The 42,532-nt window shown below is 44.3% G+C and carries 57 protein-coding genes; 4 read left to right on the top strand and 53 right to left on the bottom strand.

The features are described from left to right. From G636_RS0113020 to G636_RS18580, 8 genes are all read right to left on the bottom strand, one after another. The coding region (locus G636_RS0113020) for a reverse transcriptase domain-containing protein (RefSeq protein WP_035779591.1) at positions 1 to 639 on the bottom strand (639 nt) is incomplete at its 3' end. 530 nt (positions 640 to 1,169) lie between these two features. Continuing rightward, the gene (rpsI, locus tag G636_RS0113025) at positions 1,170 to 1,568 is read right to left on the bottom strand and encodes a 30S ribosomal protein S9 (RefSeq protein ID WP_026508410.1); all 399 of its coding nucleotides are present in this window, start codon (positions 1,566 to 1,568) and stop codon (positions 1,170 to 1,172) included. Positions 1,569 to 1,595: 27 nt separating this feature from the next. After that, positions 1,596 to 2,024 (bottom strand): 50S ribosomal protein L13, encoded by a 429-nt coding sequence (rplM, locus tag G636_RS0113030; RefSeq protein ID WP_035779692.1) that lies wholly within the window; start codon positions 2,022 to 2,024, stop codon positions 1,596 to 1,598. A 31-nt stretch (positions 2,025 to 2,055) separates the two neighbouring features. Next, on the bottom strand, positions 2,056 to 2,199 hold the full coding sequence (locus tag G636_RS20585) for a hypothetical protein (protein WP_196803111.1): 144 nt from the start codon (positions 2,197 to 2,199) through the stop codon (positions 2,056 to 2,058). 232 nt (positions 2,200 to 2,431) lie between these two features. Next, on the bottom strand, positions 2,432 to 3,187 hold the full coding sequence (truA, locus tag G636_RS0113035; RefSeq protein WP_026508412.1) for a tRNA pseudouridine(38-40) synthase TruA: 756 nt from the start codon (positions 3,185 to 3,187) through the stop codon (positions 2,432 to 2,434). A gap of 62 nt (positions 3,188 to 3,249) precedes the next feature. Continuing rightward, complete coding sequence (locus G636_RS0113040; RefSeq protein WP_026508413.1) at positions 3,250 to 4,050, bottom strand: energy-coupling factor transporter transmembrane component T family protein; 801 nt, start codon at positions 4,048 to 4,050, stop codon at positions 3,250 to 3,252. Between the two features lie 47 nt (positions 4,051 to 4,097). Next, positions 4,098 to 4,946 (bottom strand): energy-coupling factor transporter ATPase, encoded by an 849-nt coding sequence (locus G636_RS0113045; RefSeq protein WP_026508414.1) that lies wholly within the window; start codon positions 4,944 to 4,946, stop codon positions 4,098 to 4,100. After that, positions 4,930 to 5,802, bottom strand: a complete 873-nt coding sequence (locus G636_RS18580) for an energy-coupling factor transporter ATPase (RefSeq protein WP_334291199.1) — start codon at positions 5,800 to 5,802, stop codon at positions 4,930 to 4,932. The genes G636_RS0113045 and G636_RS18580 overlap by 17 nt, the downstream gene beginning before the upstream one ends. A gap of 165 nt (positions 5,803 to 5,967) precedes the next feature. Here G636_RS18580 and G636_RS20590 point away from each other — a divergent pair, with 165 nt between their 5' ends. After that, entirely contained in the window at positions 5,968 to 6,129 is a 162-nt protein-coding gene (locus tag G636_RS20590) for a hypothetical protein (protein ID WP_196803112.1), read from the top strand. Between the two features lie 143 nt (positions 6,130 to 6,272). On the opposite strand, the gene rplQ is transcribed toward G636_RS20590, so the two are convergent. The 31 genes from rplQ to rpsJ all read right to left on the bottom strand — a co-directional run bounded on the left by rplQ (position 6,273) and on the right by rpsJ (position 23,079). Beyond that, positions 6,273 to 6,824 (bottom strand): 50S ribosomal protein L17, encoded by a 552-nt coding sequence (gene rplQ, locus G636_RS0113060; protein ID WP_026508415.1) that lies wholly within the window; start codon positions 6,822 to 6,824, stop codon positions 6,273 to 6,275. Positions 6,825 to 6,986: 162 nt separating this feature from the next. After that, a complete protein-coding gene (locus tag G636_RS0113065; protein ID WP_026508416.1) occupies positions 6,987 to 7,949 on the bottom strand; it encodes a DNA-directed RNA polymerase subunit alpha in 963 nt (320 codons plus the stop codon). A gap of 49 nt (positions 7,950 to 7,998) precedes the next feature. Beyond that, positions 7,999 to 8,592 (bottom strand): 30S ribosomal protein S4, encoded by a 594-nt coding sequence (gene rpsD / locus G636_RS0113070; RefSeq protein ID WP_026508417.1) that lies wholly within the window; start codon positions 8,590 to 8,592, stop codon positions 7,999 to 8,001. Positions 8,593 to 8,710: 118 nt separating this feature from the next. Then, a complete protein-coding gene (rpsK, locus tag G636_RS0113075) occupies positions 8,711 to 9,103 on the bottom strand; it encodes a 30S ribosomal protein S11 (RefSeq protein WP_026508418.1) in 393 nt (130 codons plus the stop codon). Between the two features lie 69 nt (positions 9,104 to 9,172). After that, positions 9,173 to 9,541: a 30S ribosomal protein S13 gene (rpsM, locus tag G636_RS0113080; RefSeq protein WP_026508419.1), complete on the bottom strand. Its 369-nt coding sequence runs from the start codon at positions 9,539 to 9,541 to the stop codon at positions 9,173 to 9,175. A 327-nt stretch (positions 9,542 to 9,868) separates the two neighbouring features. Beyond that, positions 9,869 to 9,982 (bottom strand): 50S ribosomal protein L36, encoded by a 114-nt coding sequence (rpmJ, locus tag G636_RS0113085; protein WP_026508420.1) that lies wholly within the window; start codon positions 9,980 to 9,982, stop codon positions 9,869 to 9,871. Positions 9,983 to 10,174: 192 nt separating this feature from the next. Beyond that, on the bottom strand, positions 10,175 to 10,393 hold the full coding sequence (gene infA, locus G636_RS0113090; protein ID WP_026504490.1) for a translation initiation factor IF-1: 219 nt from the start codon (positions 10,391 to 10,393) through the stop codon (positions 10,175 to 10,177). 35 nt (positions 10,394 to 10,428) lie between these two features. Further along, on the bottom strand, positions 10,429 to 11,190 hold the full coding sequence (gene map, locus G636_RS0113095) for a type I methionyl aminopeptidase (RefSeq protein WP_026508421.1): 762 nt from the start codon (positions 11,188 to 11,190) through the stop codon (positions 10,429 to 10,431). Between the two features lie 15 nt (positions 11,191 to 11,205). Continuing rightward, entirely contained in the window at positions 11,206 to 11,847 is a 642-nt protein-coding gene (locus G636_RS0113100) for an adenylate kinase (protein WP_026508422.1), read from the bottom strand. Between the two features lie 85 nt (positions 11,848 to 11,932). Beyond that, positions 11,933 to 13,258, bottom strand: coding sequence for a preprotein translocase subunit SecY (secY, locus tag G636_RS0113105; protein WP_026508423.1), 1,326 nt, complete (start codon positions 13,256 to 13,258; stop codon positions 11,933 to 11,935). Continuing rightward, on the bottom strand, positions 13,258 to 13,698 hold the full coding sequence (rplO, locus tag G636_RS0113110; RefSeq protein ID WP_026508424.1) for a 50S ribosomal protein L15: 441 nt from the start codon (positions 13,696 to 13,698) through the stop codon (positions 13,258 to 13,260). Before rplO ends, secY begins: the two co-directional genes overlap by 1 nt. 135 nt (positions 13,699 to 13,833) lie before the next feature. After that, positions 13,834 to 14,025 (bottom strand): 50S ribosomal protein L30, encoded by a 192-nt coding sequence (gene rpmD / locus G636_RS0113115; RefSeq protein WP_035779695.1) that lies wholly within the window; start codon positions 14,023 to 14,025, stop codon positions 13,834 to 13,836. Positions 14,026 to 14,054: 29 nt separating this feature from the next. Continuing rightward, positions 14,055 to 14,564 carry a 30S ribosomal protein S5 gene (gene rpsE / locus G636_RS0113120; RefSeq protein ID WP_026508426.1) on the bottom strand — a complete coding sequence of 170 codons (510 nt, stop codon included), beginning with the start codon at positions 14,562 to 14,564 and terminating at the stop codon, positions 14,055 to 14,057. Positions 14,565 to 14,583: 19 nt separating this feature from the next. Then, complete coding sequence (rplR, locus tag G636_RS0113125; protein WP_026508427.1) at positions 14,584 to 14,952, bottom strand: 50S ribosomal protein L18; 369 nt, start codon at positions 14,950 to 14,952, stop codon at positions 14,584 to 14,586. Between the two features lie 39 nt (positions 14,953 to 14,991). Next, positions 14,992 to 15,531: a 50S ribosomal protein L6 gene (gene rplF, locus G636_RS0113130; RefSeq protein WP_026508428.1), complete on the bottom strand. Its 540-nt coding sequence runs from the start codon at positions 15,529 to 15,531 to the stop codon at positions 14,992 to 14,994. Positions 15,532 to 15,546: 15 nt separating this feature from the next. Next, positions 15,547 to 15,948: a 30S ribosomal protein S8 gene (gene rpsH / locus G636_RS0113135; RefSeq protein ID WP_026508429.1), complete on the bottom strand. Its 402-nt coding sequence runs from the start codon at positions 15,946 to 15,948 to the stop codon at positions 15,547 to 15,549. Positions 15,949 to 16,104: 156 nt separating this feature from the next. Further along, the gene (locus G636_RS0113140) at positions 16,105 to 16,290 is read right to left on the bottom strand and encodes a type Z 30S ribosomal protein S14 (protein ID WP_022754369.1); all 186 of its coding nucleotides are present in this window, start codon (positions 16,288 to 16,290) and stop codon (positions 16,105 to 16,107) included. Positions 16,291 to 16,308: 18 nt separating this feature from the next. Further along, entirely contained in the window at positions 16,309 to 16,848 is a 540-nt protein-coding gene (gene rplE / locus G636_RS0113145; protein ID WP_026508430.1) for a 50S ribosomal protein L5, read from the bottom strand. A 20-nt stretch (positions 16,849 to 16,868) separates the two neighbouring features. Beyond that, entirely contained in the window at positions 16,869 to 17,228 is a 360-nt protein-coding gene (gene rplX, locus G636_RS0113150) for a 50S ribosomal protein L24 (RefSeq protein ID WP_026508431.1), read from the bottom strand. 15 nt (positions 17,229 to 17,243) lie between these two features. Further along, the gene (gene rplN, locus G636_RS0113155; RefSeq protein ID WP_026508432.1) at positions 17,244 to 17,612 is read right to left on the bottom strand and encodes a 50S ribosomal protein L14; all 369 of its coding nucleotides are present in this window, start codon (positions 17,610 to 17,612) and stop codon (positions 17,244 to 17,246) included. Positions 17,613 to 17,647: 35 nt separating this feature from the next. Next, complete coding sequence (rpsQ, locus tag G636_RS0113160) at positions 17,648 to 17,902, bottom strand: 30S ribosomal protein S17 (RefSeq protein WP_026508433.1); 255 nt, start codon at positions 17,900 to 17,902, stop codon at positions 17,648 to 17,650. Positions 17,903 to 17,934: 32 nt separating this feature from the next. Then, the gene (rpmC, locus tag G636_RS0113165) at positions 17,935 to 18,144 is read right to left on the bottom strand and encodes a 50S ribosomal protein L29 (RefSeq protein ID WP_026508434.1); all 210 of its coding nucleotides are present in this window, start codon (positions 18,142 to 18,144) and stop codon (positions 17,935 to 17,937) included. Continuing rightward, positions 18,134 to 18,571 (bottom strand): 50S ribosomal protein L16, encoded by a 438-nt coding sequence (rplP, locus tag G636_RS0113170; RefSeq protein ID WP_026508435.1) that lies wholly within the window; start codon positions 18,569 to 18,571, stop codon positions 18,134 to 18,136. Before rplP ends, rpmC begins: the two co-directional genes overlap by 11 nt. Next, on the bottom strand, positions 18,571 to 19,245 hold the full coding sequence (gene rpsC, locus G636_RS0113175; protein ID WP_026508436.1) for a 30S ribosomal protein S3: 675 nt from the start codon (positions 19,243 to 19,245) through the stop codon (positions 18,571 to 18,573). The genes rplP and rpsC overlap by 1 nt, the downstream gene beginning before the upstream one ends. Before the next feature lie 19 nt (positions 19,246 to 19,264). Further along, positions 19,265 to 19,657 (bottom strand): 50S ribosomal protein L22, encoded by a 393-nt coding sequence (gene rplV / locus G636_RS18585; RefSeq protein ID WP_035779699.1) that lies wholly within the window; start codon positions 19,655 to 19,657, stop codon positions 19,265 to 19,267. Between the two features lie 23 nt (positions 19,658 to 19,680). Then, the gene (gene rpsS, locus G636_RS0113185) at positions 19,681 to 19,956 is read right to left on the bottom strand and encodes a 30S ribosomal protein S19 (RefSeq protein ID WP_026508438.1); all 276 of its coding nucleotides are present in this window, start codon (positions 19,954 to 19,956) and stop codon (positions 19,681 to 19,683) included. Between the two features lie 16 nt (positions 19,957 to 19,972). Next, complete coding sequence (gene rplB, locus G636_RS0113190) at positions 19,973 to 20,815, bottom strand: 50S ribosomal protein L2 (protein ID WP_026508439.1); 843 nt, start codon at positions 20,813 to 20,815, stop codon at positions 19,973 to 19,975. Between the two features lie 125 nt (positions 20,816 to 20,940). Further along, a complete protein-coding gene (gene rplW, locus G636_RS0113195; RefSeq protein ID WP_026508440.1) occupies positions 20,941 to 21,240 on the bottom strand; it encodes a 50S ribosomal protein L23 in 300 nt (99 codons plus the stop codon). Then, positions 21,240 to 21,863, bottom strand: a complete 624-nt coding sequence (gene rplD / locus G636_RS0113200) for a 50S ribosomal protein L4 (RefSeq protein ID WP_026508441.1) — start codon at positions 21,861 to 21,863, stop codon at positions 21,240 to 21,242. Before rplD ends, rplW begins: the two co-directional genes overlap by 1 nt. A gap of 23 nt (positions 21,864 to 21,886) precedes the next feature. Beyond that, positions 21,887 to 22,555: a 50S ribosomal protein L3 gene (gene rplC / locus G636_RS0113205; RefSeq protein WP_026508442.1), complete on the bottom strand. Its 669-nt coding sequence runs from the start codon at positions 22,553 to 22,555 to the stop codon at positions 21,887 to 21,889. A 212-nt stretch (positions 22,556 to 22,767) separates the two neighbouring features. Further along, positions 22,768 to 23,079: a 30S ribosomal protein S10 gene (rpsJ, locus tag G636_RS0113210; protein WP_022754383.1), complete on the bottom strand. Its 312-nt coding sequence runs from the start codon at positions 23,077 to 23,079 to the stop codon at positions 22,768 to 22,770. Between the two features lie 743 nt (positions 23,080 to 23,822). Between rpsJ and G636_RS0113215 the strand changes: the two genes are divergently transcribed. Next, positions 23,823 to 24,689 carry a class I SAM-dependent methyltransferase gene (locus G636_RS0113215; RefSeq protein WP_026508443.1) on the top strand — a complete coding sequence of 289 codons (867 nt, stop codon included), beginning with the start codon at positions 23,823 to 23,825 and terminating at the stop codon, positions 24,687 to 24,689. Positions 24,690 to 24,942: 253 nt separating this feature from the next. Here G636_RS0113215 and G636_RS0113220 read toward each other — a convergent pair whose 3' ends face one another. The 12 genes from G636_RS0113220 to G636_RS0113275 all read right to left on the bottom strand — a co-directional run bounded on the left by G636_RS0113220 (position 24,943) and on the right by G636_RS0113275 (position 38,420). Next, entirely contained in the window at positions 24,943 to 25,650 is a 708-nt protein-coding gene (locus G636_RS0113220; protein ID WP_051227025.1) for a GTP pyrophosphokinase, read from the bottom strand. Between the two features lie 216 nt (positions 25,651 to 25,866). Beyond that, on the bottom strand, positions 25,867 to 26,694 hold the full coding sequence (locus tag G636_RS18590) for an MBL fold metallo-hydrolase (RefSeq protein WP_051227026.1): 828 nt from the start codon (positions 26,692 to 26,694) through the stop codon (positions 25,867 to 25,869). Between the two features lie 2 nt (positions 26,695 to 26,696). Beyond that, positions 26,697 to 27,695: an aldo/keto reductase gene (locus G636_RS0113230; RefSeq protein ID WP_026508445.1), complete on the bottom strand. Its 999-nt coding sequence runs from the start codon at positions 27,693 to 27,695 to the stop codon at positions 26,697 to 26,699. A gap of 188 nt (positions 27,696 to 27,883) precedes the next feature. Next, a complete protein-coding gene (locus tag G636_RS0113235; protein WP_026508446.1) occupies positions 27,884 to 28,801 on the bottom strand; it encodes a magnesium transporter CorA family protein in 918 nt (305 codons plus the stop codon). A 135-nt stretch (positions 28,802 to 28,936) separates the two neighbouring features. Beyond that, a complete protein-coding gene (locus G636_RS0113240; RefSeq protein WP_242826972.1) occupies positions 28,937 to 29,725 on the bottom strand; it encodes an amino acid ABC transporter ATP-binding protein in 789 nt (262 codons plus the stop codon). A 5-nt stretch (positions 29,726 to 29,730) separates the two neighbouring features. Continuing rightward, a complete protein-coding gene (locus G636_RS19730) occupies positions 29,731 to 29,916 on the bottom strand; it encodes a hypothetical protein (protein ID WP_155832395.1) in 186 nt (61 codons plus the stop codon). 2 nt (positions 29,917 to 29,918) lie between these two features. After that, a complete protein-coding gene (locus tag G636_RS0113250) occupies positions 29,919 to 30,578 on the bottom strand; it encodes an amino acid ABC transporter permease (protein WP_026508449.1) in 660 nt (219 codons plus the stop codon). A 60-nt stretch (positions 30,579 to 30,638) separates the two neighbouring features. Further along, entirely contained in the window at positions 30,639 to 31,622 is a 984-nt protein-coding gene (locus G636_RS0113255) for a MetQ/NlpA family ABC transporter substrate-binding protein (protein ID WP_026508450.1), read from the bottom strand. A gap of 426 nt (positions 31,623 to 32,048) precedes the next feature. Next, positions 32,049 to 33,908 (bottom strand): glycoside hydrolase family 20 zincin-like fold domain-containing protein, encoded by a 1,860-nt coding sequence (locus tag G636_RS0113260; protein WP_026508451.1) that lies wholly within the window; start codon positions 33,906 to 33,908, stop codon positions 32,049 to 32,051. Between the two features lie 37 nt (positions 33,909 to 33,945). Continuing rightward, positions 33,946 to 34,848, bottom strand: coding sequence for a carbohydrate ABC transporter permease (locus G636_RS0113265; protein ID WP_026508452.1), 903 nt, complete (start codon positions 34,846 to 34,848; stop codon positions 33,946 to 33,948). A 72-nt stretch (positions 34,849 to 34,920) separates the two neighbouring features. Next, positions 34,921 to 35,874 (bottom strand): ABC transporter permease, encoded by a 954-nt coding sequence (locus G636_RS0113270; RefSeq protein WP_026508453.1) that lies wholly within the window; start codon positions 35,872 to 35,874, stop codon positions 34,921 to 34,923. Positions 35,875 to 36,116: 242 nt separating this feature from the next. Continuing rightward, positions 36,117 to 38,420, bottom strand: coding sequence for a helix-turn-helix transcriptional regulator (locus G636_RS0113275; RefSeq protein WP_026508454.1), 2,304 nt, complete (start codon positions 38,418 to 38,420; stop codon positions 36,117 to 36,119). 237 nt (positions 38,421 to 38,657) lie between these two features. On the opposite strand from G636_RS0113275, the gene G636_RS0113280 reads away from it, so the two are divergent. Beyond that, positions 38,658 to 40,307: an extracellular solute-binding protein gene (locus tag G636_RS0113280; protein WP_026508455.1), complete on the top strand. Its 1,650-nt coding sequence runs from the start codon at positions 38,658 to 38,660 to the stop codon at positions 40,305 to 40,307. Positions 40,308 to 40,507: 200 nt separating this feature from the next. Here G636_RS0113280 and G636_RS0113285 read toward each other — a convergent pair whose 3' ends face one another. Both G636_RS0113285 and G636_RS0113290 read right to left on the bottom strand, forming a co-directional pair. Next, the gene (locus G636_RS0113285; protein WP_026508456.1) at positions 40,508 to 41,428 is read right to left on the bottom strand and encodes an alpha/beta hydrolase-fold protein; all 921 of its coding nucleotides are present in this window, start codon (positions 41,426 to 41,428) and stop codon (positions 40,508 to 40,510) included. 104 nt (positions 41,429 to 41,532) lie between these two features. After that, on the bottom strand, positions 41,533 to 41,859 hold the full coding sequence (locus tag G636_RS0113290; protein ID WP_026508457.1) for a MazG nucleotide pyrophosphohydrolase domain-containing protein: 327 nt from the start codon (positions 41,857 to 41,859) through the stop codon (positions 41,533 to 41,535). Positions 41,860 to 42,307: 448 nt separating this feature from the next. Between G636_RS0113290 and tnpA the strand changes: the two genes are divergently transcribed. Then, a partial coding sequence (gene tnpA, locus G636_RS0113295) for an IS66 family insertion sequence element accessory protein TnpA (RefSeq protein ID WP_026508212.1) occupies positions 42,308 to 42,532 on the top strand: 225 nt, incomplete at its 3' end.

Consider the following 42,532-nt stretch of genomic DNA (forward strand, 5'->3'; position numbering starts at 1 on the left):
ACTTTTCAGATAGCGCTTTATTAGTTGAACTACACGTTCATCCTTCACATTCTTTCTGAGGAGATTGATAAGGATTTCATGATTCAAGGTGTCGAAATACTTTGATAAATCCAAGACTACTGCAAAAGTGTAACCTTGTTCTGCGTATTCTTTTACCTTCTGTATAGCGTCCTTTGCGCTTCTGTTAGGACGATAGCCGTAGCTTCCGTCCACAAACAACGGTTCATAGATTGGCACTAACTGTTGAGTTATTGCCTGTTGGAGTGTTCGGTCTATCACGGTAGGTATGCCAAGCTTACGCACACCACCATCTGGTTTTGGAATCTCAACTCGCCTGACTGGCGATGGAGTATACTTACCGCGGTATATGCGGTCAATTAACTCCTGCTGATGTTCCTTAAGGTACGGAAGTGCCTCTTTGATGGTCATACCATCAATACCTGGCGCTCCCTTGTTTGCCTTAACTCTTTTATACGCTCTGTTAAAGTTGTCCTTATACAGTATCGCTTCCAAGAGCTTCGGCTGTGCACTGTCTCTTTCTTTCCATATCCGATTGAATGACCTAGGCGCTTTCGCATACCCTTCGTGTTCCGCACTATCTCTTTGCAAACAGCCATTATTATCCATGTTTTCTGCCATTAACGGTCATTCCTCCTTTCTCGGTCATACTTAAGACTCCTACTGATTCGGTCCTTCGGTTAGCATGTCCATGTTTCCATGTCCATATCCCTACTATGACCTCTGCTGACTTCTGCGTGTTCAGCACCGCCTCGTTTCCTTGTACGGTGGTTACTCCTTTCAGAGCGTTTCACACAGACCTCCCTAGGTACCACACGTTTCTTCCTCTCCATCCATCTGTCTCATTTATCATGCATGATTCCGTGTAGTTATTGGGCTTTGACTTGAATTGCAGCCTTACCCTCATGCATGACCTCATATGAGATTTCTGTTCGTCAGACCAGAGATTTGCCCGTGGGTTAGTGTGTTTCCCACATCCAGCTTCCTTCAGATTCCACCTCGCGGCGGACACCCTTGCCTTCGGCTATATCCTTCCCACTACCAGGCGGATTCGGGACTTTAACCCGTTAGAAACGTGCGCCGCTAGGCGCACAATAAAAAAGAACCCCAGGTAAAACCTGGGGTTCTGTAATCTGCAACTGCAGATATTCTCATCTCTTTGAGAACTGAGGAGCTCTACGAGCTTTCTTGAGACCGTACTTCTTTCTCTCCTTCATACGAGGATCTCTTGTAAGGAAACCAGCCTTCTTCAGTGTAGGTCTGAACTCATCAGAGTCAACCTGAAGCAGTGCACGGGAGATACCATGACGGATAGCTCCAGCCTGGCCTGCTGTTCCGCCGCCCTTAACTGTTACAACTACGTCGAACTTCTCAGAAGTCTCTGTAGCTACGAGGGGCTGACGAACGATAGTCTTAAGTGTCTCAAGACCGAAATATTCATCAATGTTTCTCTTGTTGATTGTGATATTGCCCTTGCCGGGAAGAAGATATACTCTTGCAACAGAGCTCTTTCTTCTGCCTGTGCCGTAAAAACTAGCTGCTTTAGCCATTTTGAATTCTCCTTTCAATCCCACGAATTAAAAATCCAGTACTTCAGGCTTCTGAGCAGCATGATTGTGCTCCGGTCCTGCATATACGTGAAGCTTTGTGTACATTGCTCTTCCGAGGGATCCCTTGGGAAGCATACCCTTTACAGCATGCTCGATAACTCTCTCAGGATGAGTGTTTAACATCTCGCGAAGTGTAGCCTGCTTCTGACCTCCAACGTAATCTGTGTGGTGCCAGTAAATCTTCTGATCCATCTTCTTGCCGGTAACCTTGATCTTCTCAGCGTTGATAACGATCACGAAATCACCTGTATCAATGTTGGGTGTGAATGTGGGCTTGTTCTTGCCTCTAAGAACATTTGCAACTTCTGTTGCAAGACGGCCCAGAGTCTTATCTGTAGCATCAACTACATACCATTTCTTCTCTACTGTAGCTGCGCTCGGCATAAATGTCTTCATTATGTTACCTCCATAATTACTTATACAGAACTTAAGTGTACAGAAAAGCACTGCCGCCAGCCTCTTCTGCGATGCACAGGCCCTTCACCTGACCTATGCCTTGAGCTATGGGGATGAATGCATTGCATTCTCCCTGCGAATCGGGTGGATAAGCCTGATCCGCTAAGGAGTCCATGGTCCGTGGAAGAGACCATTGTCTGTTCGTGACGCAGACGCTCCTTCATAAAATCATATGAAATCTTACCGGGAAATTCATATGAAGTTGTCGTTTTAGGTGCGCGGTAATTTCATCGCACAGCAATCTATTTTAGCCTTATTTTTATTGATTTGTCAAGTGTTTTCATTAATTCCTGCCTAATCTCAGATATATATGGACCCTGAATTGCAGGTTATCTTCAGAATTATAGTTATTTTATGACATCCTCACCCGGAAATTCATATCCAATAAGGAACAAGCCCTGGGGAGGAGCAGTAGGACCTGCTTTAGACCTGTCAGAAGCCTCCAGGATACCTTTAACATCCTCTGGTGCTATTTTACCCCTGCCTACCATCATAAGGGTCCCTGCGATGATCCTGACCATGTTATAGAGGAAGCCTCCACCACGTACAATAATAGTCACGTACTCGCCTTCTCTTTTGCAGCTAAGGCTATATATCCTGCGAACATGGCTTAATGCCTGGGATTCCACATTGCAAAAGGACGTAAAATTATGCTCCCCTACAAGAAAAGCCCCCGCTTCTTCCATTTTTTTCTCATCAAGAGGGAAGCTGCAAAAAGAGGTATAGAGTCTGTCTGTTGGAAGCTCTGTTTTAGAATTTCTGATTCTGTATTCGTATGTTTTGACAGAAGCTCTTTTTCTGGGATGAAAATCATCTGCAACACTGCAGGAAGACACTATCCTGATATCTGAAGGAAGGCGGCTGTTAAGTGCCGGTGCAAACTTATCAGGCGGGATCCTGCTGTCTGTATCGAATACCGCAAGATTCCCGAGGGCATGCACGCCCGCATCAGTCCTGCTGGCCCCGGATACACAGGTCTCACATCCTGTCAGATCCGTAAGCGCCTCATTGATCCTGCCTTCAATAGTAACTGCAGACGGCTGATATGCAAATCCATTATAATTAGTTCCATCATATGCCACGGTCAGCATCACTCTTGGCATTATATTTCTCCTTTTGCCCTTATAATGATCTATGCATTAGCTGGCAACTAGCGATCTCCAACTTAAAAGAGCCTTCCTGCAGCTATTATCATAAACATGAAAAGTGCGATCACCAGATATGCAATATAATCTTTGGAGCTGTACACCAGGGGCTTCATCCTGGTCCTTCCCTCTCCGCCTCTGTAGCATCTGGCCTCCATGGCCATAGCCAGGTCATTAGCCCTTCGAAACGCAGAGATAAACAGAGGCACCAAAAGAGGTACCATATTGGAAGCGCGTTTAAAAACATTGCCTGATTCAAAATCAGCGCCTCTGGCCATTTGAGCTTTCATGATCTTGTCAGTCTCTTCCATGAGAATAGGGATAAACCTGAGAGCTATGGACATCATCATGGATATCTCGTGAACAGGGACCTTGATCACCTTGAGAGGCGACAGAACCGATTCCAATCCGTCTGTAAGTTGATTAGGAGTGGTAGTAAGCGTCATCAGCGAAGAACCTATTATCAGCATAGTAAGTCTGATAGCCATCTTGGATGCGATCACCACGCCTTCCCTGGTGATCCTTAGTACTCCAAAGCTCCAGAGCAGCTCTCCGGGCGTAAGAAACAGGTTAAAGAGCACAGTGATCATAAGCAGCATTACTACCGCTTTCATGCCTCTTGTGATATACGAAAAAGGAACTCTGGATAAGCCTATGGCCAAAGCAAGGTATATAAGAGCGATAACATATCCCACATAAGAATTCACAAGGAAAAGTGAGATAATAAAAGCAAAGGTTGCTATGAGCTTCACTCTGGGGTCCAGCTCATGTATTGGTGATTTAGTTTGATAATATTGCCCTAGGGTGATATCTCTGAGCATTTATATTCCTCCAAGCCGGGAAATAGCATCCGCAAAATATATAGTGATCATCTCTCGACTAATCTCTTAATCTCAGCTACCGCTTCATCTATTGTAGTAACATCCCTGGATACAGCAAATCCCTCATCTGCAAGGTCATTCATGATATAAGTGACCTCTGGCACGGACAAGCCCATCTCTTCAAGTTCATGAACATGGCCAAATACTCTCTTTGGTGCTTCATCGTAGACAATATGTCCCTTATCCATCACTACGATTCTGTCAGCGTGATCAGCTACATCTTCCATGCTATGAGATACCAGGACCACTGTAATACCCTCATTCTCATGAAGAGAGGAAAGAAGATCCAGTATCTCATTTCTGCCCTTTGGATCAAGTCCCGCACAGGGCTCATCAAGCACCAGGATCTCAGGCCCCATTGCAAGCACTCCTGCTATGGCAACTCTCCTCTTTTGGCCTCCTGAGAGCTCAAAGGGGGACTGCTTGAGATACTTATCATCAAGATGTACATCCTTGATGGCTCTGTAGGCCCTTTCTTTGACTTCATCAGCGCTAAGACCCAGGTTCTTTGGTCCAAAACACACATCAGAAAAAACATCCGCCTCGAAAAGCTGATGCTCAGGATATTGGAAAACCAGTCCCACCTTGGATCTAAGCATTTTACGGTCAAAGCTCTTATCGTTTATATCCTGACCATCCCAGTAAATACTGCCACCGGAAGGTGAAATGAGCCCATTCAACAATGTTACCAGAGTGGATTTGCCACTACCGGTATGACCGATTATACCTATAAATTCACCCTTGGAGATCTCAAGATTGATATTCTCAAGGGCCTTGCGCTCCATATTAGTACCGCTTTCATATATATAACTTACATTATCAAGCTTTAGTGACATTTTCTTTTCTGCTGATATACTCACGCAGCTCCTTGATAAACTCTTTTCTGGTAAGGATTCCTTCGGGAAGCTCTATTCCTTCCTTGCGTAATCTATGAGCCAAAAGTGTAACCTGGGGAACATCAAGCCTAAGGTGCTCCAGTTCATCAACTCTGGAGAATATCTCCCTGGGACTTCCATCCATTACTACACTTCCACCGTCCATAACAAAGACACGATCCGCAAAAACCACTTCATCCATGTAATGAGTGATCAGGATAATAGTGATTTTCTCAACATCATTGAGTGCTCTGGCAGCTCTGATGACCTCTCTCCTTCCGGAAGGATCCAGCATGGCTGTAGGCTCATCAAAAACTATACATTCAGGATGCATGGCAATCACGCCTGCAATAGACACTCTCTGCTTCTGGCCTCCGGACAATCGGTTAGGAGAAGAATTTCTATATTCCTCCATACCTACAATCCTCAGGCTCTCTTCCACCCTTTCCCAGATCTGCTCTGTGGGTACACCCATATTCTCAGGGCCAAAGCCCACATCTTCCTCAACAACCTGCCCTATGATCTGGTTATCAGGATTCTGGAAGACCATGCCGCAGGTCTGTCTGATATCCCACAGATGACTATCATCCATGGTATTCATATCGCCCACATATACTGTGCCTCCGCTAGGATATAGAAGAGCATTAAAATGCTTGGCCAAGGTGGATTTACCCGAGCCATTGTGTCCAAGCACAGCTATAAACTGGCCTTTTTCTACATCAAGAGAGACTCCGTCCAACGCTCTCACGCTACCGCAGGGATTACCCTCCTCATCTCTCTTAATGTAATCAAATACTAGATCAGAACTACGAATCATCATAATCAATCCCAATAATGTGCATTTTACACGGTTTACATAGTAACATCATAATGCACGAATACTCAACTGTAATTGGTAATATATACCAATAATTCTCTGTATATAAAAGTATTAGTCTATCTGTAAATCTACAACATGCAGATATATGATACAATTAAATGTATGAAAAAGTATAGTAAAGAAATAATAATCATAATAGCTATAATCCTTGGGTGCTCTATTGCCAGCAGATTGCTGACATCGGGGGAGACCCTTGCGGATTATGCCAATAAATATCCGGACAAAGCTTACACTACAAGCGAAAGCAGCGTTGATAATCCCTAAGATATATGTTAACTATATATCTTATATAAATATAATTTCATTCGTTCAAATGAATTTCATTCATCTTCCAAAAAACGCAGGTCCGTAGACCTGCGTTTTATTTTTCATAATAATATATATACTATTACAAAATATACTGTGTATTAAACCAACTCAAGAACAACCATCATAGCTGCATCGCCCTTACGCTGACCGATCTTGATCATACGAGTGTAACCACCCTTACGATCTGCGTACTTAGGAGCGTACTCATCAAAGATCTTGTCTGTAATGTCTACAACCTTTGTGTTCTTTCTGCGACCCTTTGTCTCAGCAGGTACTTCTGTTACCTTGTAAAGAGTCTTGTACATCTGACGTCTAGCAGCAAGACGTGAAGGCATGTCCTTTGTAACTTCCTTCTCAGTGATATCATAATCGTAAACCTTTACGAACTTATGATCCTTGTTCATAACCTTCTTAAGAACAACGCGCTTGCCGTTCTCTTTCTTGCAGTGCTTAACCTTAACAGTAACTGTCTCAGTATTGTCCTTCTCTCTTACGCCAAGAGCAATAAGATGCTCTGCGATCTGACGAACTTCCTTAGCACGAGCTTCTGTTGTAACGATCTTGCCGTTGTAAAGAAGCTGTGTTACCTGGTTCCTGAGAAGAGCCCTTCTGGGCTTGCTAGCTTTGCTGAGTTTTCTGTACATTGCCATAATATTTAATCCTTTCTCATTACAGAGTTCCCTCTGTATGGTGCATTCTGCAGCGCGCATTGGTCTTACCTGCAAAATGTTGCAAATTAACCTGAGAACCCGCCTCAGCACACGTCGGTTTTACCTTCAGCGGGTACTAGATATCTTAGATACTAACGGTTATCACTCTAAAGTCTCACCGTTTCTGAGCTGAAGACCCAGTTCCTTGAGCTTTGCAAGAACCTCTTCAAGAGACTTGCGGCCAAGGTTACGAACCTTCATCATATCGTCAGGAGTCTTATTGCAAAGTTCCTGAACAGTATTGATTCCGGCTCTCTTGAGACAGTTGAATGAACGAACTGACAGCTCAAGTTCATCAATGCTCATTTCAAGGGCCTTGTCCTTGCCATTCTCATCCTTGGTAACCATGACTTCAGCAGCCTTGGCATTCTCGGACAGGTCAATGAACAGGGACAGATGCTCGGACAGAACCTTTGCAGCAAGGCTTACAGCCTCATCGGGAGCAAGAGTTCCATTGGTGTGAACATCCAGAGTAAGCTTATCATAGTCAGTTACCTGACCTACACGGGTATTCTCAACTGTTACATTTACGCGCTCTACAGGGGTGTAGATAGAGTCAATTGCAAGTACTCCGATAGGAAGATCTGCATTCTTGTTCTTATCTGAGCTTACATATCCTCTGCCCTTTGTGATGGTAAGCTCCATATAGAGCTTGGCATCAGCGCCGCAAAGTGTTGCAATTGTCTGGTCCGGATTCATGATCTCAATATCCTGATCAACCTGAATATCGGAAGCCTTGACAACACCGTCACCTGTGAACTCAATATAAGCTGTCTTGGGCTCATTGGTTTCGGAATTATTCTTAATTGCAAGGTTTTTGATGTTCATGATGATTTCAGTAACATCCTCTTTTACACCGGGGATAGAACTGAATTCATGAAGAACGCCTTCGATTCTGACCTGACTTACAGCAGCACCAGGTAAAGAAGAAAGCATAATTCTTCTGAGGGAATTACCAAGTGTAATACCGTAGCCTCTCTCCAGAGGCTCTACTACAAATTTGCCATACTTCTTATCATCTGAGATTTCTGCAACTTCAATATTGGGTCTCTCAAAATCAAACACTGATATTTCCTCCTTATATGCTTCGTCAGTTAGTTGTAGTGCCTAGTTATTACTTGGAATACAGCTCGACGATCAGCATTTCGTCAACAGGAACATCAATCATGTCTCTTGCAGGAAGCTGCTTAATTGTACCCTTCCAGTTTTCCTTATCTGCATCGATCCACTCAGGAACAAGACGTGTTCCGGCGATCTCAGCTATATCCTTGAATCTCTGCATGGACTTAGCGTTGTCTCTGATCTCTACAACATCACCAGCTTTGATCTGGTATGAAGGAACGTTGATAACCTTGCCATTTACAAGTACGAACTTGTGAAGAACTACCTGACGAGCTTCTCTTCTTGTTCTTGCAAAACCAAGACGGAAGATAACATTGTCAAGTCTTCTCTCGAGAAGGACCATAAGGTTTTCACCGGACTGTCCTCTCATACGATCAGCCTTCTCATAATAGTTACGGAAAGGCTTCTCAAGTACGCCGTAGATGAACTTAGCCTTCTGCTTCTCACGAAGCTGAAGTCCGTACTCGGACATCTTACGGCCTGATCTCTGCAGTGTTCTCTTGGACTTCTTGTCATATCCAAGGAATGTAGGATCAAGGTCAAGTGATCTGCATCTCTTAAGTATGGGTGTTCTGTTTACTGCCATGTTATGTGGCTCCTTTCTTCAGGATATTCATCCTGGTGTTGTTTACAATCGTTCTCTTATGAGACTCGACCTTCTTCCAACAAATCTGGTTAATAGTGTTCTGAGTAAAAAATAATGATTATACTCTACGTCTCTTAGGCGGACGGCAACCATTGTGGGGAACGGGTGTTACATCTGTGATACTTGTAACTGTCAGTCCGTTAGCAGCAAGAGCTCTGATAGCTGCTTCTCTTCCTGAACCGGGTCCTTTTACGAATACATCTACAGTCTTAAGGCCGTGAATAAGAGCAGCCTTTGTAGCTGTTTCAGCAGCAACCTGTGCAGCATAAGGAGTAGATTTCCTTGAACCCTTAAATCCGAGGCCACCGGCACTTGCCCAGCTAAGAGCATTTCCTGCAGCATCTGTCAGTGTAACGATTGTATTGTTGAAAGATGCCTGGATGTGTGCCTGACCGTGTTCAACGTTTTTCTTAACGCGCTTCTTGGAAGCGCCAGCTTTCTGATTTGCCATAGTAAACTAACCTACTTTCTTCCTATTGTTATTAGCAGAATCAAATTCTGCATTTACAGGGTAACTGAATTATTTCTTCTTGCCTGCGATTGTTCTCTTAGGACCCTTACGTGTTCTTGCGTTAGTCTTTGTTCTCTGACCACGGCAAGGAAGTCCCTTTCTGTGACGAGTTCCGCGATAGCATCCGATCTCAGTCAGTCTCTTAATGTTCATTGCAACTTCACGACGAAGATCACCTTCTACCTCGTAATCGTTAGCGATAACTTCGCTAAGCTTTCTTACTTCATCGTCAGTAAGGTCACGGCAGCGAGTATCCGGATTAACGCCGGCAGCTGCTATAATCTTGCAAGCGCTTGTTCTGCCTATTCCATAGATATATGTAAGACCGATCTCAACACGCTTGTCTCTTGGTAAATCAACACCTGCAATACGAGCCATTTTAAAAATTCCTCCATAAATTGTTTTAAAGGTATGTACGCACACATATGACCGGTTCGATGCCATATGCCTTATTTATGCGCCACACGGTTACTTTTGATTGAGGCACCGGGATCAATTATGATCCTTAACTCCGACCAGCTGTCCCTTATCATCGGGTAAACGGAATTTACATGCCCAATCGGACGGGATCCGATCTTTCCAATACGCAATGATCATTGGTATCAAAAAGTAATATACGTAGGCTCTACGATATATTAATCGACAGACTTATCATCTATATAGGTTAAATCCCATACAGTTTCAATTAAGTCCGGACGAATCGAATTATCCCTGTCTCTGCTTGTGCTTGGGGTTCTCGCAGATGATCCTTACGACGCCCTTTCTCTTAATGACCTTGCACTTGTCGCACATAGGCTTAACAGAAGATCTTACTTTCATCCCGACTCCTTTCCTGCAGAAAACTGCATATTTATTTAAAACTCTCATTATCCATAAATGGACGCAAAGAGAGCCTTCACACAGAAGACCGTCTTACAGTATACTTCAAAATCATATTGTTTGCAAGGCTTTTTAATAAAAAAGTAAAAAAACGCCGCAGTTATTGGCTGCGGCGGAGAAGGAAGTGTATGATCACTTATCTCTCCAAATGATCCTTCCCTTTGAAAGATCATAGGGTGACAATTCCATAGTCACCTTATCACCGGGCAGGATCCTGATGAAGTTCTGTCTCAGCTTACCACTGATATGAGCCAGAACTATATGTCCATTTTCAAGTTCTACACGGAACATTGTGTTAGGAAGCTTTTCGATTACTTTTCCTTCAATTTCAATTACATCTGCTTTTGACATTTTATCCTCCATGCTAAGCGCAGGCTTATTATTAGTTACTCTCCATCTAACATAGTTAATATTTCGGGTTCACCGTCTGTTATTGCAATAGTATTTTCATAATGAGCAGCCGGCAGACCGTCCACAGTCACAACCGTCCAGCCATCATCCAGCCAGTCCACACGTCTGTTACCCATAGTGATCATGGGTTCCACACATATGGTCATTCCTTCCCGAAGCTTCATTCCTCTTCGGATCTGCCTGTAATTGGGTACATTCGGTTCTTCATGAATGCTTTGTCCGATTCCGTGACCTGTAAGTTCATGGACTATGCCATAGCCAAAGCCTGTTACGTATTTATCCACCTCAAGAGATATATCATAGAGATGATTACCTGCTCTGGCTTTTTTGATTCCCTCAAAAAAACTCTGTCTGGTAACTTCGATGAGCCTTGCTTTCTCAGGGCTGATCTCTCCTACGCCCCAAGTCCTTGCAGCATCTGAATGCCATCCTTTGTAAATAAGTCCTGTATCAAAGGTTACTATATCACCTTCCTGCAGTATCTTATCTTTGGATGGGATACCATGAACAACCTCTTCATTAACTGATATGCATACGCAGGCAGGAAAGCCTTCATAGCCTTTACAGTTGGGTACTGCTCCCATTTGTTCTATAAGCTTTTCACCCAATTCATCAATCTCAAGAGTTGATATACCGGGGCGAATAGCCGCATGTAATTCCTGATGCAGCTTAGCAAGGAGCTGTCCGGATTCTCTCATAGAAGCAATCTGATCTTTGCTTTTAATGATCACTGACATATACAGAGTCTCCGATCACTCAAGGATCTTTACGATATCTGCAAAGACATCATTCATATCCTTGGTTCCGTCTACAGACTTGAGGATATTCTTCTTACCATAATAATCGATAAGAGGCTGAGTCTGGTCATGATAAACCTTTAAACGGTTCTGAACTGTTTCAGGCTTATCGTCATCTCTCTGAACCAGCTCGCTACCGCACTTGTCACATATTCCCTCTGTCTTCGGAGGAATATGCTCAATGTGATATGTAGCACCACACTTAAGGCAAGCACGTCTTCCTGACATCCTGCGAATGATGTTCTCGTCCGGTACTTCAACGTTGATAGCAAAATCAACCTTATCGCCAAGCTCTGTAAGCTTTGCATCCAGAACATCAGCCTGAGGGATTGTTCTCGGGAAACCATCCAGAACATAACCATTCTTGCAATCTTCGTTTGCTACTCTGTCAAGAAGGAGTTCAACTGTAAGTTCGTCAGGAACCAGCTGACCCTTATCCATGTATTCTTTTGCTCTCTTACCAAGTTCTGTTCCGTTTTTAATATTAGCTCTGAAGAGATCGCCGGTGGAAATATGGGGAATATTGAATTTGTCACAGATCATCTGTGCCTGTGTTCCTTTCCCGGCACCGGGTGCTCCAAGCATAATAATTTTCATTCAGTTGACCTCCTTAATTTAAGAAAACAGGAGGCCGGGCCATGGCTGCCCATGAACACCGTCCTCCATATTTTACAGCTAATTATCAATCATCCAAAAAGCCTTTGTAGTTACGTACAAGCATCTGGGATTCGATCTGTTTGATCGTCTCTAAGATTACGCTGACTACGATGATAAGTGATGTACCTGCAAAAGATACGCTCGCTCCAAACAGGCCATTGAACATGATAGGAAGTACTGCGATTATGATCAGTCCGCATACTCCGATAAGAATGATGTAGTTCAATACTGTCTGCAGATAATTACTGGTAGGCTTGCCGGGTCTGATGCCGGGAATGAAGCCGCCCTGTTTCTTGAGATTATCTGCAATCTCCAGCGGATTGAATGTAATCGATGTATAGAAATATGCGAAGAATACCATCAGAAGAATGTATAAGAGAAGTCCAATGGAATATTTCCAATTGGTCCTGTCAAACCATCTGCTCTGATTCAGGTATGAAAGTACTTCGCTCCAAATACCTGTTCCACTGTACTTCAAAAGTGAAGATACAATGATCGGGAACTGGAAAAGTGACATTGCAAAAATGATAGGCATAACACCTGCAGTATTGACTTTAAGAGGGATCTCAGAGGATCCGCTTCCTACAAGGCGTCTGCCCTGCAGCTTCTTTGCATACTGAACCGGGATCCTGCGCTCTGCATCATTGAGCAGAACAACAAGTACTACCATTCCAACAATGATTGCCAGGATAATAAGTCCGTATACTACCATCTGAACAATTGATTTGCCCTTAAGGTACTGTGTATAAAGACTCTGAATATCCTGAGGAAGTCTGGAAATGATGTTAATAGTCAGGACTATTGAAATACCATTTCCTACACCATAATCAGTAATTCTCTCTCCGAGCCACATAAGAAATGCACTACCTGCGGTCAGAGCTGCTACGATCTCGACGCAGTAAACCAAGTTCTGCGATTTGACCATGGAACCGTTGTTGTAGAAACCAACTGCCATAGCAATGGATTCGATAAGAGCAAGACCAATAGTGAAATAACGTGTCATATTAGTCAGCTTCTTACGTCCTTCTTCGCCATCATGCTGCCACTCTTCGAACTTAGGAATCGCTATAGTAAGCAGCTGAATTATGATCGATGATGTAATATAAGGTGTGATATTGAGTGCCAGGATTGACATGTTCTCAAATGATCCACCGGTCATACGTCCGAGGAATCCAAATGCATCTTCTCCACCGGTCTGAAGATTCTTAAACCAGGAAGTGAATACGCTAGCATTGATTCCGGGTACAGAGATTGCTGAGCCAAGTCTGATGACTGCCAGCATAAGTACCGTAAAAATAATCTTAGTTCTTATTTCCTTGATTTTGAATGCATTCTTTAGGGTTGTGAGCATCAGATCACCTCAGCTGTTCCACCAAGAGCCTCGATCTTTTCCTTTGCAGATGCAGTAAATGCATTTACCTTAACCGTAAGCTTCTTAGTTAATTCTCCGCCTCCAAGAACCTTAACACCATCTTTTGCGTTCTTGATGATGCCTTTTTCCATAAGAGCAGCAACTGTAACTTCAGCTCCGTCTTCAAATACTTCAAGTCTGTCAAGATTGATTGTTGCGAAATCCTTAGAGTTGATGTTCTTGAATCCTCTCTTAGGAAGTCGTCTGAACAGAGGCATCTGACCACCTTCAAATCCCGGTCTGGGAGCTCCTGAACGAGCCTTCTGACCCTTGTGTCCCTTACCTGCTGTCTTGCCGTTTCCTGAACCGTGTCCACGGCCCCTTCTGAAATTGCCGCTCTGAACAGAGCCTTCAGCCGGCCTTAAGTTGGATAATTCCATAATATCCTCTTTCCCGCTGCGAAAATCACTATGACGCCAAACGGCGTCAGCAGACAAAAGAAATTAATCTTCTGTCTGCCTTTTCGCGAACTGTATCTCGCAGCGATGCTTATACAGTCCGCTCGCTGTTAAATATTACTCTGCGTCTTCTACCTTAACCATGTGGCGGATCTGCTGAATCTGTCCCCTTGTAGCGGAGTTATCAGGAAGAACCACACTGCTGTTAAGCTTCTTAAATCCCATTGATTTTACGGTTGCTACATGCTTAGGCACAGCACCGATTGTGGATTTGATCAATGTGATCTTAAGTTTCTTTTCTGCTGCCATCACATTCTCCTTTCCTTAAGGCACTGTCCTTAAGCTTTAATCTCATCTACAGATATGCCGCGCTTTCTGGCAACCTCTTCGGGTGTCTTGAGCTGGCTAAGTCCGTTGATAGTAGCAAATACAACGTTCTGCTTGTTGTTAGAACCAAGGGACTTTGTACGGATGTTCTTGATACCTGCAAGCTCACATACGGAACGAGCGGGACCACCTGCGATGATACCGGTACCTTCGGGAGACTTCTTCAGAAGAACTTCTGCGCTGCCGAACTTACCAACGAAATCATGTGTGATGGAGTTATTCTCATCAAGGGCAACTGTTACAAGAGACTTTGTAGCAGCTTCCTTACCCTTACGGATAGCATCCGGAATTTCTGTAGCCTTACCAAGTCCACAACCAACGTGGCCATTGCCGTCACCAACTACTACAAGAGCTGTAAACTTCATGTTACGTCCGCCCTTAACAACCTTGGTAACGCGCTTAATGGTAACGACTTTATCTGTTAACTCAAGCTGACTTGCATCAACGATTGTGCGTTTCATTTAATCCTGTTCTCCTCTCTTAGAATTCTAAGCCGGCTTTTCTAGCGGCATCAGCAAGGGCTGCAACCTTACCGTGATAGATGTAACCTGCTCTGTCGAATACTACTGTCTTGATGCCTTTTTCAATAGCTCTCTTAGCTACAACATCGCCGACATATGCAGCTGCATCACAGTCATCGGTGTTCTTGAGCTCTGCTTTAATATCTTTTTCAAGAGTGGAAGCAGAAACAATTGTCTTCTGACTATCGTCATCTATAACCTGAGCGTAGATATTCTTGTTGCTTCTGAACACTGCCAGTCTAGGTCTTACAGCAGTGCCACTGTAGCGTTTACGTTCCTTCAGGTGCTTCTTTGCACGAATTTCCTGTCTGGATTCTTTACTAACCATTTTGGCTCTCCTTATTATTCTCGGTTCCTCTTTAGAGGATTACTTCTTACCGGTCTTGCCGACCTTGCGTCTGATTACTTCGTCAGAGTACTTGATACCCTTGCCCTTATAAGGTTCAGGCTTTCTCTTCTCACGGATAATAGCAGCGTACTGTCCGACTTTTTCCTTATCGATACCCTTAACTGTGATGATCTGTCCTTCAACAACAGATTCAACACCTTCAGGATCATCGATCTCTACCGGATGAGAATAACCAAGACTAAGAGTGAGAGTCTTGCCCTTCTTAGCAGCCCTGTAACCTACACCGTTAACCTCAAGCTTCTTCTCGAAGCCATCCTTTACGCCGATTACCATGTTGTTAAGAAGTGCTCTTGTAAGACCATGAAGAGCCTTAGTCTTTTTCTGATCATCAGGTCTTGTGATAACGAGCTCTCCGTCTTTCTGCTCGATTATCATTTCCTTGGGAAGCTCTCTTGTGAGTTCACCCTTGGGACCCTTAACAGTCACCTTATTATTTTCTGCAACGCTGATGGTTACTCCATCAGGGATTGCGATTGGCATTTTTCCGATTCGTGACATGCCCGTACCTCCGATTTACCAAACAAATGCAAGAACTTCGCCACCTACCTGAAGCTCTCTAGCTTTTTTATCAGTTACAACACCCTGGTTTGTGGAAATGATAGCAATTCCAAGTCCGCCCAGTACTCTGGGAAGCTCTTCCTTGCCGGCATATACACGAAGTCCGGGCTTAGAGATTCTCTTGATTCCTGTGATAACCTTATCATTACGATCAGCGCCGTACTTCAAGGTGATGTGCAGGTTCTTGAAACCGTTGTTCTCAACTACATCAAGCTTCTTGATATAGCCTTCCTCAAGAAGAATGTTAGCGATAGCCAGCTTCATCTTGGATGAGGGAACATCAACAGTGTCGTGTTTTGCAGTGTTAGCGTTACGAATTCTAGTAAGCATATCTGCAATAGGGTCATTCATTGCCATTTTAATTCAATCCTCCATTATTATTCTTGCTTCGCCTTACTCCAAAACGGAGAGACACGAAGCCGCAACGATTGGGACCAGCCCATAGAGCTTATTATATCACACTTTTCCTTGATCATGCCAGAAATGGCATGATCAACAGAAAAAATGGAATAATTACCAGCTTGCTTTCTTTACACCGGGAATCTCGCCCTTGTAAGCAAGTTCACGGAAACAAATTCTGCAGATGCCATATTTTCTCAGAACAGAATGAGGACGACCACAGATTCTGCAGCGAGTATATGCTCTTGTAGAAAACTTAGGTTTCATCTGCTGTTTTCTCTTCATGGATAATTTTGCCATGTCTAATCTCCTCTTCTATTATTTTGCAAAAGGCATATTGAACAGGCGAAGGAGCTCACGAGCTTCCTCATCTGTCTTTGCTGTTGTTGTGAAAATGATATCCATACCTCTGGTCTTATCAACCTTATCGTACTCGATCTCAGGGAAGATAAGCTGCTCACGGATACCAAGAGCATAGTTGCCTCTGCCGTCAAAGGAGTTAGGGTTAACGCCACGGAAGTCACGTACACGAGGAAGTGCAAGGTTTACGAGACGATCCATGAAATCATACATCTTCTCGCCACGAAGTGTTACCTTACATCCGATAGCCTGTCCCTCTCTGATCTTGAAGTTAGCGATAGACTTCTTTGCCTTTGTAAGAACGGGCTTCTGGCCAGTGATTGTCTCCATATCACCTGCAGCATTCTCCAGAACCTTAGCGTTCTCTTTTGCTTCGCCTACTGCCATGTTAACAACGATCTTGTCAAGCTTCGGTACCTGCATAACGTTCTTGTAACCGAACTTCTTTGTCATGGCATCAACGATCTCATTCTTATATAAATCCTTATATCTGCTCACGATTTATTGCCTCCTTTCCGTCAATTCTTCTTGCTGGGGTAGATCACGTCAATCACTTCGCCTGTAGCCTTAGCGATACGAGACTTCTTAACAACCTTGCCATTCTCGTCTCTCTCTACCTTGAAGCCTACACGAGTTGTCTTTCCATCTACAACCAGCATGACGTTGGAGATGTCGATAGAACCTTCAACTTCGATGATTCCACCGTTCTGGTTCTGCATTGAAGGCTTCTGATGCTTCTTGATCTTGTTGATGCCCTCAACTACAACCTTATGGTTCTTTGTGTCTACAGACAGAACCTTGCCTTCATGGCCCAGATCATCATAGGAACCGGCAATTACTCTTACTGTATCACCTTTTTTAATTTTGCTAGCTGACATAATTACGGTTCCTCCTTATAATACTTCCGGTGCCAGGGACAGAATCTTCATGAATTTCTTCTCACGAAGTTCCCTTGCAACGGGTCCAAAAATACGAGTTCCCTTAGGGTTGCCGTCATCATTGATAACAACTGCAGCATTCTCATCAAACTTGATGTAGGAACCATCTTTACGGCGAGTTTCCTTAACTGTACGAACTACAACAGCCTTAACAACATCGCCCTTCTTTACAACGCCGCCTGGTGTTGCATCTTTAACCGTAGCAACGATTGTATCGCCGATTCTGGCATATCTTCTTGTAGATCCGCCCATAACACGAATGCAAAGCAGTTCTTTTGCACCAGTATTATCAGCGACATTCAGTCTGCTTTCCTGTTGAATCATGTTAATTCTCCTTCTTATATACCGTGCAGGATTAATTACTTTGCACGCTCAATGATAGAAACAAGTCTCCATCTCTTGTCTTTGGAGATAGGTCTTGTCTCCATAACCTTTACAGTATCGCCAATGTGGCACTCGTTGTTCTCATCATGAGCCTTGAGCTTATATGTTCTCTTAACGATCTTCTTGTAAAGAGGATGCTTTACATGATCTTCAATGGAAACAGTGATGGTCTTGTCCATCTTATCGCTTGTAACCTTACCAACACGTGTTTTTCTAAGATTTCTTTCCACGATTTATATCCTTTCCCGCAACTTCTGCGATATTATTCAGCTACCTTTGTCTTCTGAGTAAGAACAGTCTGGATCCTAGCAATGTTCTTACGAACAGTTGTGATCCTAGCTGTATTGTCCAGCTGGTTGGTAGCCTTCTGGAATCTTAAATTGAAAAGTTCTTTCTTCGCGGAAGTCAGCTCTTCAGCAAGGGCCTTGGCATCCTTCTTGTTAAGCTCTTCAACATATGTATTATTCTTCATTAGATACACCGCCTTCCAAATCAGCCTTGGAAACGATCTTGCAACGGCAAGGAAGCTTGTGTGTTGCAAGACGAAGAGCTTCCCTGGCATCTTCTTCAGATACACCGCCGATCTCGAACATTACGCGACCAGGCTTTACAACAGATACCCAGTACTCTACAGTACCCTTTCCGGAACCCATTCGGGTCTCAGCCGGCTTTGCAGTTACAGGCTTATCCGGGAAAATCTTGATCCAAACCTGACCACCACGCTTTGTGAAACGAGTCATAGCTACACGGGCAGCTTCGATCTGATTGGATCTGATCCAGCAAGGATCAAGCGCTACAATTCCAAATTCACCGTAAACGATCTTTGTGCCGCGAGTAGCTTTATGAGCCATAGAACCACGGAACTGTTTACGATGTTTTACTCTCTTCGGCATTAACATTATTTATCGCTCCCTTCCTTGTCTGCGTCAGCCTTGGAACCCTTTGTAGGAAGAACTTCTCCCTTGTAGATCCAAACCTTAACACCAACCTTACCATAGGTTGTATCAGCTTCTGCAAAACCATAATCAATATCTGCTCTAAGTGTCTGAAGCGGGATAGTACCCTCGCTGTAGAACTCTGAACGTGCGATATCGGCACCGCCAAGTCTTCCTGAGCAGCAGGACTTGATACCAAGAACACCGCTCTTCATGGATCTTGACATAGAAGACTTCATTGCTCTTCTGAAAGATACACGGTTCTCGAGCTGAGAAGCAATGTTCTCTGCAACGAGCTGAGCATCTCTGTCAGGTCTCTTGATCTCCTTGATGTCGACCATAACCTTCTTATCAGTTAACTTCTGAAGTTCCTTCTTTGTTACCTCGATCTCAGCGCCGCCCTTACCGATTACAACACCGGGCTTAGCTGTGAATACGATAACCTTAACTCTGTCAGATGCTCTCTCGATCTCGATCTTGGAAACACCTGCAGCATATAACTTCTTCTTGAGGTACTTTCTGATGTTATAATCTTCAACGAGATTATCAGCAAAAGAGCCCTCGCCAGCGTACCATCTGGAATTCCAATCAGCGATAACGCCGACTCTCATACCATGAGGATTAACTTTCTGTCCCATTTGATTTAGCTCTCCTTTCTTATCTCTCGTCCAGAATGATGCTAAGATTGCTCATTCTCTTGTTGATTCTGTAAGCTCTGCCCTGTGCACGAGGCTGAATTCTCTTCATGATAGGACCATTGTTTGCATAGCACTCAGCGATGAACAGGTTATCCTTATCCTTACCCTGGAACTCAGCATTTGCAGCTGCGCTGGCAAGAAGCTTGTAGATAACAGATGAAGCATATCTGGGATTGTACTGCAGAATAGCAAGAGCTGTTGTCACATCCTTACCACGGATCGCATCCATAACGAAGCAAGCCTTCTGAACAGGTATTCTTGCATAAGTCAACTTAGCATGCGGTCTTTTTTCTCTATTTTCTTTATTTCTATCATGTTTGTACTGAGATCTGGATCTCTTCTCTACTGCCATGATGAACCTCCTTTCATATCAGCTTATTTGGTCTTCTTCTCGTTACCTGAATGGCCGCGGAAAGTTCTGGTCTGAACGAACTCACCAAGCTTGTGGCCTACCATATCCTCAGTAACATATACCGGAATATGCTTTCTGCCGTCGTGAACCGCAATCGTATGTCCTACAAAGGACGGGAAGATTGTTGAACGACGGGACCAGGTCTTAATGATCTGCTTTTCGTTCGCTGCGTTCATGGCATCTATTTTCTTTAAGAGACTTGCATCAGCAAAAGGTCCCTTTTTAAGTGATCTTGACATTGTGTCCCTCCTTCAATTATTTGATGGCTTTGCCGTTTCTTCTTCTTACTATCAGCTTGTTGGAAGCCTTCTTGGACTTACGTGTCTTATAACCAAGAGCAGGCTTGCCCCAAGGAGTAGAAGGTCCGGAACGACCGATAGGAGCTCTACCTTCACCACCACCATGAGGGTGATCGTTGGGGTTCATTACAGAACCACGAACTGTGGGACGGATACCCATGTGACGAACACGTCCAGCCTTACCATAATTGATGAGGTTGTGCTCGATGTTACCAACTTCACCGATTGTTGCACGGCAGGAGATCGGTACCATTCTCATTTCGCCTGAAGGAAGACGCAGTGTAGCATACTTCTCAGTCTTAGCCATGAGCTGTGCAGAGTTACCTGCGCTACGTACCAGCTGGCCGCCCTTGCCGGGATAAAGCTCAATGTTGTGAACTTCAGTACCTACAGGGATAGCTGAAAGGGGAAGGCAGTTACCGATACGGATTTCAGCGTTAACACCGTTCATAACTGTCATACCATCCTTAAGTCCTGCAGGAGCAAGGATGTAAGCCTTTGTTCCGTCCTGGTAGCAAATAAGAGCAATATTTGCTGTACGGTTAGGATCATACTCGATACCGATTACCTTTGCAGGCATATCATCTTTGTATCTCTTGAAATCAACGATTCTATACTTTCTTCTGTTACCACATCCTCTGTGTCTAACAGTGATCTTACCCTGGTTGTTACGACCAGCAATGCTGTTCTTGGATACCAGCAGGCTCTTCTCAGGAGTCTTCTTGGTGATCTCAGAGAAATCAGATCCTGTCATGTTTCTTCTGGATGGGGTATAAGGACCATACTTCTTAATTCCCATGATTTTATTCTCCTTTTCCGCTGCGGCAGATCATGCCATTGCGGTTTGTATCGCATGCTCGGGGCAAATGCCCTTTTGGCTTCAGGACTCAGTTCAAAGCCTCGCACACATAATTGTTATCTAAATCAGAGTCCCTGGAAGATCTCGATGTCCTTGCTGTCCTCTGTAAGAGTAACAACAGCCTTCTTGATCTTTGCTGTATAACCAACAGTCTGGCCCCTTCTCTTGCGGGTTCCTGCTGCGTTAAGTGTATTGACCTTGGAAACCTTTGTCCCTTCGAACATCTTCTCTACAGCTTCCTTGATCTGTGTCTTGTTAGCCTGAGGGTTAACAAGGAAAGTATATTTCTTATCGCCCATCATGTTCATAGACTTCTCAGTCAGAACAGGCTCAAGGATAATATCATAATACTGAAGTGCTGCCATTATGCGTATACCTCCTCGATCTTGCTTACTGCGTCCTTTGTAAGAACGAGCTTTCTAGCGTTTACAATGTCATAAACGTTCAGAAGTCCGGCCTGAGTTGTGTTTGCTTCAGCGAAGTTACGAGCTGACAGAACAACATTCTTATCGTTATCAGCAAGAACTACAAGGCCCTTACGCTCTACATTCAGGTTTGCCATAACTTCAGCGAATCTCTTTGTCTTGATCTCGTCGAACTTCAGTTCATCAACAACGATCAGGTTGCCGCTTTCAAGCTTATCTGTAAGCGCAGACTTGAGAGCTGCCTGCTTCTCCTTCTTGTTCATCTTGAAGGAATAATCCCTGGGAACGGGAGCGAATACAACACCGCCGCCTGTCCACTGGGGTGATCTTGTTGAACCCTGTCTTGCATGACCTGTGCCCTTCTGTCTCCAAGGCTTTCTACCACCTCCGGAAACTTCGGAACGGGTCTTTGCTTTCTGTGTGCCCTGACGCTTGTTAGCAAGCTGCTGAACAACCGCAAGGTGTACAAGGTGCTCGTTAACTGTCACTCCGAATACTGCATCGTTTAATTCGAGTGTGCCAACTTCCTTGCCTTCCATATTTAAAACAGATACGTTAGCCATCTGAATGGTCCTCCTTTCCTTCGTTATGCCTCTACTCTCGTTGTCTCTTTGATCGTAACAAGGCCTTTCTTGGGTCCAGGTACTGCGCCCTTAACAAGAATCAGATTCTTCTCGACGTCAACCTTAACAACCTCGAGGTTCTGAATTGTTACACGAACGCTACCCATGTGTCCGGGCATTCCCTTACCTTTGAATACGTGGCTGGGATCGGAACTGGAACCGTTAGAACCCTGGTGACGATGGAACTTGGAACCGTGAGCCATAGGTCCTCTGTGCTGGCCATTCTTCTTGATGGCACCCTGGAAGCCCTTACCTTTGGTAATAGCTGTAGCATCGATCTTGTCGCCATCAGCGAAGATGTCAGCCTTGATCTCGCTTCCAAGCTGGTAATCAGCTGCATTCTCGAGCTTAAGCTCTCTGACGTATCTCTTGGATGTAACGCCGGCCTTCTTGAAGTGACCAGCCTCAGCCTTGTTTACGCCATGTCTGTGCCAAACCTTGCCTTTTTCGAAGTTCTTTTCCTTCTTGTCCACAAAACCAACCTGAACTGCGGAATATCCGTTCTTCTCAGGAGTCTTGATCTGTGTTACTACGCAGGGTCCTGCCTGAAGTACGGTTACAGGAACAAGTGAACCGTCTTCTTTGAAGATCTGGGTCATACCGACCTTAGTAGCAAGTATTGCCTTCTTCATGAAACTTACCTCCTTATAATTCTACAGCGGATGCTTATTACTTACGCAATGTCGTTTTATCACTGCTGCTTATGAACCTCAGGCCTTCCGCCTTTGCTGCGGCCCATATACATTTGATCCACTCCATGTCAGACCCCGGTGATTATCCAGTGTCGCGGCATCATGCGCCTCGCATCATCCTAGTAGAGGTTAATTGATAGTTGCAAGATGAATTATTTCATCTTGATGTTGATGTAAACACCTGCAGGCATTTCAAGTCTCTGCAGTGCATCGACTGTCTTAGGTGTAGGTGTGATGATATCGATCAGTCTCTTGTGAGTTCTCTGCTCGAACTGTTCTCTGGAATCTTTGTACTTATGTACAGCACGCAGAATTGTAACTACTTCCTTTTTAGTAGGAAGCGGTACAGGTCCGCTAACCTGAGATCCGTTCTTCTTAACTGTCTCGATGATCTTCTTGGCTGATGCATCAACAAGCTGATGATCATAAGCCTTAAGTGTAATTCTCATTACCTGATTTGCCATAAAAAAAGTCGCCTCCTTTTCGCACTTTTTAGAATAAGTACGACAAGCGGTGACTGTACACTCTCCCGTGTGTGTCCTGATCAGCAACCCAAAAATCACCTGTCAGGTTTTGCACTTCACGTCGTTTCTGCCCATCTATCCGCTAACGCAGTATGATCTAATGCATTCCCGAATATGCAGCAGACATCTGTTATCTGTACAGTGACTTGTCGTCATGATTGTTGGCTGTATCACAGCCTCTTGACATTCGCTCCACGGAAAACCCGTATCACTGGATAATACGGCAACCTCACGCTTCAACGCTATCATGTCACAGCACTTGCTAATATATTACTTTTTTTATTTCCTTTCAAGTGTTTTTTATGATTTTTCTCTTTTTTGAATAAAGTCAGTAAAATCATCCTTGTTATTTGATCATAATTAATGTCGTCTCTATAGCCCTAAGACTCATCATAATAATAAGTTCTTGTATCAAAGTTCATTAATTACACGTTTGATCAAACCATCTGCATCCATGATCATATAAAACACTCATCGGAATAATATTTCGGCTATTTATCTCATTCATATTTGCTGTTTCTACATATATAATGTATTCTAAAATGTGTCCCGGCAAATAAGCTATTTTATATTATAGTAAGCAGGGCATCAAAAAACGCATTTGCACAAGAAGCTTTGGCATGCCCCTATCAGGCAGTTGACCTCATAGGATACCGCCAAAAAATCAATACGGAGATATTAATATGTGGATCGCAGACAATTGGAAAGATTATGAAGTTATAGATACTTCTTCAGGAGAAAAGCTTGAGCGCTGGGGAGACTACACACTGGTACGCCCCGACCCCCAGGTCATCTGGAACACTCCAAAAACAAACTACGGTTGGAAAAAGCCCAACGGCCACTATCACCGCAGCAACAAAGGCGGCGGTGAATGGGAATTTCATAAGCTCCCTGAGGAATGGCAGATACATTACAATGAACTGACCTTCAATCTTAAGCCATTCAGCTTTAAGCATACAGGTCTCTTTCCTGAGCAGGCTGCCAACTGGGACTGGTTTTCTTCATTAATAAAGGAAGCCGGAAGACCCATCAAGGTACTGAACCTCTTTGCCTACACAGGAGGAGCTACCGTATCAGCTGCCAAGGCAGGAGCCAGTGTCACCCACGTCGATGCCAGCAAGGGCATGGTAGGCTGGGCAAAAGAAAATGCTATATCATCAGGTCTCTCAGATGCTCCTATCAGATGGCTTGTGGATGACTGCAGCAAGTTTGTGGAAAGAGAGATCAGAAGAGGCAATCACTATGATGCGATCATCATGGATCCTCCTTCCTATGGAAGAGGCCCCAAGGGAGAGATATGGAAGATTGAAGACAGCATCTTCCCTTTCATACAGCTCTGCTCCAAGGTATTATCAGATGATCCGCTCTTTGTGCTGATCAACTCTTATACAACAGGTCTTCAGCCGGCAGTCCTGTCATACATGCTCCATACAGTCATGGATCACCTCTATAAAGGCCATATAGAAGCTGATGAAATAGGTCTTCCTGTTTCATTAAGCGGTCTGGTACTCCCCTGCGGAGCAAGCGGACGCTGGACAGCAAATAAATGACGTACGTGTCACTGTTAAACTCGCAAACGCTTCGCTTTTTGCTCGTTATAAAATCACTGCTGACGCAGTTCTACGGGTACGGGGCTTATAACCCCGCACCCGTAATCAAGATATTCCCACCCCCTAAAGGTGGTGGGTTATCTTGATTATTTTATATATAAACAGGCTTTTTGGATTTTTCCTCATCCAAAAAGCCTGTTTTCATTTCGGGATAACCTGTTTTTATCACACACGCAAATATATGGCGCGCGCTTCACTTATCTTCAATCTTTTCCCTTATCTGCTGCATCCTTCTGTCCAGCTGATTGATCAGGTCAGCAGAGAATCTCAGATCTTCTGATATAGTCTCCGCATCCTTGATGTCCTTCTTGTATTTCATCTTATGTTCCAGGCTGGCCCAAAAATCCATAGCTATGGTCCTGAACTGTACTTCCACTCTCATGTACTCCTTGTAGTGAGTCAGGAAAATGGGTATCTCGATTATCAGATGCAGACTCCTATAGCCGCTGGGCTTGGGACATGCGATATAATCCTTGATCTCCAGGACCCTTATGTCATCCTGCTCTTTCAGACAATCTGCCAGCATATATATGTCATCCACAAAGGAGCATATTACCCTGATACCTGCAACGTCGCTTATATTATCCCTGATATTATCAAGGCTAAAATCAAGTCCCTTCCTCTGCATCTTTTCATACAGACTTATAGGACTCTTGATCCTGGTCTTGATTGATTCAAAGGGATTACGATTATTCTTAAGAGACAGTTCCTTATTGAGTACATCCAGCTTGGTCCTGACCTCATACATCGCACATTCATATTTCATCATGAGCTCCTGAAAAGGCCTCATCTGGTCAGTAAACCTGAGGAGGTCATCTATCTGCTCAGGTGTTCTGTTCTTCAGATCCAGCAGTGAAATATGTCCCGCCAGCTTATCTGCTGCTTTTTTATCTCGTTCCATACACTCTCGCTTCCAATGATTAGTATGCCCATAGGCACCTTAATCATTATCTCTGAATAATGTGGCGAAAATGTGAATCATATCTAAAATATATATATTCTTAATATATATATTCTTGGATAAAATATCCAAGAATATATGCTTGTTAAACTCGCAAACGCTTCGCTTTTTGCTCGTTATAAAATCACTGCTGACGCAGTTCTACGGGTACGGGGCTTATAACCCCGCACCCGTAATCAAGATATTCCTCTTATAGGCAAAATTGGCGCAGCCGCCGGCTATAGGCCTGTCAGCATCATCTGTCTCAAGGGCAAGGAGATATGAGTCCTTATCCCCCTTCCATTCGTAGGGGACTCCTGTCCTCTTACCTCTTATGATCTCATCACACAACGTGATAGTGGCAGGTATTATAGAAGGATCCCCAAAGTTATGAGGATGGGAAAAAATCACCTTGTCATACATATTCTTATAGGAAGAAAACCTTTCAAGCGACTGCTTGTAAACAGGAAGCTCCAGGCTTTCACCCAGCTGAAGAAAGCCAAAGCTGTTGCAAGCATCTCCCAGAAGCACTGTCCTTAGTTCTTCAAATAAAACACATACAGATCCGTGGGTGTGACCGTAAAGAGGAAGTATGCGAAGGGTTATACCGCCAAGTTCAAAGCGCTGTCCTTCTTCCAAAAAACTGCACTGCTCTCTCTGAAGCTCAACAACCGCCAGAGCCTTGGCTCCTCCTCTCTCCTCTTCAGGAAGATAGGACAGCCTTACATCCAGCTTACTGTGAGCCAGTGCCAGTTCCAGGTCCGCCTTATCTATATATACCCTGTCAAATTCACCCGCTCCTCCTGCATGATCCAGATGTCCATGAGTCAGGATGACCGTAAGGGGGAGAGATGTCAGTTCTTCTACATAAGCTTTCAGACTACCAAATCCCAGGCCTGTATCAATGAGAGCTGCCCGCTCCACACCTATAGCAAGATAAGCATATACATCTCCCGGGCAGTTGATACGGATAAGCCCGGGAAATAATTCTTCATGTGTAAACATCTTTATATCGCGCTTTCATAAACAGCATCAATCGCCGCAAGCTCTTCATCAGTAAAATCTGTATTCTTAAGAGCTCCTATATTATCCAGGATCTGCTGAGGCCTGGATGCCCCAATGATCACTGAAGTTATAGCCTTGTCGTGAAGAAGCCAGGCCAGTGCCATCTCTGCAAGAGACTGTCCTCTTTCCCCTGCTATATCATTAAGCCTGCGAATATTGGCTAACCTCTCATTTGATATTTTATCTTCGCTGAGGAAGCGTCCATCTGTACGCACCCTGCTATCCTGCGGGATACCGTTTAAATATCTGTCAGTCAGCATTCCCTGTGCAAGTGGTGAAAAACAGATTATTCCCTTACCCAGGCGAAAAGAAGTATCTTTGAGGCCGTTAGTCTCCACATTCCTTTCCATGATATTGTACTTATTCTGATTGATGATAAAAGGCACATTCATGGAAGAGAGAATAGCAGTTGCCTTCTCAAGTGTAGGTCCGTCATAGTTGGAAAGGCCTACATACAGAGCCTTGCCGCTTCGCACGATCTGCTCAAGAGCCCCCATAGTCTCTTCAAGGGGGGTCTCAGGATCCATCCTGTGATGATAGAATATATCAACATAATCAAGCCCCAAACGCTTAAGAGACTGATCAAGGCTGGCAATAAGGTATTTCCTGCTTCCCCAGTCCCCATAAGGACCATCCCACATACCGTAACCGGCCTTGGTAGAGATTATCAGCTCGTCCCTGTAAGGAAGGAAATGCTCCTTCAGGATCTTGCCAAAATTCTCCTCGGCACTTCCGGACTTGGGACCGTAGTTATTGGCAAGGTCAAAATGTGTGATACCATTGTCAAAAGCAGTAAAGCACATCTGTTCCATATTGGCATACACACCTGTATCGCCAAAGTTATGCCACATTCCCAAGGATAAGGCCGGGAGCTTCAGGCCGCTCATCCCGCATCTGTTATATATCATCTTCTCATATCTTTTTTCATCTGCTATGTACATATAATCCCCCTTTGTACAAATACTGTAGAATATACTTTCAGAAAACATTTTATAATAATCCTTGGCAATTATCCATAAGTTTTCCTGGTGATCATTCATTTATAATCCCCATAGAACTCAAGACCACAAGTTTCCCCGCCTGTCATCAGGATTATCATCCTTCACCTCCATCATCATTTTCCATGACATCAGAGCCATTTCTTGCTGCGGAAAAATAGAAGGCTCCCCACCACTATCACTATGCTGGAAGCGATCACCACCGGATAGCCCCATCTCCATTCAAGCTCAGGCATGTATTTGAAATTCATGCCATACCATCCTACTATCAATGTCAGAGGCAGGAAAATAGTAGTAACCACCGTAAGGACAGTCATGATTCTGTTCTGTTTGATATCAAGATGAGCCTTGTACAAATCTCTGATCTGCATAGTGTAGTCCCTGAGCGCAGTAGAGGTATCATGAAGCCTGGCAATTCTGTTAAGGAATAGCCTGAAATATCTCAGATTCTCAGAATAGAAAAAATCATTCTCATTTTCTTCAAGCTCCTGACCAAAATCCATAAGCTGCTCATAATGGATGCGAAGATCCCTGATATCGCTTCTGATATCATTCACCCTCTCTGATGAAAGCTCCTTTTCCTCATTAAGGATCGCATGCTCCATGGCATCAAGCTCTCTCTCATATTCTTCCATGATCCCCAGGTCATCCTTGACTATCTGATCCAGAAAATCATAGATAAAGCGTTCAAGGCTGGGAAGCTTCCACCTCCTGGTAGCCTGGATGCCGGCAATGATCTGAGCAGCCTTGCCGGTATCATCTATAAATACTATGCCCTTCTCATCAAGAGCAAAAGAGAAGGTCTTGTCAGGCCTTGAAAAATCATGCCTGTCAGGAATAGAAAAAGTACCTGTGATAGAGTCGTAGTTTACTTCCGCCTTTGTTGTATATATTGTTTCAAGCTCAGGCTCTATCTCAATCCCCATATCGAATCTGTCGCGGCACTGCCTCCATTCTTCAAGAGACAAAACTGCAACATACTTTTCCTCCATCCCTGGCAGTTCATCCATTGTGATCTCTTTAAGATTCTCTTCGATCCTGTAAATCATATTATCGTCCTCATAATCTTCTGATCAGCGGCCTGCTTCACTGCATCTGTCAACAGCGAAGCAGGCCACAAAAAAACAGTAGCTAACTACCAATATATAGTAGCAGGCTACTGTTGTAAACGAGATATAAAATCATTACCTGGAATATTCAAAAGAACGCAGGAATGTCTTTAATCTCTCAGTTTTGGGATGCTCAAAAAAGTCCTTAACAGGCCCTTCTTCAACAATCGAAGCATCATCAAAAAATATCATCCTGTCAGCCACCGCCCTGGCAAAAGCCATCTCGTGAGTCACAATGATCATAGTCCTTCCTTCTCTTGCTAGCGATAATACCAGTTCCAGCACTTCCCTGACCATTTCCGGATCCAGAGCAGCTGTGATCTCATCAAGAAGAAGGATCTCCGGATGCATGATCAGAGCTCTGACAATAGCCACTCTTTGTTTTTGTCCACCGGAGAGTTGCCTTGGATAGGCATCTTTTTTGTCGGACAGGCCGATCCTATCAAGAAGCTTTAATGCTTCAGCAATAGCCTCTGCCCTGGACCTCTTCGCCACTTTGACAGGTGCCAGGATAATATTCTCAAGGATTGTCTTATGAGGAAAAAGATCATAGCTTTGGAAGACCATGCCGATTCTTCTCCTGTTCCATTTACCCCTGACTTTTGCAGATCCTATTATCTCGCCATCAAGGCTGACCGTCCCTTCCTGTATTTCCTCCAATCCGTTGAGGCAGCGTAGAAATGTGCTTTTACCGCAGCCGGACGGGCCTACTATCACCAGCACTTCGCCTCTCACCAGATCAGCCATCTCAGCAGTCCCCCAAAAGGAAAAAACAATGACTGCTGACAGTTCTGCTGACAGCTTCACACCCATTGTCTTACCAGAGCCAAAATATACTATAAATAATAGAACCATCTGAGGCATGATCCTCACAATTTCCAGATAGATCCTGCTAAAAAAAAGATCACCCTATTACCTAAAGCCATGAGCATACCAAGTATGATCCCCAACACTATACTGATAGCAACAGAGATCATACTGATCCTGAGAGCCACCAGGAGACCCATGACCAGCCTCATCATATTATTTCCCTTAAGCAACACTTCAAATCCCATATTCACACTCCGTATATCCTGTATCTGAACCTTTTTTCCACGAATGATCCCAGTACAGATACCGGTAACAGCATGATGAAATATGCTATTACCAGCATCACAAGGCATTCCGTTGTATCATAATAAAGGCCAATGAGATCTTTTGCCGTAAACATAAGGTCCATAAGGCTGATCGCCGAAAACACACTGGTCTCTTTGAGTAAAAAAACAAGATTGGCAACTATCCCGGGGATACTGACAGCAAGTGCCTGGGGAAATATCACCTCAGCAAAAGTCAGGCCCTTCTTCATTCCCAGCGAAAATGCGCTTTCAACCTGACTGACCGGTACATTATCAAGTCCGCTCCTAAAACTCTCCGCCATATAACTGCCGCCAAGGAGCCCAAGTCCCACAATGCCTGTAGTCTCAGCAGAAATGGACAGTCCCAGTTTAGGCAGTCCAAAGTATATAAAAAATAGCTGGACCAAAAGAGGAGTATTACGAAATAGCTCCACATATGCCCTTACAAAGAGCTTGAGAACCGGTATTTTAAAATGCATGATAAAAGCTGCTGCAATACCTATAAAAAAAGCCAGCGCAATACCGGCCCAGCCTATCCTTATGGTGAGTACAAATGCCCTTATATACAAAGGCAGATATTCACCCATGACCTGCAGGTTCATGAATAACCTCCATACGCAAGATAACCTCCCCTTACGGGGAGGTACACCGCTTTCAAATACTTATTTTTCAAAGAAGATCACTGCGCCATCATATGTTTCTTCGATGAAATTCTTGATCTCATCAGACCTGAGAACTGCAACCAGAGCCTTTATCTTATCAGAGTTCTCATTTCCTTCTTTCACAGCAACTATATTTACATATGTCTGTGCTGCCACTGAGTCAGAAGCTTCGTATGCTATAGCGTCCTTACCCACTGAATATCCTGCTTCCAGAGCATAGTTGCCATTAAGTACCACATATGATACCTCATTTGCAACCCTTGCAACCTGAGCTGCTTCAAGCTCTACAAATTCAATATTGTAAGGATTCTCTGTGATATCTGAGACCTTGGCTGTAAGGTCAGCATCCTCTTTTAACACAAGCAGGCCGTTATCCTGCAGAAGGAGCAGTGCCCTTGCTTCGTTGGTAGTATCATTGGGAATAGCAATTGTATCGCCTTCAGCTACTTCTTCCAGACTATTCTTGGTGCCGGGATAGATACCAAAGGGTTCATAGTGTATGTCTCCGGCATCAACCAGATGAGTTCCCTTCTCCTCATTGAAGCTGTCAAGGTAGGGCACATGCTGGAAATAGTTTGCATCAAACTCTCCGGACTCTACAACAAGGTTTGGCTGTACATAATCTTCAAATACAACTGTTTCAAGCTCATATCCATAGTCCTCCAGGATCTCTGCTGCCTTCTCAAGGATCTCTGCGTGAGGAACAGGTGTAGCTGCGATTTTAATAGTCTCACCATTGCCGGGAGTTATATTCAGCACATCACCCTTTGCGGAATCAGCCCCCTGCTCATTTGCTTCACCATCAGTATCATTAGCACTGACGCCGCCTTCAACTACCAGTGTATCTTCGTGATCTGCACCGGCGGTATCGCTTGCACTCGCATTATTTGATCCGCAGCCTGTAAGAGCTCCTATTGTCAGTGTTGCTGCAATGCCAACCGCAGGAAGCCTGCGAATGATATTCTTTAATATATTCTTCTTCATAATCTCCTCCAACTTGCTATGTTTTATTATTTTTACAGTTTGCCGAGTACTGTTTGGGGTTTTTGTTTTTCTATATGCCGAGTACTGTTCTTTGGTTTTCACACATCCCTGTGCATTAAAAAATCCGGGGATCTTTTTTGATAGACTCCCGGACAAAATGGCTGATCAAAATATTCTAATGATGAATATTTCTATCGGAGGATGCATGACAAATGAGCCATACACCCTGCCATATTACTTGTCCGGGAGAATAGCATTCGGCACATACACATGCACATATCTTTAGAAGAAACAGTATTAGTTTTTCTCATTTGTCTTGCTCCTTTCATTTAGCTTATGCATATATTACAATCCATTTACTACTGAGTCAATAGCTTTTGCCCTTATTAACGATCTCCCTTTTCTATCGCTGGTGATAAGCTTTGCTTATAACGTATAATCCCTGAGCCTGTCAGCATACCAGAAGATCACATCAGAGAGCCTGTATAACTCGCTTTCCTTTGATACGCTGCGCCAAAGCTCCTTGTAGTCCATAAACCATTTCTCCAGCTCTGCTGCCAGGAGCATGGCGTTTTCAGAAGCGCCCCCGTCTGTTTCGCCGGCTATCCTTCTCATAGTCATAAACACCCTGCCTACCAGCTCCTGGCCCCTGGCCATGAGTATATAGGAATTTATCACTTTCTTGGTATCAGCATTTGCGAGGTGAAGCTCCTTGTAGAGATCCTCCACCAGATAGCCGCTCTTTACTATCTTGTCCGCAGCACTATCAGCCATAGCAGCGTCCATGAAGAAGTTAACTTTGGCAGTGCCATTTTTCTGCATTTCCTCTTTGTACTGGACAAAATGCCACCATATCATGCATTCGCAGTCGCCAAACTCCCTTAAGGTCTCCATAAGCCTTCCTGATCTGTCTCCATATTGAATAAGAGAGATACGCCTGTCGCACTCTTCTTCGGACAATATACTGTCATTCCACGAAAAAGCAGCCCCGTAGATCAGTCCCACAGTGGAAAATTCCGGATGTCCTATGTGTCCCAGGTCACCCCAGTCAGTGTTCAGGACACCCTGCACGTGGTATTTGTGGGCATTGGCGCACATGCCGGATATATTCGCATAAGCATCCTTGTGATTATTTATCAAATGGTTCCAGCTCTGCACACCGGGGCATACGTATATATTAGGCGCGCCTGTAGCAGCGAGCTTTTTTAGATTATCCTCTTTGACATTGGGATCATATTCCCAGTTCAGGCATATGCCTTCTCTTGGCAATTGATTAATTATATCCGGTTTTTCTATTATGATATCCCCCCAGTACATAGGGATCTTGCCGCAGGATATCACATAGTCGCAGAGAGATTTTAGAAATTTTATGTATACTTCCTTAGCACCTTCCTGCTCCACTTTATCCCTGCTCTTACCCTTGCCCAGGTCAAAGGTCTCATCAGCACATATGTTGAAATATTTAGAAGAAAAAAGGTTCATATATTCCCTGATGCGGCCTGTTATCAGCTTATAGCTCCCGGGATTGGTAACATCCACCGTATGGTGATCCATCCTGGATATGAAATAAAATGGTTCATTCACGTCCACTTCCAGCTCGCAATATTCCTTGTAGCTGCGGCTCCTAAGGAGCTCATAGAGATGCCCAAAGGATGCCAGGCAGGGTACCAGATCTATATGGCGCTGCCTGCAATAGTCATCAAGCTCCGTTATCTCTCCTGCCGTAAGGGGCGTTGAGCCTCTCCATACTTCGCTCTCACCTCGGAAGAGATAGCTGTGCTCCACATTGAGCTGCAGCTGGTTGATCTTATAAAAACTGCAGGTATCAGCTATTCTCTTTAGCTCATCCAGAGTGGGTATCCTGCCCCTTGTCACATCGTGGTTATAGCCCCTTACAGCTATGGCAGGCCTGTCTATGATATCCATGCACGGAATATCAGCACCGTATTCTCTGATCAGCTGTCGAAGGGTCTGCACGCCATAGAGCACTCCAGCAGCATCTGCAGCAGTCAGGCTTATATGGTCATCAGTAATGATCAGTTCATAAGATTCCGGATCTCCCTGCCCCTTGCAGCAGAGGCGTATCCCCTTCTCGTCTTCCATCTTGTCTACAGGCAGGATCTGGATATCAAGTCCCAGCACCAAGGCTATTTCTTTTGCCAAAAGACCTGCTGCAAACCTCTCCTCTTTCTCTTTGCCGTATTCAGTCAGTATCAGGCATCCCCGCCTGATAGCATATATACCTTCTTTTGTCCTTATTTCCCATGGCTGTGGTAAGAGATTCATAATAGTCCTTTCATGCCTGGATCGGCAATATACTAATTTATCCTTTTATGGCACCTATCATGACGCCGGCTTCGAAATGCTTTTGTATGAAGGGATAAAAAATGAAAATGGGTAATGTAGATACCACTATGGTACAATATTTTACCGTCTGTTTGTAGAGTATCAGGTCCCCCGCATAATCCGAAGCATTGGCATTGGAGCCCCCGGTAATGGTGGTGGACACATCTCCGTTGACCAATATCTCCTTGAGCACCAGCTGCAGAGGGAACTTTCCTCTGTCTCTGAGGAATATGGATGCCTGGAACCAGGAATTCCAGTGGGCAACGATATAATAGAGCACCACTGTTGCCAGAGTAGCCTTCATAAGGGGCAGTACTATGGAAAATAGGATTTTGAAATGCCCCGCGCCGTCCAGCTTGGCAGATTCTATCAGACTCTCCGGAATGCCCACCATAGCCGTGCGTACGATTATCATATTGTAAGCGCTCAGGCACACGGGCAGGATCAGCACCCACCTGCTGTCAAACATATGCAGTCCCTTGGTCACTATTATATAATATGCGATCATACCGCCGTTGAACATCATGGTAAAAGTGATAAAGAACATGATGGTGTTGCCCCAAAGGGCCTCTTTTCTGGAGAGTGCATAGGCTGCCATCACTGTCACCAGCATGCCAAGGGCAGTTGCGGTGAATACATAGAAAAAAGTATTGAGATAGCCAGTCACAATATCCTTATTTTGGAATACCAGGCTGTAGCCCTTGAGAGTAAAGCCTTTGATCCTCCAGATAAGACCGGTCTGTCCCAGCACCCAGGAAGCATCGCTAAAAGACGCACATACCACATGCCATACAGGCAGAATGCATACCAGGATCACTCCTATAAAGAGCAGTGTATTAAACCATTCAAAAACATATCTTGATATCGATCTGTGATTCATATTAGCCTCCGTATCGCTCTGTAGTTACAGTTCTTCTTTTGCAGCAGGCGATGTCCGCCCCGGCTTTTACTATTAGAAGAGACTGGTATCGGTTACCTTCTTGCTAAACTGATTGGCCATGACCAGAAGAACAAAATTGATCACGGAATTAAAGAGGCTGACCGCACTACTGTAGCCGTAGTTAAATTCCAAGAGACCCTTTCGGTATACATAACTGGATATGATATCTGCAGTCTCGTATATCTGGGGATTGTATAGGAGGATAGTCTTCTCATAACCCACTGACATCATGGAGCCTATCTTTAATATGAGCATGATCACTATGGTGGTAGATATCCCTGGCAGCGTCACGTATAGGGTCTGCTTCCACCTATTTGCGCCGTCGATCACCGCAGCCTCATATAGCTGCTGGTCAATGCCCGATAGTGCTGCCACATAGATGATGCTGCCAAAGCCTATGCCCTGCCAGATCCCGGAACCTATATACAGAGGCCGCCAGTACTCAGGTATACTGAGGATATTCTGGCTGCTCCCTGTAAAAAAGGAAAAGAGCTGGGTCAAGACGCCCTTGGACTTACAGAAATCAATGATCATACCTGATACTACAACCATTGAGATGAAGTAGGGCATATAGCTGACGGTCTGTATGGTCCTCTTAAAGAGCTTGGACCTTATCTCATTCAATAGTAGAGCAAATATGATGGTAAGCGGAAATGCCACCAGCAGCTCCCAGATACTGATAGCCAGGGTATTCCTGACAAGGCGGGGAAAAAAGGGATCGTTAAAAAAGGTAATGAAATGCTTAAGTCCAATAAGGGGACTGCCAAATATACCCTTCTTGGGCTTGTAATCCTGAAATGCCATTATCAGGCCGCTCATGGGAAGATAAGCAAATAAAAGGAAAAATGCGATAGCCGGAACGGCCATTAGATAGAGGACCTTATTGCGTCTAAAATCCTTTTTGATAGCTGCCTTTGTAAACTTCTTGTACTTTACAGGTGCAGCATCAGAAGATAGCTTACTCAATTATCATACCCCCCTTATGATTATTTATTGGACCAAAAGATAGGTCCGGACCGGGGAGGAGCTATTGAATCCACACATTCGTCACCCCGCCCCACCGGATAAGCCTATTCTATTCTCAGTCCCTTTATAATCATAGGGGCACTTTTCTTATTCAATTCGCAATTTTTGAATAAAATGATGCACTTCTATGTCATGAATACATGGATGTATTCCGACATGCTCAGAAGTGCATGGATGCACTTCTATGTCATCTGTTTTTTATACTGCCCCGGTGTAATACCCTCGATCTTGCGGAAGGTACGGATCATTGCCTTGGAATCCACAAATCCGCTATGGACCGCGGCATCCTTAACAGTCTCCCCCCTGTCCAGACATTCCTTGCACTTCTCCACCCTCACCAGATGGAGGTAGTCCAGGATACCACTTCCGGTATATTTCTTGAACATCCTTCCTATATAAGAGAGGCTCACTCCAAACTCCTCGGCGATAGCTCCTATAGACAGATTTACGTCAGCATAATTCTTATCAATATATTCCTGGGTCCTGATCACCTTAATGGGAACAGCTTTGCTATCCTTCTTTTCACACTCCGCGATGATCTCCTCGAATATCCTGTTGATCTCTTGCCTGAGCTGATTGATGGACTGGGCTTCCAGGAGACACTGGGGCAGACGCAGCCTTGTGTAGAGCTCTCTGTTCTCCTGTTTGTTCACATCCCCAAACATGCCCAGCACCAGGCTGATGATGCCGGATGCCTGGCATTTGTTCATCTTCATATTCCTGATATCCTTCTGGAAGCTCTCTTCCATCATTTCATTCAGGACCTTCTTGGCGGATTTGTAATCTCCGGCTGCTATGCAATTGCTGATCTTCTTGATATTCTCAGTGTAGATCCCAATGTCTGACTCAGCCTCATCCTCTGTTCTTTCGTAGAAGATGATATCATCCACAGCATCCTCCCAAAAGGATTTGAAATTCACGCTGTCCATGATCTCGCCGTAGGCTTCGGGCAGCTCATCCACATCCCTGTGAGGCAGGCTCACCGCCGCATACACTGTCAGTCCAAAGTACTCGTCAAAAAAGCCTATACAGGTATTAAGCTTATCAGCCAGCTCTTCGTCATCTTTTATGATGCAGACTACCATGCTGTCTGATTCCACCATCCAGCCTTGGTTATCCTCCAGCAGTGTCTCTTTCACCACATTCTCTATGGCAAAAAAGCACAGAGGCAAGCCATTATTATCTTTTACATTACCATCTGCAGCCAGGATACTGTCCTGCCAGCTGTCAAAGTAAAAGGCGATCACTCTGTAGGGTATATCGCCCCAGTTCTCCTTCATGGACTTTCTGATGGTATCCTTGTACTCCATGCTGATGGGATCTGCATGCTTCCTGTCATTTAGGAGACTCACAAGCATCCTGTCATGGAGAAGGTCATTACGCTCCCTTAACTGACTCTCCATATCATGATAGTCCGACATCAGGTCTGTGAGCGCAGACTCAAGATTGTCGAATATCTTTTGCTGGCCTCCCTTCAGCTCTGCCTTACCGGCCCCCAGTCTCTGAAGTATCCTCTCAAGAGGATGGGAAGAGAGCCTTGCAAAATATATGGCAAGGGACGTTCCAAGGCCTATGCAGAGTATCAGCTCCAATACAATTACCAGAAGCATCAGATTATTCTTCCTATAATATACATTCTTGGGAATGCAGATGACATACTTCAGATCCAGTACCTGGGAAGGGATAAAGGAGCATACGTATTTCCGGCCGCCCAGCTCCAGGTCCACTGTCTCATCTTCATCCGTCCAAAAGTCATAGGTAAAACCCGACAGATCAAGGCTGGTGTTGCTCTTACCCACGATCACATCATTATCATCGATGAGAAACAGCGCCCCTTCTCTGCTCCCTCCTATACTACCAAAGAGGTTCTCCACGTCCTTCCACTTGAGCACCGTGACAACTGACACTTCAATATCCTTATAGTTCCTTGCAAAGCTGTTTTGGTAAAAGAAGAGCTTGCAGTCCTCCGTTCCCGGCTTTAGAGCATAATAACCCTTTGCCTTATCCTTTTCTATGATGTCAAAATAATTCTCCGGCAGGCCTTCCTCCCGGGTATATATATAGGTAAGTTCAGGTGCATACCTCTTTTTTGTTGTGATGAGATTGCCGCTCTGCGGAAAAAAGACCTGCACGTCGGAAATGATATTGTTGCTGTTGGCCATGCCAGCCAGGTTATCCCTAAGTGCCAGCACATCAAACATCAGCTCACCTGACCAGTCATTCGTCTCCCTGAGATTCTTGACCTGCTTATTGCTCAGGAGCACGCCTTTGGATAACATATGACTGGACAGGATCGTATCACCTATTCCCTGGGTCTTACTCAGGATCGTGGTCTGATATTCCCTGAGCTCTTCCCCGATCATTTTATTGGAATAGAGATATCCGATTATGGTGATCAGCATGGGAACTACCAGAACGATAAGATATGATTTCAGATATACCAGATAAGTCTTACTACGCTTATTTTTAACATTCGCATTTTTCATCTTGCAACCTCCCCATACCCGTTATTATTATAGTTATTCGCCATACGTGTTACAATAAAGGGAACGTTTTTTGCGAATGGGGAGCAAAAACAGGGAATCTTAAATAGCAAATATCGCCACCGAAAATCTGATATTGGTTCTATCATTTTGGCCGTATATGCCGGATGATAGATTCATCAGAACAAATCGGATCCGTTTCTGAATTGCAATAACTTAATAAACTTTGGAGGGAAAAAGATGAAGCATACAAAGAAGATGGGAAAGCTCCTGACTTCAGTTCTGCTCACTTCTGCCTTTGCCGTATCTGCACTTGCAGGCTGCGGCAGTAAAGCAGCAAAAACAGCAGATGCTAAGATCGAGGACGGAGCAGTTGCTACTACAACAGCTGATACCAGTATTGTTGCCAATGAAGTATCTCTTCCTTTATGTGAAGAGAAGACCACCCTTTCCATGTATATACCTCTGGATGCCAATATGGCTACAGTGATCAGTGATTACAATGAGAACAAGTTCTTCCAGGAGCTTGAGAAGAGGACCAACGTACATATAGATTTCCAGTGTCCTGCTGTAGGCGAAGAGGTCACTGCCTACAACCTGATGATAGCTTCCAATGAACTACCTGATATCATATGCCACAACGGCTATCATTATTCAGATGGTCTTGATGCAGCTGTTGAAGACGGCTACTATCTGGACCTTACACCTTATCTTGATACACTCCTTAGCAATTACAACAAGCTCCGCCTCAAAAATGACTTTTTTGCCAAGAGCACAGTTACTGACGAAGGCCGCGTAGTTGCAATCTACCAGATCTTCTCAGATCCTCAGCCTCCCTACAAGGGCCTGGAGATCAGAAAAGACTGGCTGGACGACCTGGGACTGGATGTCCCCGTTACCTTTGATGACTGGGAAAAGATGCTCCAGGCCTTCAAGGATGAGAAGGGTGCTTATGCTCCTCTCTCCATCGGCGCACTGGGCTACAATATGGATTCCAACTCCATGAGCGCAGGCTATAACGTGCTCAACGGCTTCATGAATGTGGACGGCACAGTAAAGTTTGGCCCCATTGAAGATGGCTGGCGCAAATACCTGACCAAGATGAACGACTGGTATTCCAAGGGGCTCATCGATCCTGACTTTATGACAGGCGGCGGATACACACCTGACATGTCTATCATCACATCAGGCCAGTGTGGTGCCTGGGATTCCATGTACACCATGCCTGCTCTCTACGAATCTTCCACAGATGACAAGAATATGCAGATCATCCCAGTAGCATCTCCTGTGGAAAAAGAAGGCGATGAAGTTCATGTTCGTCTTGCAGATTCCATTATCCACGCATACTGCACCATCTCTGCAGATAGCGAAAATGCTGAGCTTGCTATGAAGTGGTTGGATTACATGTGCTCACCTGAAGGATCACTCCTTTGCAACTACGGTATTGAGGGCGAGACCTTTGAATACAACGCAGACGGAGTTCCGGAATACTCAGACCTTGTATGCAAGAATCCTGACGGACTCTCCTTTGCTCAGGCCATGACCTACTATACTCTTCCTCCGTCACTGATCGGCGGCGATTATGACTGGAAGCGCGAGCTCAGTTCCGTTCCTGAAGAAGACGTATTATCCATGGAGGTATGGGGAGCTGTTCCCGATGATTACAACATGCCCGCCGGCATCTCCTATACCAGTGATGAAGCCAAGGAACTGGGCGAGATCGTCAACAGTGTCAACACCTACCTCACAGAAAAGACATCTCAGTTCATCACCGGCGTAGCCGATATCAACACCGAATGGGATCAGTACATGTCCGATATCAAGGCTATGAACATTGATCGTGCTATCGAGATCAATCAGGCAGCCCTGGACAGATTTAATAACAGATAATTATTTTCTACAGTACAGCAGCCCATCGTGCATGCACGATGGGCTGTTATTATACATTCTTGGATAAAATATCCAAGAATGTATGCAAATAGGCCATTTGAGAGCGGCTAGGGCCGCTGGGCCTATTTGCCTGATTCATACTCTCACGAAACACGCAGTAAAATGCGTGTTTCTGAAGGTTCATCTAATAATACATACCTTTATTCCTCACAACACTCTCTTATCCACCCTGTCAGACCACCAGTAAACCTCTCATCATAGGGCTTACCATCCAGATAGATCAGGTTGGTCTGGGCCTGAACTATGACGCAGTGCTGGCCCATCTCAAATCCAAAGTTTACTGAGGCCACACCTCCATCACCATTTCTCACCCAATCAGGAAAATATGTTACGCATCCAGGCATCTCCTCCAGGTCCTTCAAACGCGGTTTAACATATTCATCAAAGCTGCATAGCTCATCTCTTTTGCCATGCATCACAAATGTCTTTAGGCCTGACTCTCCCATTCGCATGAGTTCTTCCCTGGCAGGAATGTATCCCGAAGAAATAGGGATGCTTATGTCAAAGAGATCCGTATACCTTTCAGCCATTACCCAGGCCATCCAGCCGCCTGAAGATCCACCTGCTATAGCTGTTTTAGATACATTATCCTGATAATCATTTTTAATAGAACGTACCAGCTTTGCCAAAGGTTCAAAATAAACCTCTGACCATGCACCTTCCATCTCACCGTTCACCCATTTCTCATTGGCAAGGGGCACGAGAATAAAAGCTCCTCCTCCCAAAGCCTCCTGATATTTCGGAGAAGCAAACTGTTCACCACCGCTGTGTCCCACAGCATTGATCCCATCTGCGCAGTTAAATCCGTGTATCCAAACCAACAAAGGATACTTTCCTGCCTTATCAGCGCCGTGCTTTAAGGGATTATAAAAATAGTACCTGATAGCCCCTGTTTCCTTACTTGGATACTCATATCCCTCAAACTCTTTCAGAAATTTGCCAAATTCGTAGGATTGCCTATAGCTTATGAAATCCCCGGGCTCCATCTCATCTTCCCAGGGAGTTTTTACATGCTCCTGCTTTGACTCAGCATCAAGTTTAAATTCCTGTAGATTTCCCATTACTTCCTCCCATTTATATCTTGGTTTATTAGATGCGTTTCGTAAACACCTAATTCATTTCAGATTAATCTATTCCACCAGGACATAGCCCTACCATCTACAATCTACCAGCGTTTCATATTTCTCTGGAATTTTACTTCGTAAGCCTTCTTTAGTTCATCAGGGCTGATATTGTAGCAGAGCATAATATCGTTATAATACATAAGAACATCTGCCATCTCTTCTATCAGATGCTCCCTTATATCACTGTCAGTCGCTGCCTTTGTTCCCCCATTCTTCTTAACGATATCTATGACTTCGCCTATCTCCCCTATCATCCATAGGAGCATGTTTTTACCGGTTTCAGGCATTATAGGATCCCATTTGTCCTTGTAATGCTCCTGCAGTGTCCTTTGCATTTCCAGCATTTCATTAATAGTGAAGTCTGCCATAATATCATTTAACCCCCATTTATAAAACAGCTATTCCAGAAGATATTATACCAAAAATATAAATATAATATTGATTAGAAGATTTGTCCCGTTTTCCTATCTGGATATAGTTTTTGAAATTACATTAAAAACTTTTGCACTCCTCCCTAGACATTTGCTTTTTATGTCGTAGTTCTTATATAAACAAGCCTGATTTCTTCTGATCCAAACTAATAATCCTCCAACTATATTTATGAAATAATTATAATAAAAAAGATAGTCAAAAGCCACGACACAATGCGAGAAATACTGTATTATAGCGACATGACATGAGATGTCTGATATCTATTCTTACATCGAATGCATCCATACACATAAAGTAAGCGGTAAACAAAACGCGTCTTTGAACAGCCTTCCAAAATCATTAGTATTCTCTTAGAGAAACTATTGGTTTTGGAGGGCTTTTATTATGGACAAATTTGTGATGGATATTAGGCTTAAGCAATGGATCCCAATCCTTGAAGCTCAAGCCAGCAGCGGACTCGACAAGCAGACTTTTTGCAAACAGCATGGGATCAGCAGAGGTCTCTTCTTTAAATGGCAGAGGATTCTCCGCGAAAAGATGGCCGAAGGGTTTGATCCTGCTTCCATCTCGCTTCCTGCTATTACTGATAATGGCACTGGAGACATCAAA

The sequence above is a fragment of the Butyrivibrio sp. MC2013 genome (assembly GCF_000424585.1).
Taxonomy (GTDB): Bacteria; Bacillota; Clostridia; order Lachnospirales; family Lachnospiraceae; genus Butyrivibrio.

What these genes read in the sequence shown, in the direction of transcription:
- rpsI (WP_026508410.1), bottom strand. Translation starts at nt 1,568, where the DNA reads ATGGCTAAAGCAGCTAGTTTTTACGGCACAGGCAGAAGAAAGAGCTCT.
- rplM (WP_035779692.1), bottom strand. Translation starts at nt 2,024, where the DNA reads ATGAAGACATTTATGCCGAGCGCAGCTACAGTAGAGAAGAAATGGTAT.
- G636_RS20585 (WP_196803111.1), bottom strand. Translation starts at nt 2,199, where the DNA reads ATGGACTCCTTAGCGGATCAGGCTTATCCACCCGATTCGCAGGGAGAA.
- truA (WP_026508412.1), bottom strand. Translation starts at nt 3,187, where the DNA reads ATGCCAAGAGTGATGCTGACCGTGGCATATGATGGAACTAATTATAAT.
- G636_RS0113040 (WP_026508413.1), bottom strand. Translation starts at nt 4,050, where the DNA reads ATGCTCAGAGATATCACCCTAGGGCAATATTATCAAACTAAATCACCA.
- G636_RS0113045 (WP_026508414.1), bottom strand. Translation starts at nt 4,946, where the DNA reads ATGTCACTAAAGCTTGATAATGTAAGTTATATATATGAAAGCGGTACT.
- G636_RS18580 (WP_334291199.1), bottom strand. Translation starts at nt 5,802, where the DNA reads ATGATTCGTAGTTCTGATCTAGTATTTGATTACATTAAGAGAGATGAG.
- G636_RS20590 (WP_196803112.1), top strand. Translation starts at nt 5,968, where the DNA reads ATGAAAAAGTATAGTAAAGAAATAATAATCATAATAGCTATAATCCTT.
- rplQ (WP_026508415.1), bottom strand. Translation starts at nt 6,824, where the DNA reads ATGGCAATGTACAGAAAACTCAGCAAAGCTAGCAAGCCCAGAAGGGCT.
- rpsD (WP_026508417.1), bottom strand. Translation starts at nt 8,592, where the DNA reads ATGGCAGTAAACAGAACACCCATACTTAAGAGATGCAGATCACTTGAC.
- rpsK (WP_026508418.1), bottom strand. Translation starts at nt 9,103, where the DNA reads ATGGCAAATCAGAAAGCTGGCGCTTCCAAGAAGCGCGTTAAGAAAAAC.
- rpsM (WP_026508419.1), bottom strand. Translation starts at nt 9,541, where the DNA reads ATGGCTCGTATTGCAGGTGTTGATTTACCAAGAGACAAGCGTGTTGAG.
- rpmJ (WP_026508420.1), bottom strand. Translation starts at nt 9,982, where the DNA reads ATGAAAGTAAGATCTTCTGTTAAGCCTATGTGCGACAAGTGCAAGGTC.
- infA (WP_026504490.1), bottom strand. Translation starts at nt 10,393, where the DNA reads ATGTCAAAAGCAGATGTAATTGAAATTGAAGGAAAAGTAATCGAAAAG.
- map (WP_026508421.1), bottom strand. Translation starts at nt 11,190, where the DNA reads ATGTCAGTGATCATTAAAAGCAAAGATCAGATTGCTTCTATGAGAGAA.
- G636_RS0113100 (WP_026508422.1), bottom strand. Translation starts at nt 11,847, where the DNA reads ATGAAAATTATTATGCTTGGAGCACCCGGTGCCGGGAAAGGAACACAG.
- secY (WP_026508423.1), bottom strand. Translation starts at nt 13,258, where the DNA reads ATGCTCACAACCCTAAAGAATGCATTCAAAATCAAGGAAATAAGAACT.
- rplO (WP_026508424.1), bottom strand. Translation starts at nt 13,698, where the DNA reads ATGGAATTATCCAACTTAAGGCCGGCTGAAGGCTCTGTTCAGAGCGGC.
- rpmD (WP_035779695.1), bottom strand. Translation starts at nt 14,025, where the DNA reads ATGGCAGCAGAAAAGAAACTTAAGATCACATTGATCAAATCCACAATC.
- rpsE (WP_026508426.1), bottom strand. Translation starts at nt 14,564, where the DNA reads ATGAAACGCACAATCGTTGATGCAAGTCAGCTTGAGTTAACAGATAAA.
- rplR (WP_026508427.1), bottom strand. Translation starts at nt 14,952, where the DNA reads ATGGTTAGTAAAGAATCCAGACAGGAAATTCGTGCAAAGAAGCACCTG.
- rplF (WP_026508428.1), bottom strand. Translation starts at nt 15,531, where the DNA reads ATGTCACGAATCGGAAAAATGCCAATCGCAATCCCTGATGGAGTAACC.
- rpsH (WP_026508429.1), bottom strand. Translation starts at nt 15,948, where the DNA reads ATGGCAATGAATGACCCTATTGCAGATATGCTTACTAGAATTCGTAAC.
- G636_RS0113140 (WP_022754369.1), bottom strand. Translation starts at nt 16,290, where the DNA reads ATGGCAAAATTATCCATGAAGAGAAAACAGCAGATGAAACCTAAGTTT.
- rplX (WP_026508431.1), bottom strand. Translation starts at nt 17,228, where the DNA reads ATGTCAGCTAGCAAAATTAAAAAAGGTGATACAGTAAGAGTAATTGCC.
- rplN (WP_026508432.1), bottom strand. Translation starts at nt 17,612, where the DNA reads ATGATTCAACAGGAAAGCAGACTGAATGTCGCTGATAATACTGGTGCA.
- rpmC (WP_026508434.1), bottom strand. Translation starts at nt 18,144, where the DNA reads ATGAAGAATAATACATATGTTGAAGAGCTTAACAAGAAGGATGCCAAG.
- rplP (WP_026508435.1), bottom strand. Translation starts at nt 18,571, where the DNA reads ATGTTAATGCCGAAGAGAGTAAAACATCGTAAACAGTTCCGTGGTTCT.
- rpsC (WP_026508436.1), bottom strand. Translation starts at nt 19,245, where the DNA reads ATGGGACAGAAAGTTAATCCTCATGGTATGAGAGTCGGCGTTATCGCT.
- rplV (WP_035779699.1), bottom strand. Translation starts at nt 19,657, where the DNA reads ATGGCAGTAGAGAAGAGATCCAGATCTCAGTACAAACATGATAGAAAT.
- rpsS (WP_026508438.1), bottom strand. Translation starts at nt 19,956, where the DNA reads ATGTCAAGATCACTTAAAAAGGGACCTTTTGCTGATGCAAGTCTCTTA.
- rplB (WP_026508439.1), bottom strand. Translation starts at nt 20,815, where the DNA reads ATGGGAATTAAGAAGTATGGTCCTTATACCCCATCCAGAAGAAACATG.
- rplW (WP_026508440.1), bottom strand. Translation starts at nt 21,240, where the DNA reads ATGGCAGCACTTCAGTATTATGATATTATCCTTGAGCCTGTTCTGACT.
- rplD (WP_026508441.1), bottom strand. Translation starts at nt 21,863, where the DNA reads ATGGCTAACGTATCTGTTTTAAATATGGAAGGCAAGGAAGTTGGCACA.
- rplC (WP_026508442.1), bottom strand. Translation starts at nt 22,555, where the DNA reads ATGAAGAAGGCAATACTTGCTACTAAGGTCGGTATGACCCAGATCTTC.
- rpsJ (WP_022754383.1), bottom strand. Translation starts at nt 23,079, where the DNA reads ATGGCAAATCAGGTAATGAGAATTACACTTAAGGCTTATGATCATCAG.
- G636_RS0113215 (WP_026508443.1), top strand. Translation starts at nt 23,823, where the DNA reads ATGTGGATCGCAGACAATTGGAAAGATTATGAAGTTATAGATACTTCT.
- G636_RS0113220 (WP_051227025.1), bottom strand. Translation starts at nt 25,650, where the DNA reads ATGGAACGAGATAAAAAAGCAGCAGATAAGCTGGCGGGACATATTTCA.
- G636_RS18590 (WP_051227026.1), bottom strand. Translation starts at nt 26,694, where the DNA reads ATGTTTACACATGAAGAATTATTTCCCGGGCTTATCCGTATCAACTGC.
- G636_RS0113230 (WP_026508445.1), bottom strand. Translation starts at nt 27,695, where the DNA reads ATGTACATAGCAGATGAAAAAAGATATGAGAAGATGATATATAACAGA.
- G636_RS0113235 (WP_026508446.1), bottom strand. Translation starts at nt 28,801, where the DNA reads ATGATTTACAGGATCGAAGAGAATCTTAAAGAGATCACAATGGATGAA.
- G636_RS0113240 (WP_242826972.1), bottom strand. Translation starts at nt 29,725, where the DNA reads ATGCCTCAGATGGTTCTATTATTTATAGTATATTTTGGCTCTGGTAAG.
- G636_RS19730 (WP_155832395.1), bottom strand. Translation starts at nt 29,916, where the DNA reads ATGGGATTTGAAGTGTTGCTTAAGGGAAATAATATGATGAGGCTGGTC.
- G636_RS0113250 (WP_026508449.1), bottom strand. Translation starts at nt 30,578, where the DNA reads ATGAACCTGCAGGTCATGGGTGAATATCTGCCTTTGTATATAAGGGCA.
- G636_RS0113255 (WP_026508450.1), bottom strand. Translation starts at nt 31,622, where the DNA reads ATGAAGAAGAATATATTAAAGAATATCATTCGCAGGCTTCCTGCGGTT.
- G636_RS0113260 (WP_026508451.1), bottom strand. Translation starts at nt 33,908, where the DNA reads ATGAATCTCTTACCACAGCCATGGGAAATAAGGACAAAAGAAGGTATA.
- G636_RS0113265 (WP_026508452.1), bottom strand. Translation starts at nt 34,848, where the DNA reads ATGAATCACAGATCGATATCAAGATATGTTTTTGAATGGTTTAATACA.
- G636_RS0113275 (WP_026508454.1), bottom strand. Translation starts at nt 38,420, where the DNA reads ATGAAAAATGCGAATGTTAAAAATAAGCGTAGTAAGACTTATCTGGTA.
- G636_RS0113280 (WP_026508455.1), top strand. Translation starts at nt 38,658, where the DNA reads ATGAAGCATACAAAGAAGATGGGAAAGCTCCTGACTTCAGTTCTGCTC.
- G636_RS0113285 (WP_026508456.1), bottom strand. Translation starts at nt 41,428, where the DNA reads ATGGGAAATCTACAGGAATTTAAACTTGATGCTGAGTCAAAGCAGGAG.
- G636_RS0113290 (WP_026508457.1), bottom strand. Translation starts at nt 41,859, where the DNA reads ATGGCAGACTTCACTATTAATGAAATGCTGGAAATGCAAAGGACACTG.